Source organism: Paenibacillus sabinae T27 (assembly GCF_000612505.1).
Lineage (GTDB): Bacteria > Bacillota > Bacilli > Paenibacillales > Paenibacillaceae > Paenibacillus_AQ > Paenibacillus_AQ sabinae.
This window is the reverse complement of sequence record NZ_CP004078.1, coordinates 2,474,788-2,530,352: the sequence shown is the minus strand read 5'-3', so window position 1 is coordinate 2,530,352 and position 55,565 is coordinate 2,474,788. Positions and strand designations below refer to the sequence as shown.

The 55,565-nt window shown below is 52.2% G+C and carries 62 protein-coding genes and 1 riboswitch (2 of these 63 only partly in view); of the genes, 28 read left to right on the top strand and 34 right to left on the bottom strand.

Annotation, left to right across the window (positions count from 1 at the left end; all coding sequences use genetic code 11):
• The 5 genes from PSAB_RS11630 to PSAB_RS11610 form a co-directional block, all read right to left on the bottom strand.
• Positions 1-372 carry the beginning of a phosphotransferase family protein gene (locus PSAB_RS11630; protein ID WP_025334755.1) on the bottom strand. Its footprint begins 597 nt before the window's first position, so the window shows 372 of its 969 coding nt (coding positions 1-372); the start codon lies at positions 370-372; its stop codon lies beyond the left edge, outside the window.
• Positions 373-478: 106 nt separating this feature from the next.
• Entirely contained in the window at positions 479-2,101 is a 1,623-nt protein-coding gene (locus PSAB_RS11625; RefSeq protein ID WP_025334754.1) for a glycoside hydrolase family 13 protein, read from the bottom strand.
• Positions 2,102-2,220: 119 nt separating this feature from the next.
• The gene (locus tag PSAB_RS11620; RefSeq protein WP_025334753.1) at positions 2,221-3,189 is read right to left on the bottom strand and encodes a sugar phosphate isomerase/epimerase family protein; all 969 of its coding nucleotides are present in this window, start codon (positions 3,187-3,189) and stop codon (positions 2,221-2,223) included.
• A gap of 49 nt (positions 3,190-3,238) precedes the next feature.
• The gene (locus tag PSAB_RS11615; RefSeq protein ID WP_025334752.1) at positions 3,239-4,372 is read right to left on the bottom strand and encodes a Gfo/Idh/MocA family protein; all 1,134 of its coding nucleotides are present in this window, start codon (positions 4,370-4,372) and stop codon (positions 3,239-3,241) included.
• Entirely contained in the window at positions 4,365-5,135 is a 771-nt protein-coding gene (locus tag PSAB_RS11610) for a sugar phosphate isomerase/epimerase family protein (RefSeq protein WP_025334751.1), read from the bottom strand. The genes PSAB_RS11615 and PSAB_RS11610 overlap by 8 nt, the downstream gene beginning before the upstream one ends.
• Before the next feature lie 355 nt (positions 5,136-5,490).
• On the opposite strand from PSAB_RS11610, the gene PSAB_RS11605 reads away from it, so the two are divergent.
• Positions 5,491-6,330: an AraC family transcriptional regulator gene (locus tag PSAB_RS11605; protein ID WP_025334750.1), complete on the top strand. Its 840-nt coding sequence runs from the start codon at positions 5,491-5,493 to the stop codon at positions 6,328-6,330.
• 81 nt (positions 6,331-6,411) lie between these two features.
• Here the strand turns inward: PSAB_RS11605 and PSAB_RS11600 are convergent, their stop codons facing one another.
• Together PSAB_RS11600 and fur are read right to left on the bottom strand one after the other, a co-directional pair.
• Positions 6,412-6,795 carry a hypothetical protein gene (locus PSAB_RS11600; RefSeq protein WP_144240510.1) on the bottom strand — a complete coding sequence of 128 codons (384 nt, stop codon included), beginning with the start codon at positions 6,793-6,795 and terminating at the stop codon, positions 6,412-6,414.
• A gap of 330 nt (positions 6,796-7,125) precedes the next feature.
• A complete protein-coding gene (gene fur / locus PSAB_RS11595) occupies positions 7,126-7,599 on the bottom strand; it encodes a ferric iron uptake transcriptional regulator (RefSeq protein WP_084266652.1) in 474 nt (157 codons plus the stop codon).
• Between the two features lie 489 nt (positions 7,600-8,088).
• Here fur and PSAB_RS11590 point away from each other — a divergent pair, with 489 nt between their 5' ends.
• From PSAB_RS11590 to PSAB_RS11535, 12 genes are all read left to right on the top strand, one after another.
• A complete protein-coding gene (locus tag PSAB_RS11590; protein WP_025334747.1) occupies positions 8,089-8,958 on the top strand; it encodes an AraC family transcriptional regulator in 870 nt (289 codons plus the stop codon).
• 78 nt (positions 8,959-9,036) lie between these two features.
• A complete protein-coding gene (locus PSAB_RS11585) occupies positions 9,037-9,606 on the top strand; it encodes a hypothetical protein (RefSeq protein WP_038595795.1) in 570 nt (189 codons plus the stop codon).
• A 96-nt stretch (positions 9,607-9,702) separates the two neighbouring features.
• On the top strand, positions 9,703-10,365 hold the full coding sequence (locus tag PSAB_RS11580; RefSeq protein ID WP_025334745.1) for an S-layer homology domain-containing protein: 663 nt from the start codon (positions 9,703-9,705) through the stop codon (positions 10,363-10,365).
• A 151-nt stretch (positions 10,366-10,516) separates the two neighbouring features.
• Entirely contained in the window at positions 10,517-11,344 is an 828-nt protein-coding gene (locus tag PSAB_RS11575) for a pentapeptide repeat-containing protein (protein ID WP_038595793.1), read from the top strand.
• 122 nt (positions 11,345-11,466) lie between these two features.
• Positions 11,467-11,570: riboswitch (TPP riboswitch) on the top strand.
• A 190-nt stretch (positions 11,571-11,760) separates the two neighbouring features.
• The gene (locus tag PSAB_RS11570) at positions 11,761-12,453 is read left to right on the top strand and encodes an ABC transporter ATP-binding protein (RefSeq protein WP_338045082.1); all 693 of its coding nucleotides are present in this window, start codon (positions 11,761-11,763) and stop codon (positions 12,451-12,453) included.
• Positions 12,434-13,207, top strand: coding sequence for an ABC transporter permease (locus tag PSAB_RS11565; RefSeq protein WP_025334743.1), 774 nt, complete (start codon positions 12,434-12,436; stop codon positions 13,205-13,207). Before PSAB_RS11570 ends, PSAB_RS11565 begins: the two co-directional genes overlap by 20 nt.
• Entirely contained in the window at positions 13,207-14,259 is a 1,053-nt protein-coding gene (locus PSAB_RS11560; protein ID WP_025334742.1) for an ABC transporter substrate-binding protein, read from the top strand. Before PSAB_RS11565 ends, PSAB_RS11560 begins: the two co-directional genes overlap by 1 nt.
• A 30-nt stretch (positions 14,260-14,289) precedes the next feature.
• The gene (gene thiM / locus PSAB_RS11555) at positions 14,290-15,081 is read left to right on the top strand and encodes a hydroxyethylthiazole kinase (protein ID WP_025334741.1); all 792 of its coding nucleotides are present in this window, start codon (positions 14,290-14,292) and stop codon (positions 15,079-15,081) included.
• 30 nt (positions 15,082-15,111) lie between these two features.
• Positions 15,112-15,936 carry a bifunctional hydroxymethylpyrimidine kinase/phosphomethylpyrimidine kinase gene (gene thiD / locus PSAB_RS11550; protein ID WP_025334740.1) on the top strand — a complete coding sequence of 275 codons (825 nt, stop codon included), beginning with the start codon at positions 15,112-15,114 and terminating at the stop codon, positions 15,934-15,936.
• The gene (thiE, locus tag PSAB_RS11545) at positions 15,933-16,637 is read left to right on the top strand and encodes a thiamine phosphate synthase (RefSeq protein WP_051529758.1); all 705 of its coding nucleotides are present in this window, start codon (positions 15,933-15,935) and stop codon (positions 16,635-16,637) included. Before thiD ends, thiE begins: the two co-directional genes overlap by 4 nt.
• A gap of 121 nt (positions 16,638-16,758) precedes the next feature.
• Complete coding sequence (locus PSAB_RS11540) at positions 16,759-17,643, top strand: copper amine oxidase N-terminal domain-containing protein (protein ID WP_025334738.1); 885 nt, start codon at positions 16,759-16,761, stop codon at positions 17,641-17,643.
• A gap of 169 nt (positions 17,644-17,812) precedes the next feature.
• Positions 17,813-19,147 carry a DUF2252 domain-containing protein gene (locus tag PSAB_RS11535; RefSeq protein ID WP_025334737.1) on the top strand — a complete coding sequence of 445 codons (1,335 nt, stop codon included), beginning with the start codon at positions 17,813-17,815 and terminating at the stop codon, positions 19,145-19,147.
• An 88-nt stretch (positions 19,148-19,235) separates the two neighbouring features.
• Here the strand turns inward: PSAB_RS11535 and psiE are convergent, their stop codons facing one another.
• Positions 19,236-19,643 carry a phosphate-starvation-inducible protein PsiE gene (psiE, locus tag PSAB_RS11530; RefSeq protein WP_025334736.1) on the bottom strand — a complete coding sequence of 136 codons (408 nt, stop codon included), beginning with the start codon at positions 19,641-19,643 and terminating at the stop codon, positions 19,236-19,238.
• 149 nt (positions 19,644-19,792) lie between these two features.
• Here psiE and PSAB_RS11525 point away from each other — a divergent pair, with 149 nt between their 5' ends.
• Positions 19,793-20,002 carry a hypothetical protein gene (locus PSAB_RS11525; RefSeq protein ID WP_025334735.1) on the top strand — a complete coding sequence of 70 codons (210 nt, stop codon included), beginning with the start codon at positions 19,793-19,795 and terminating at the stop codon, positions 20,000-20,002.
• An 84-nt stretch (positions 20,003-20,086) separates the two neighbouring features.
• On the opposite strand, the gene PSAB_RS25940 is transcribed toward PSAB_RS11525, so the two are convergent.
• Positions 20,087-20,248 carry a hypothetical protein gene (locus tag PSAB_RS25940; RefSeq protein ID WP_165098502.1) on the bottom strand — a complete coding sequence of 54 codons (162 nt, stop codon included), beginning with the start codon at positions 20,246-20,248 and terminating at the stop codon, positions 20,087-20,089.
• Between the two features lie 234 nt (positions 20,249-20,482).
• Positions 20,483-21,259 carry a glutamate racemase gene (gene murI, locus PSAB_RS11520; protein WP_025334734.1) on the bottom strand — a complete coding sequence of 259 codons (777 nt, stop codon included), beginning with the start codon at positions 21,257-21,259 and terminating at the stop codon, positions 20,483-20,485.
• A 223-nt stretch (positions 21,260-21,482) separates the two neighbouring features.
• On the opposite strand from murI, the gene PSAB_RS11515 reads away from it, so the two are divergent.
• Positions 21,483-22,154 carry a tetratricopeptide repeat protein gene (locus tag PSAB_RS11515; RefSeq protein WP_038595790.1) on the top strand — a complete coding sequence of 224 codons (672 nt, stop codon included), beginning with the start codon at positions 21,483-21,485 and terminating at the stop codon, positions 22,152-22,154.
• A gap of 88 nt (positions 22,155-22,242) precedes the next feature.
• On the opposite strand, the gene PSAB_RS24585 is transcribed toward PSAB_RS11515, so the two are convergent.
• The 3 genes from PSAB_RS24585 to PSAB_RS11500 all read right to left on the bottom strand — a co-directional run bounded on the left by PSAB_RS24585 (position 22,243) and on the right by PSAB_RS11500 (position 24,731).
• Complete coding sequence (locus PSAB_RS24585; RefSeq protein ID WP_025334732.1) at positions 22,243-22,980, bottom strand: hypothetical protein; 738 nt, start codon at positions 22,978-22,980, stop codon at positions 22,243-22,245.
• On the bottom strand, positions 22,977-23,321 hold the full coding sequence (locus PSAB_RS11505; RefSeq protein ID WP_025334731.1) for a PadR family transcriptional regulator: 345 nt from the start codon (positions 23,319-23,321) through the stop codon (positions 22,977-22,979). The genes PSAB_RS24585 and PSAB_RS11505 overlap by 4 nt, the downstream gene beginning before the upstream one ends.
• A 147-nt stretch (positions 23,322-23,468) precedes the next feature.
• A complete protein-coding gene (locus PSAB_RS11500; RefSeq protein WP_025334730.1) occupies positions 23,469-24,731 on the bottom strand; it encodes an acyltransferase family protein in 1,263 nt (420 codons plus the stop codon).
• Between the two features lie 508 nt (positions 24,732-25,239).
• Between PSAB_RS11500 and PSAB_RS11495 the strand changes: the two genes are divergently transcribed.
• On the top strand, positions 25,240-25,659 hold the full coding sequence (locus PSAB_RS11495) for a hypothetical protein (RefSeq protein WP_025334729.1): 420 nt from the start codon (positions 25,240-25,242) through the stop codon (positions 25,657-25,659).
• Between the two features lie 11 nt (positions 25,660-25,670).
• Positions 25,671-26,096, top strand: coding sequence for a GNAT family N-acetyltransferase (locus PSAB_RS11490; RefSeq protein ID WP_025334728.1), 426 nt, complete (start codon positions 25,671-25,673; stop codon positions 26,094-26,096).
• A 358-nt stretch (positions 26,097-26,454) separates the two neighbouring features.
• Here PSAB_RS11490 and PSAB_RS11485 read toward each other — a convergent pair whose 3' ends face one another.
• The 4 genes from PSAB_RS11485 to rpiA all read right to left on the bottom strand — a co-directional run bounded on the left by PSAB_RS11485 (position 26,455) and on the right by rpiA (position 31,429).
• Entirely contained in the window at positions 26,455-29,616 is a 3,162-nt protein-coding gene (locus PSAB_RS11485) for an MMPL family transporter (protein WP_025334727.1), read from the bottom strand.
• A complete protein-coding gene (locus PSAB_RS11480; protein WP_025334726.1) occupies positions 29,613-30,065 on the bottom strand; it encodes a MarR family winged helix-turn-helix transcriptional regulator in 453 nt (150 codons plus the stop codon). Before PSAB_RS11480 ends, PSAB_RS11485 begins: the two co-directional genes overlap by 4 nt.
• 166 nt (positions 30,066-30,231) lie before the next feature.
• On the bottom strand, positions 30,232-30,675 hold the full coding sequence (locus tag PSAB_RS11475; RefSeq protein WP_226991791.1) for a GNAT family N-acetyltransferase: 444 nt from the start codon (positions 30,673-30,675) through the stop codon (positions 30,232-30,234).
• 73 nt (positions 30,676-30,748) lie between these two features.
• Positions 30,749-31,429, bottom strand: a complete 681-nt coding sequence (gene rpiA / locus PSAB_RS11470) for a ribose-5-phosphate isomerase RpiA (RefSeq protein WP_025334724.1) — start codon at positions 31,427-31,429, stop codon at positions 30,749-30,751.
• An 81-nt stretch (positions 31,430-31,510) separates the two neighbouring features.
• Here rpiA and PSAB_RS11465 point away from each other — a divergent pair, with 81 nt between their 5' ends.
• A complete protein-coding gene (locus PSAB_RS11465) occupies positions 31,511-31,708 on the top strand; it encodes a hypothetical protein (protein ID WP_025334723.1) in 198 nt (65 codons plus the stop codon).
• Between the two features lie 5 nt (positions 31,709-31,713).
• Here the strand turns inward: PSAB_RS11465 and PSAB_RS11460 are convergent, their stop codons facing one another.
• Both PSAB_RS11460 and PSAB_RS11455 read right to left on the bottom strand, forming a co-directional pair.
• Positions 31,714-32,235, bottom strand: coding sequence for a GNAT family N-acetyltransferase (locus PSAB_RS11460; RefSeq protein ID WP_025334722.1), 522 nt, complete (start codon positions 32,233-32,235; stop codon positions 31,714-31,716).
• Positions 32,232-32,801, bottom strand: a complete 570-nt coding sequence (locus PSAB_RS11455) for a macro domain-containing protein (protein WP_025334721.1) — start codon at positions 32,799-32,801, stop codon at positions 32,232-32,234. The genes PSAB_RS11460 and PSAB_RS11455 overlap by 4 nt, the downstream gene beginning before the upstream one ends.
• Positions 32,802-32,873: 72 nt before the next feature.
• Here PSAB_RS11455 and PSAB_RS11450 point away from each other — a divergent pair, with 72 nt between their 5' ends.
• The 3 genes from PSAB_RS11450 (at position 32,874) to PSAB_RS11440 (ending at position 34,529) form a co-directional block, all read left to right on the top strand.
• Complete coding sequence (locus PSAB_RS11450; protein ID WP_025334720.1) at positions 32,874-33,134, top strand: hypothetical protein; 261 nt, start codon at positions 32,874-32,876, stop codon at positions 33,132-33,134.
• 147 nt (positions 33,135-33,281) lie between these two features.
• Positions 33,282-33,944, top strand: a complete 663-nt coding sequence (gene fsa / locus PSAB_RS11445) for a fructose-6-phosphate aldolase (RefSeq protein ID WP_025334719.1) — start codon at positions 33,282-33,284, stop codon at positions 33,942-33,944.
• A 141-nt stretch (positions 33,945-34,085) separates the two neighbouring features.
• Complete coding sequence (locus PSAB_RS11440; protein WP_025334718.1) at positions 34,086-34,529, top strand: MarR family winged helix-turn-helix transcriptional regulator; 444 nt, start codon at positions 34,086-34,088, stop codon at positions 34,527-34,529.
• Here the strand turns inward: PSAB_RS11440 and PSAB_RS11435 are convergent.
• From PSAB_RS11435 to PSAB_RS11425, 3 genes are all read right to left on the bottom strand, one after another.
• Positions 34,526-35,821: a bacillibactin exporter BcbE gene (locus PSAB_RS11435; protein WP_025334717.1), complete on the bottom strand. Its 1,296-nt coding sequence runs from the start codon at positions 35,819-35,821 to the stop codon at positions 34,526-34,528. The genes PSAB_RS11440 and PSAB_RS11435 overlap by 4 nt on opposite strands.
• A 126-nt stretch (positions 35,822-35,947) precedes the next feature.
• Entirely contained in the window at positions 35,948-38,296 is a 2,349-nt protein-coding gene (helD, locus tag PSAB_RS11430) for an RNA polymerase recycling motor HelD (RefSeq protein WP_025334716.1), read from the bottom strand.
• A 25-nt stretch (positions 38,297-38,321) separates the two neighbouring features.
• On the bottom strand, positions 38,322-39,341 hold the full coding sequence (locus tag PSAB_RS11425) for an FUSC family protein (RefSeq protein WP_025334715.1): 1,020 nt from the start codon (positions 39,339-39,341) through the stop codon (positions 38,322-38,324).
• Between the two features lie 174 nt (positions 39,342-39,515).
• On the opposite strand from PSAB_RS11425, the gene PSAB_RS11420 reads away from it, so the two are divergent.
• Positions 39,516-40,019 carry a hypothetical protein gene (locus PSAB_RS11420; protein ID WP_025334714.1) on the top strand — a complete coding sequence of 168 codons (504 nt, stop codon included), beginning with the start codon at positions 39,516-39,518 and terminating at the stop codon, positions 40,017-40,019.
• A gap of 69 nt (positions 40,020-40,088) precedes the next feature.
• Here the strand turns inward: PSAB_RS11420 and PSAB_RS11415 are convergent, their stop codons facing one another.
• Complete coding sequence (locus tag PSAB_RS11415; RefSeq protein ID WP_038595787.1) at positions 40,089-40,739, bottom strand: phosphatase PAP2 family protein; 651 nt, start codon at positions 40,737-40,739, stop codon at positions 40,089-40,091.
• A 111-nt stretch (positions 40,740-40,850) separates the two neighbouring features.
• Between PSAB_RS11415 and hfq the strand changes: the two genes are divergently transcribed.
• A complete protein-coding gene (gene hfq / locus PSAB_RS11410) occupies positions 40,851-41,072 on the top strand; it encodes an RNA chaperone Hfq (RefSeq protein ID WP_025334712.1) in 222 nt (73 codons plus the stop codon).
• Positions 41,073-41,162: 90 nt separating this feature from the next.
• Here hfq and PSAB_RS11405 read toward each other — a convergent pair whose 3' ends face one another.
• Positions 41,163-42,263 carry a lactonase family protein gene (locus PSAB_RS11405; protein ID WP_025334711.1) on the bottom strand — a complete coding sequence of 367 codons (1,101 nt, stop codon included), beginning with the start codon at positions 42,261-42,263 and terminating at the stop codon, positions 41,163-41,165.
• A 178-nt stretch (positions 42,264-42,441) separates the two neighbouring features.
• On the opposite strand from PSAB_RS11405, the gene PSAB_RS11400 reads away from it, so the two are divergent.
• Together PSAB_RS11400 and PSAB_RS11395 are read left to right on the top strand one after the other, a co-directional pair.
• A complete protein-coding gene (locus tag PSAB_RS11400; RefSeq protein WP_025334710.1) occupies positions 42,442-42,780 on the top strand; it encodes a hypothetical protein in 339 nt (112 codons plus the stop codon).
• Positions 42,781-42,973: 193 nt separating this feature from the next.
• On the top strand, positions 42,974-44,074 hold the full coding sequence (locus PSAB_RS11395; protein WP_025334709.1) for a peptidylprolyl isomerase: 1,101 nt from the start codon (positions 42,974-42,976) through the stop codon (positions 44,072-44,074).
• 91 nt (positions 44,075-44,165) lie between these two features.
• On the opposite strand, the gene PSAB_RS11390 is transcribed toward PSAB_RS11395, so the two are convergent.
• The 9 genes from PSAB_RS11390 to PSAB_RS11350 all read right to left on the bottom strand — a co-directional run bounded on the left by PSAB_RS11390 (position 44,166) and on the right by PSAB_RS11350 (position 52,801).
• Positions 44,166-44,360, bottom strand: a complete 195-nt coding sequence (locus PSAB_RS11390) for a DUF2188 domain-containing protein (protein WP_025334708.1) — start codon at positions 44,358-44,360, stop codon at positions 44,166-44,168.
• A 64-nt stretch (positions 44,361-44,424) separates the two neighbouring features.
• Entirely contained in the window at positions 44,425-45,024 is a 600-nt protein-coding gene (locus tag PSAB_RS11385; protein WP_025334707.1) for a nitroreductase family protein, read from the bottom strand.
• A 495-nt stretch (positions 45,025-45,519) separates the two neighbouring features.
• On the bottom strand, positions 45,520-47,028 hold the full coding sequence (locus PSAB_RS11380) for a copper amine oxidase N-terminal domain-containing protein (protein WP_025334706.1): 1,509 nt from the start codon (positions 47,026-47,028) through the stop codon (positions 45,520-45,522).
• Between the two features lie 89 nt (positions 47,029-47,117).
• On the bottom strand, positions 47,118-47,786 hold the full coding sequence (locus tag PSAB_RS11375) for a TraX family protein (protein WP_025334705.1): 669 nt from the start codon (positions 47,784-47,786) through the stop codon (positions 47,118-47,120).
• A gap of 71 nt (positions 47,787-47,857) precedes the next feature.
• A complete protein-coding gene (locus PSAB_RS11370; protein ID WP_025334704.1) occupies positions 47,858-48,853 on the bottom strand; it encodes an aldose 1-epimerase in 996 nt (331 codons plus the stop codon).
• 71 nt (positions 48,854-48,924) lie between these two features.
• The gene (locus PSAB_RS11365) at positions 48,925-49,641 is read right to left on the bottom strand and encodes an MgtC/SapB family protein (RefSeq protein ID WP_025334703.1); all 717 of its coding nucleotides are present in this window, start codon (positions 49,639-49,641) and stop codon (positions 48,925-48,927) included.
• 330 nt (positions 49,642-49,971) lie between these two features.
• Positions 49,972-50,766, bottom strand: a complete 795-nt coding sequence (locus PSAB_RS11360; RefSeq protein WP_025334702.1) for an ABC transporter ATP-binding protein — start codon at positions 50,764-50,766, stop codon at positions 49,972-49,974.
• Positions 50,750-51,679 carry an ABC transporter permease gene (locus PSAB_RS11355; RefSeq protein ID WP_025334701.1) on the bottom strand — a complete coding sequence of 310 codons (930 nt, stop codon included), beginning with the start codon at positions 51,677-51,679 and terminating at the stop codon, positions 50,750-50,752. The genes PSAB_RS11360 and PSAB_RS11355 overlap by 17 nt, the downstream gene beginning before the upstream one ends.
• 63 nt (positions 51,680-51,742) lie before the next feature.
• Complete coding sequence (locus tag PSAB_RS11350) at positions 51,743-52,801, bottom strand: ABC transporter substrate-binding protein (RefSeq protein WP_025334700.1); 1,059 nt, start codon at positions 52,799-52,801, stop codon at positions 51,743-51,745.
• A 326-nt stretch (positions 52,802-53,127) separates the two neighbouring features.
• On the opposite strand from PSAB_RS11350, the gene PSAB_RS11345 reads away from it, so the two are divergent.
• On the top strand, positions 53,128-54,048 hold the full coding sequence (locus tag PSAB_RS11345) for a C40 family peptidase (RefSeq protein ID WP_025334699.1): 921 nt from the start codon (positions 53,128-53,130) through the stop codon (positions 54,046-54,048).
• A gap of 44 nt (positions 54,049-54,092) precedes the next feature.
• Here the strand turns inward: PSAB_RS11345 and PSAB_RS11340 are convergent, their stop codons facing one another.
• Complete coding sequence (locus PSAB_RS11340; protein ID WP_084266503.1) at positions 54,093-54,533, bottom strand: DUF2500 domain-containing protein; 441 nt, start codon at positions 54,531-54,533, stop codon at positions 54,093-54,095.
• Between the two features lie 112 nt (positions 54,534-54,645).
• Between PSAB_RS11340 and PSAB_RS25775 the strand changes: the two genes are divergently transcribed.
• Complete coding sequence (locus PSAB_RS25775) at positions 54,646-55,023, top strand: hypothetical protein (protein ID WP_025334697.1); 378 nt, start codon at positions 54,646-54,648, stop codon at positions 55,021-55,023.
• 60 nt (positions 55,024-55,083) lie between these two features.
• Positions 55,084-55,565, top strand: the 5' portion of a protein-coding gene (locus PSAB_RS11330; protein WP_025334696.1) for a cation:proton antiporter regulatory subunit. It continues 13 nt past the right edge of the window; 482 of the gene's 495 nt are visible here — the first part of the coding sequence; the start codon lies at positions 55,084-55,086; its stop codon lies off the right edge, out of view.

The window sequence follows — 55,565 nt, the reverse complement described above, 5'->3', positions numbered from 1 at the left end:
TTCCCGGACTTCGTTGTATGGCCTGCCTTTGACTTTCTCCATGAAGAAATATTCATGCGGAAGGACGGACCGGCTGTCATCATAAGCGTACACTTCGGGAACCGGCGCGATACCGGACGCCTTTACTAATCGAAGCGCTTCCACTTCGGCGCGCATAATGTTCCGCTCATAGCTGAGCATTTCAACCATGTCCGATGGAGCGATCTTCAGGATCGCCTCTCTCCCGTCAGCAAGAGCAAGCTCATATGCAGTATTGAAAAATCCGCCAGTCAGCTCCCTCGTACTCAAGATTACTGTGCCAACGCCAAAGGCTGCTTGGGCAAGCCTTCCTTGCTCTTCTTCCGTCAATTTCGATTTCGTGCCGACTTCCATACTCCACCGCCATTCCCTTTTAATTTACAATTTATAGAATTCGCCGCATCCAAAAAAATACCTCCACTGAACCAAATACGATTCAGGGAGGCATTTCCGCTTAAGCCTATTTCAGCAGATACATTCTTGCTTCAAAGGGACGCAGCGATCCATTAACAGGTTCATCGCTATAGTTGGAGATCAGCAGCTCTTTGTCTCCCTTAAGTTCTTCGGGCAAGTCGTAGAAAACGGTGTTTCCGTAGAAGTTGCACAGCACGAGAACCGTGGTATCGTCCAGCGTGCGGGTATAAGCGAACAGATCTTTGTCATCGGAAAATAGCAGCTTGAAATCTCCGTAAACGATTACGTTATATTCCTTGCGAAGCCCGATCAGCTTCCGGTAATAGTGAAATATAGAGTCCGGATTCTCCAATTGATCCGCCGCATTGATCCCGGTATAATTCGGATTCACCCGAATCCAGGGCTCGCCTGTTGTAAATCCGGCATTTTCGCCCGCATCCCATTGCATCGGCGTCCGCGCGTTGTCACGGCCTTTGGCATAGATGGATGCCATAATATCTTCATGGACATACCCGCCCTCAAGCCGCTCTTTGTACAGGTTCAGCAGCTCAATGTCCCGGTAGTCTTCGATCGGATACTGCACGTTTGTCATGCCCAGCTCTTCGCCCTGATAAATGTAAGGAGTGCCCTGCATCCCATGAAGAAGAGTGGCGAGCATTTTGGCCGACTCCACACGGTACTCCCCGTCATTTCCCCAGCGGGAGACAATGCGCGGCAGATCATGGTTGTTCCAGAACAGACTGTTCCAGGCTTCGCCTTTCAGCTCGGTCTGCCATTTGGTCAGCACCTGCTTCAATTTCAGGAAATCGAGCGGGGAGAGATCCCACTTCCCTTTGCCTTCCTGCTCGTCCAGACCGATATGCTCGAACTGGAACACCATTGAGAACTCGCTGCCGTCCGGATTGCTGTACAGCTTGGCGATCTCCGGAGTGGCGCCCCAGGTTTCTCCTACCGTCAGTAAATCACCTTTTTGAAAGGTTTCTCTGCTGAGCTCTTGAATGTATTTGTGGAGGTTTGGACCGTTGCCGGTGATTTTCCGGTCGGGCTCTTTGGCAATCAGATCGATAACATCCAGACGGAAGCCGCCTACTCCCTTATCCATCCACCAGTTAATCATGTCATAAATCTCCTGCCGGACCTTCGGATTATCCCAGTTGAGATCCGGCTGCTTCACGGCAAACTGATGGAAATAATACTGCCCAAGTTCCGGCACCCACTCCCATGCGGACCCGCCGAAGCAGCCTCGCAGATCATTGGGCGGTGTTCCTTCAACGCCGTCTCTCCAGACGTAATAGTCATGATACGGATTGTCCTTGCTTTTCTTCGCTTCCAGAAACCAAGGATGCTCATCGGACGAATGGTTCAGCACCAAATCCATGACGATGCGGATGTTGCGCTTCTTCGCCTCGTTAATCAGCGTCTCCATATCGTCAAGCGAACCGAACATCGGATCGATGTCCTGGTAGTCGGAAATGTCATATCCATTGTCATCCTGCGGCGATTTGCATACCGGGGACAGCCAGATCGCTCCGATCCCAAGCTCCGCCAAATAATCCAATCTGGAGATTATTCCTTTCAGGTCCCCGATCCCGTCTCCGTTCGTATCCTGAAAGCTGCGGGGATAAATTTGATACACTACCGTCTCTTTCCACCATTTCTCATTTTGCACAGGTATCCGCCTTCCTTGTCATAAATCTCGTGATATAAAAACACACCGGCGCCGATTCCATCCGGCACCGGTGTGATCAAACGCTTCGCTTACGAAGTGGCGCGTTCAGGACAACGTCCTTACAGCCACCACATTTCGCCAAGCTGCTCCTGAATCAGCACCTGATTCAGATTATCGACCGCTTTGGAGAAGCCTTCATTGATCGACATCAGACCATCCTCGTGCTCGATGCTGACCACGTAGTCATAGCCGACCAGACGAAGCGCGCTGATGATGTCGGCCCAGGTCTTCAGATCATGGCCGAAGCCGACGGTGCGGAACTGCCATGCGCGGTCCAGCATGTTGTCATAGGTCTGCATATCGGTCAGCCCGTACTTGTTCACATTGATCGGATCGATGACCGTATCCTTGGCGTGAAAGTGGTGGATCGCTCCCTCCCGGCCCAGAATATGGATGGCCTGCACAGGGTCAATGCCCTGCCACCACATATGGCTCGGGTCCAGATTGGCACCGATCACTTCGCCGGCAGCCGCTCTTAGGCGGAGCAGCGTAGCCGGGGTATGCACCGAGAACCCGCCGTGCAGCTCAAGACCGATTTTAACGCCGTGTTCAGCCGCAAAGGCACCGGTCTCCGTCCAGTAAGGGATGATTTTATTCTCCCATTGCCATTTCAGTACATCCTGAAAATCATTCGGCCACGGCGCGACCGGCCAGTTCGGATACTTCGCACCCTCATGGTCGCCCGGGCAGCCGGAGAATGTATTGACAACCGGAACACCCAGCTTCTCCGCGAGTTTAACGGAATTCAGGAAATCCTCGTGATCCTTTTGCGCCAGCTCTTGTTGCGGATGCAGCGGGTTGCCGTGACAGCTGAGCGCACTGATGACCAGTCCTCTCGATTCCACCGCATGCTTGAACTCTTTAAGTGCACGTTCATCCTCGAGCAGCAGCTGCGGATCGCAGTGTCTTTTTCCCGGATTACCTCCTGTGCCGATCTCGACCGCTTTAACCCCTTTCTCCGCCACATAATCGAGCGCTTCTTCCAGCTTCCGGCCGCCGAACAGCACCAAAAATACGCCAAGTTTCATGGAATGTGTTGCTCCTCTCTGTATATCTTCCGTATTAAAGTTAATTGATTTATTTATTCAGTACCGCTTGAGCCGAATCCTGGGCTGCGCTATCCTCGGTTCCGTCAAAATAAACCGTCTTCCCGGTGCGGGCAGATTCGTAAATCGCCTCCAGAATTTGTGTGACCACCAGCGCCTGCTCCGGCTTCACAAGCGGCTCTTTGTCCAGGGTTACGGCTTCGAGCCACAGGCGCGCTTCGCGGTCCGCCTCGCTCTCCTCATCGCCCGAATAGAATGCGACTCCGCCCGGAGTAAGCTCAATATTCGTCTCGTACAGGCGGCCGGACTTCTCACCGTTGATACGGAGTCCGCTCGTCATGTCGGCGCCGGCTTCCGTTCCGCACAGCAGCGTCTTCGCTTCGCCATACTCGGCGACGTTCAGCGCCCAGCTCGATTCGAGCGCAATCGTCGCGCCGTTCTCCATCGTAATGAAGCCAAACGCGGAATCCTCAACCTTGAACTGCTCGGGGTCCCACGGGCCGAACGCATTGGCGGCGTTCTTGCGTTGTCCGAGCTTGTGGAAGACCGAGCCGGTTACGCTGTGCGGCTTGTAATTGTCCATCATCCACAGCGTCAGATCAAGCGCGTGGGTGCCGATATCGATCAGCGGTCCGCCGCCCTGCTTCTCTTCATCCAGGAAGACGCCCCACGTCGGCACCGCGCGCCGGCGCAGCGCAATCGCTTTGGCATAATAAATGTCGCCAAGTTCGCCGTTCTCGCACATTTCCTTCAAATATTGGCTGTCATTGCGGAAACGGTTCTGGTAGGCGATGGACAGCTTCTTGCCGGTACGGCGTGCTGCTTCCAGCATGGCCTGCGCCTGCGCTGTCGTCTTGGCCATCGGCTTTTCGCACATAACGTGGCAGTCAGCTTCCAGAGCGGCAACCGTAATTTCCGAGTGGCTGTCGTTCGGCGTACATACATGCACAACATCGATGCCGCCGTCTTCCAGCAGCTTGCGGAAATCTGTATAGACCTTGGCATCTTGCGTGCCGTACTTCTCCGCCGCTTCCTTCGCGCGTTCTTCAATAATATCGCAGAAGGCTACCAGTTCAGCGTTTTTTTGGCGGGACAGGCTTGGCAAATGCTTGCCGTTTGCGATACCTCCGCAGCCAATAATTGCGATTTTAAGTGTCTTAGACATAAATGTTGCCTCCTTGTTTATAATTTGGTTTCAGCCATTCCAAGCTTGCCGCCACGCTTTCCAGCGCCGGCCGGCTGCAGTAATCCTGTTCAACAATCGCCCATTCGGTTCCGGCCTGTTCCGCCGCCTTCAGAATGGAGGTAAGATCAACTTCGCCCTCGCCGAGCACGACCGTTTCCGCCGAACCGTCTTCCCGCCGCTTCATATCTTTAAGATGGATGAGGGGGAGCCGTCCGGCATACTTGCCGATATATTCCACGGGGTCGTAACCGCCGTATTGAACCCAACAGGTATCCATTTCAACCTGAAGCAGCTCCGGCAGAACTTCACTGTAGAGATAATCGAAGGCGGTCTGGCCTCCGCTGCTCTCCCGCAGCTCGAAATCATGGTTGTGGTACAACAGGACCACTCCTTGCTGCTTGGCCTTCTCTCCAAGAATCCGCAAATTGGCGGCAATCCTGCTCCAATCGGAACGCTGCTCCTCACTGAGATAAGGCACGATCAAATAGTTGCTGCCGATCTTGCGTATGTAGTCCATTTCGGCATCGGCATTCTCCAGCAGGACATCATATGGGCGATGCGCTCCTATGGCTATGAGTCCCGTCTCCTCAAGCAGCGCCTTGACCTCGCCTTCACTTCTGCCAAAATAATGGAAGAATTCGACACCGCTGTAACCGAGCGCCGCCACTTTTCGCAGCGTGCCTTCGAAATCCTGTTCCAGTTCTTCTCTGAGCGTGTAGAGCTGCAGCCCGATCTTCAACATGCAATCACTCCCTGGACATGGTTTTGTAGCCGTATGGTTCAGTACCCAAGTGCAAACGATCCCACTAACTGACTCGGCAAATCCCTAGCCGAAGCCCTTACGGGAAAATCTGAAAGCCTTTTACCTGAACAAAAGGGCTCTTTCTTACCGCTGATTCACCTTCATCTGCTTCTGATGCTTGTTGCCTGGGCGAACCGCAATCCATGTTTTCTTGATGGATTTCTCATTCTGGGTATTATTTTTCGATGCCCTGGAACTAGTATCATCGTAATCTGAAAGCGTATATAATAAAATGAATAATATGATTAAAACATGAACAATCTGATTATCATTTAAAAAAGAGGCAGGAGGACATATGACAAGTGACGCACCTTGCACGATATTAACCGCCGGATTCTCCTTCCACCGCAAACCGTTCCAGATGTCGGAAGCGGAAGGCTTTCCCCATTATCTGATTCGTCTCCAGACCGAAGGGTGCTGCAGCGCTTTAATCGACGGCGCGATTACGCGTGTCGAAAGCGGCGGACTGATGCTTATTGCTCCGGGCGTCCCCTACAACCTGATTATCGACAAGGAACATTATCCGCTCGGCGAACCGCGTGTCGAAAGCGGAGATTATCATATTTTTTGCCGGGGAGAGTGGCTCGACCGGTGGTGGAATAGCCGTCATCGGGCGTCGCTCATGCATATTCCGCTAAACGACGCCTTTGTCGGCCTTTTTCGCCAGCTTGTGCTGGAGCAGCGCCGCCTGTCCGATTTTTCCCCGGAAATCTCAAGCTGTTACCTGCAGATTCTCTGCATGGAAATCGACCGGATTACACTCGACCGCCCTTCCGTATCCCCAAGGGGTTATCTGGCATACCGGATGAAGCAGTTCGTGGAAGAAAACGCGGCCCTTCTCTTCCGTCTTGAAGACGTGGCCGCTCATGTCGACATTTCCGTCTCGCGGGCCGTCCATCTATTTAAGGAGGAGTTCGGGACGACGATTGTGAAATATGTAAATGAAGTCCGTCTGGAAATGGCGCGCGAACGGATCGTCTACAGTCCGATGCCGCTGGAGCACATCGCGGAAACCTGCGGCTTCATGAATTACACCTACTTTCACCGGCAGTTCCGCAAACGCTACGGCATGTCACCGAAGCAGTTCCGTACCCTCAGCAGGGAAAAGGATGCGCCGGCGCTTATTAGACCTTGAGTCCTGAACTTTCCTGCTGCTGGAGCACAAAAAAGATGCCCTCCTCTTAAGGACGACATCTTGCATTGCAAGGCAAATCGATCATTCTTCCGCTTCTTTAATGGACAGCAGTCTGCGGAATCTGACGATGCTATCCCCTTTGACTTGCTGCTCGGTATAGACAAAGGCGACCTTCGTCCCCTCTTCCAGCTTCTCCACATGGGCTCCCAGCGCTTCGCTGAACTGAAGATCGACCGGTTCGCCATACACTGTTATTTCAACGGTATGAGGATCGGCCTGTCCTTCGTAAATGCCGACTGCTTCTTTTTGCACAGCCTCAGTCAAACCTTTTGCAGCCGATTTATGATATCCCGGTACTGTGAACGCCAGAGAATGTGCCGATACGGCTTGTCCACCAATGACAAACAGCAGAACTGCAGCCATCAGCAGCGCGCAGGCCCGGAATCCGGTTAACATCATGCTCATTGCACCTCGCTTCTTAAGAATGTCATAGCACTTTAGCAGAAAGTGAAAGCAGGCGAGTGTATCCTTTTTATAACCGGAAAGGCTTTCTTTCAAACGTAGCAATCCGCCTTAAGGCTGTAATTTCGCTTCGACACATTTCCCGTATTTCAGACTGCCACGCATGCGGATAATCTACTCTATTCGGCTTCATCGGGAGATAGAACGATAGATTGAGCCGACGGTTAATGCTAAGCTCAAACCCAAAAAGGGAGCGCCCCGCCGCTTTCGGCAGGACACTCCCTTTTTTTCCAATTATCAATTTGTAAGATAACTTCTTTCGCTATGGCCCGCTTACGATATCGGCTGGCCGTCCTTCTCTCGCTTGCAGCCGCTGCCCTTGCAGATCCGGTAATTCCCTTTGAAATCGAGACGATGGTCGGTTACGGCAAATCCGTATTCCTTCTCGAGTCTCTTCTCCAGCTCTTCCAGCCAATCATCCTTGATTTCGGCCACTTTGCCGCAGGATTGGCAGATCAGATGATGGTGCATATGATCATGTCCTTCGCTGCGCAGATCGTAACGGGATACGCCGTCGCCGAAGTTCATTTTCTCAACGATATGAAGCTCGCACAGCAGCTCCAGCGTTCGGTACACTGTGGCCAGGCCGAGCTGAGGAAAGCTTCCCTTGACGAGCATATACACCTCTTCTACGCTCAAATGGTCCTTCTCGTTATCAAGCAGAACCTTAACAATGGCTTCGCGCTGCGAGGTCAACTTGTAGTTGTGGGCGGTAAATTGCTGGGCAATTGTATCCATAGGATTCATGATCATTCCTCCCTCCCCGGTCTTTATCATTTATGCTGCCGGAAGTTTAATCGTAAGATTGTCTAGATTAGAATTATTATAATAAGAGCATACCAAATGCATCGCAAAAAGGAAAGAGGCAAGCCGCCGTTACTCTCCCCCATCAGCTGCGCATTTTAAATCAATCATCCCGTAAGCCCTCCGGTTATAATTGATCCTGAAATTACACTATATATAAAATGAACTTAAAAAAATGACATCAGGGTGAGAGTAACGAAGGGGAAGTTTGGAACTGTAGGAGCGATAGCGATCGCCCGAAAGCTTTCCGGAGGAAAGCTCGCTTCGAAAGCATAGGCTGTCTCCGGATTTCATCCGTGAAGAACGGTACAATCAAGAAATCTGGAGACAACAGCGGCCGTAAGTCCAAACATTCCTCGTAGTTATAGACCATACCCAAATGGGAAAATCTCAAGTTCATTTTATATAGCCCCCGGAAAGGAAATTCAGCCCATGCAGTATTATTTGCAAATTCAAAAGGCCGTGGATTATATCGAGCATCATCTGCAGGAGGACCTCGCCATTCAGGAAATCGCTTCTTCCGCCTCCTTCTCTCCATTTCATTTTCAGCGTCTGTTTCTCGCCATTTCAGGTTTTACCGTTCAGGAGTACATCCGCAAACGCAGGCTTACCGAAGCTTCAAAGCATCTGTTGGATTCGGATGAAAGCATTCTCTCCATTGCCGTAGCCTATCAGTATCATTCGCAGGAAGCTTTTACGCGCGCCTTTGAGAGCTATACCGGGATAACGCCCGGGAAATTTCGCAAAGAGAATCGGGGATATATCGGACAGTCACCGATCAGCTTTCTTCATCATCCGGAAAAAGAAACCGGAGAATTCGAGATGGACAAACCGGCAATTGTTCAATTGGACCGTATACGGATAATCGGCTGCGAGTATAGGACACATTTGGATGGCGGCCGCCATTACCGGGAGATCCCCGGCTTTTACGACGATTTCGGCAGAAACGGACATTTTATGCATATCCCGCACAGAACTGCGCCAGGAATGGCTTACGGGGTTTCCTGCCGCTTTCAGGACGACGGGGGATTCTCTTTTATTGTGGGGGAAGAATCCGGAGAAACCGGGGAATCGCCAAATCAACCCTATGTCAGCATCGATCTGCCGGAAGGGAAATACGCCAAGTTCAATGCCTCCGGTCCCGCGGAGCACATTCAGAACAAACGGGATTTCATTTACGGCGTATGGCTGCCAGAGTCCAAGTATGTTCGCAGGGATGGACCCGATTTTGAAGTAACCGATGTGGTTAACTCCAGATTTCCGGGCAGTATGAGAATGCAAATATTTATTCCGCTCGTTTAAGCAAAAAGCCCATACGGATGAATGCCCTGAGTCCATACCTTATAGCAGACAGCGTTCTGTTAAGGAGATGACCGGGTGATGAAGTCAACGAAAAAAAATGACGCAGCCGTTACGGCAGATGTTCTGCGCAAAGTGGCGAGGGGCATGCTGCCGTTCTACCGAACCATAGCCATGAGCCGGAGCTATGCGAAGGCCTGGACCCACGCAGTTGTCACAGCCGACCTTGGGCTGATGGGCAAACTGTTAAAGCAGGCTGCGCCGCTGGCCGCACGGCAGGGATACGGAACGAACGCCATTGGGTATTTTGTGGACTTTACTTTTCCGCCTCCCATAGCTGTGTACACGAACGGCACTACCATCCCGCCGGGACTTGTACAGTTTACGTTCAGCACAAAGGTGCACCGCCGGATCGCCCTCGCCGTGCTGCCGCTGTACCGCGAGCTGGCCTTTAACCGGAACTTCGCCGACGCTCTGGCACGGGGTATTCGCAGGAATGACCGCCAATCGGTCTCGGCCATGGTACGCGGGCTTGTTCGCAGTCCTGCCCTTAAATCGGTACGCATTGAAGAGTCCGGAATTGCTCTGCTGTTCAAAACCAGCGACTCCCCTTATCCTTACCGCAATCTTTTGTTCAAGGGAGTGGAATGACAGACTGCATCCGGTTGTCTCCCGCAACCTTTCCGGCCTGTCCTCCGTTTAGAATGTGACGGTTTCGTAAACCGTACTAGTTGGAGGTGCAGCTATATGACATTTACCAAAAAAGCGCTGGCAGCCGTTTCGATCAGCGCATTAATGATGCTGTCAGCAGGAAGCGCAGTCTTTGCCGCCGGAAGCGGATTCACTGATCTTGGTTCCGTTCAGGGTAAGGAGAAAATCGAGAGCCTGAAAGACCGCGGGCTTATAAAAGGAATAGACGGCTCGAAGTTCTTGCCGGGTTCCTCCTTGAGCGCAGCTCAAGGTATTCAGTTTATTGCGGGAGGCCTGCAGCTCAGTCTCGCTGCTATAGACTTCATTAAGGCTCCCGTTGCCAGCGATATTTTCACCAAAGTCAAGAACGATGCCTGGTATGCCGAAGCTTTTATCAACGCGCATTATAACGGTATCGAAGTCCCGACGGATATCGATCCCAAGGAGCCGATGACCAAACAGCAGTTCACCGCCCTGCTCGTACAAGGCCTTGAAAAAGCCGGCAATCTGCCGATGATCAAGCTGGCTCCGGCGAAAATCGCGGACGAAGACCAGATTGACCCTTCTTACCAGGGCGGCATTCAACGCTCCCTCGCGTACAAGATCACCGCGCTCGACAAAGACGGGAAGTTTCATCCGGAGAGCAAGCTGACCCGGGCTGAAGCGGCTGTCATGCTGTATAACGCCTTGGAGTATCTGAAAGTTCACGGCAATCGCTAAACTGTTTAGAGAAACGCACTTGCCTCCTGTACGGACGGCATCCGTGCGTTTCTTTTTTGCCTGCGCAGACGAAATCATGAAAAGCGGTTTACTCCTGAAGCATTCCTTATTAAACTATTGAAGTAGTTTTCATATAAAGGAAGTGTAGGCAATGTCCAATCAATTAAAAGCCGATTGCGCACAATGCTTCGGTTTATGCTGCGCAGCTTTGCCTTACGCCAAATCTGCCGATTTTGCAGCCGATAAAGCCGGAGGCATCCCCTGCCCCAACTTGCAGGCCGACTACCGCTGCGGTATCCATAAAGATCTCAGAGCAAAAGGCTATAAGGGCTGTACCGTCTATGAATGCTTTGGCGCGGGGCAGAAAGTATCCCAAATTACTTATAAAGGTAACGATTGGCGAAAAAATCCGGGGTCGGCCCAGGAAATGTTCGAGGTCTTTCCGATTATGCAGCAGCTGCATGAGATGCTGTGCTATTTGAATGAAGCATTGGAGAGGCAAGAGACCGGACCGATACATACCGATTTGCGGGCTGCTCTGGAATCAACCGAAAATCTCACAAAGCTTGACCCGGAATCGATTTTAAAGCTAAACGTCCCCGTCCATCGGGCGGTCGTTAATGATCTCCTGCTTCAGACAAGTGAACGGGTGCGGGCCAAAGTTCCGCCGCGGCATCATAATCACCAAAAGGCAAAACCCAAAATGAGCAAGAGAAGCGACTACATCGGGGCCAATTTGCGGGGAGCCGATCTTAGTGGCGCCAATTTGAGAGGCGCTCTGCTGATCGCAGCCGACCTCCGAAATGCAGACATGCGACAGGCCGACCTGATTGGCGCCGATTTCAGGGATGCTGACTTAAGCGGCGCAGATCTCACGGGAAGTATTTTTCTTACGCAAGCACAAATCAACTCGGCTAAGGGCGATATTCATACGAAGCTGCCGCCCTCGTTAACGGTTCCCAGCCATTGGATGACCTAATGCCTGGAACGGCCCTTGTATTGTACCCTTGTATTGTAAGCTTGCTTGGACCCAAACGATTCATTGAGGGACCTCAAGGGATATGGTATAGTTAGAACCAATAATAACCGAATACAAGACCGCAATTTCACTAGGGGAGTCACCTGACTGAGACGGAGCCGCGAGCTTCGGACCCTTGGAACCTGATCTGGATCATACCAGCGGAGGGAAGTGGAACCTGAGCTTTTACTTGACTGAAGCCGGACAGCTAGTGCTGATGTTCGGCGGATTTCTAAAGGCCCGTTCATTTCTCTAAAGGAAATGGACGGGTCTTTGTTCATTTAAAGGAGGGTTGACCCGCTATCGAAGAACTTTTAACTCTTAAGCGCCTTTCTTTTTCGTTTCCGCAGCAGAAGCCCGTATTTTCGGATCTGTCATTGACAGTTCGCAAAGGCGAATTCGTCAGCATCGTCGGCGCCAGCGGCTGCGGCAAGAGCACGCTGCTGAAAGTGATAGCCGGACTGCTGGAGCAGTCGGCGGGAGACATCCGGCTTCGCGGCACCGACTCCGGCTCAGGCGCCAACCGGCTTGGCCATATCGCCTACATGCCTCAGCAGGATCTTCTGCTGCCCTGGCGGACCGTGCTGGACAACTGCGTGCTGCCGCTTGAGATTAAAGGCCGAGCCTCCAGCGGCACCAAGGCCGAGGCGCGTGACATGCTGAAGCGTGTCGGTCTCGCCGGTTATGAGCTTGCTTATCCGCATGAGCTGTCCGGCGGGATGCGGCAGCGGGCCGCCTTTGTCCGCACGCTGATGAACGGTGGCGAATTGATGCTGCTTGATGAACCGTTCGGCGCGCTCGACGCGATGACCAAGCGGGACATGCACCGTTGGCTGCTGGAGCTGTGGGGGAACCTTAAGCGGACGGTGATGTTCATCACGCATGACCTGGAGGAAGCGGTTCTGCTCAGCGACCGCATCTTTCTGATGCCTGCCGGAAGCGGCGGCGCCCTTCAGGAGATGAACGTCGGGCTGCCAAGGCCCCGGAGCATGCAGATGAACTTTGAACCCGGCTTTGTATCCTTACGGGCCGAGCTGGAGCGGAGGCTATATGAAACGCGCGCCGTTTAATGAATTGATTCACCGCTCAGGCGCTTTCCTTCTCCTATTGCTGCCCGTTCTCGCCATATGGGAAGCCGCCGTTCGCTTGGAACTTGTTCCGTCCTTTATCCTGCCCGCTCCTTCTTCGATCTGGACGGCGCTCGTCCGAAACGCAGGGCTGCTGCTCGGCACCCATCTGCCCGCTACTCTTGAGGAAGTTGCTATCGGCTGTATGATGTCGGTGGCAGGCGGCATTTTGCTCGGAATCGGCATGCATCTGTCCCGGACGCTGGAGAAGGCGCTCTATCCATTGATTATCATCAGCCAGACGATTCCATTGATCGCGCTCTCCCCCATTTTTATTATGTGGTTCGGGTATTCCCTGTGGAGCAAGGTTGCCGTCGTCTTCCTGACGGCGTTCTTTCCGGTGGTCGTCGGTGTCTACGACGGTCTGGGCAAAAGCCGCGGCGCCTATCAAGAGCTGCTGCTGACGATGGGCGCAAGCCGCAGGCAGCTGCTGCTTAAAATCGGCGTTCCGCTGGCGCTCCCCTCCTTTTTCTCGGGGCTGAAGCTGACGGTAGTGTACTGCGTGATCGGCGCAACCATCGGAGAATGGCTCGGAGGGACGCGCGGTCTCGGTTATTACAGCCGCCGGATGGCCGGAAGCCTGCACAGCGCCGAAATGTTCGCCGCGATTGCCCTGCTCTCGGCGCTCGGCATCGCCCTTTTTCTCACAGTCCGGCTGCTGGAACATCAGATTCTTAAGAAAAGAGGTACATATTGATGAAATTTTTTACCCGAAGTAAAGCTATGCTGCTGTCTGCCCTAACGATGCTGTTTGTGACAACCGCTTGTGGAGGCTCTTCGCCGTCCGGCGATGCGGCGGCTTCCTCCGCGCCCTCACAAGCCCCCATTGCATCGGCCAGCCCGGCCGAACCTGCTCACAAGCTGACGCTTATGCTCGACTGGTATCCGAACGCCGTGCATTCTTTTTTGTACGCCGCCCAGGAACAAGGGTATTTCGCCAAGCAGGGACTTGATGTAGAGATTCAAATGCCGGCCGACACGAATGACGCCCTGAAGCTCGTCGCCGCCGGCAAGGTTGATCTGGCGCTGAGCTACCAGCCGCAGGTACTGATGGCCCGGGGGGAGAAGATTCCCGTCAAAGCGCTGGCCGCCATTGTCCGTCATCCGCTAACCCACCTGATGGTGCCTGCAGACAGCTCCATACATAGTCCTAAAGATTTGGCAGGCAAAAATATCGGCTATTCCTCCATCCCGCTGTATGAGGCGATGGTCAAGACGATGGTCAAAGCCGATGGCGGAGATCCGGACAAAGTGAATTTCGTGGATGTGGGCTACGATTTGATCCCGGCCATTTCCACCGGACAGACCGACGCCATTATGGGCGCGTTCATCAACCACGAGCAGCTTATTTTGCAAAAAGAAGGCCATCCTGTCAACTCCATCGACCCGGCGAAATATGGCGTACCCGACTACTCCGAGCTGGTGCTGGTCGCAAGCGACGAAGGAATCGGCACCCGTAAGGACGATTTCGGCAAATTTTTGGCAGCGATGCAGGAAGGCCAGGCGTATGTTCAAGAGCATCCTGACGATGCGCTGGCGATCCTGCTGAAGCATGAAGACGCGACCGCCCCGCTCGACAAGGACATTGAAGCGCAGAGTCTGAAAGTGCTGCTCCCGCTGATGGACGCTGGCGATAAGCCTTTCGGCTATCAGGACCCCGCCTCATGGGATAAGGTGCAACAGTGGCTTTCCGATAACGGACTGCTGCCTGCTGGGATCGAAGCCGGGGACGCTTTTGTCAATTTATAAGTAAATCTATTTCATTTAGGAGGAATTGAAATGTCATTTATTACGAAGCTTCGGGATAACAATCCGCTCATCCACAACATTACCAACATCGTCGTCACCAACTTTACTGCGAACGGTCTGCTCGCGCTGGGGGCTTCGCCGTTTATGGCGGATTCGCATGAAGAGGTGGCGGATGTCGCCGCGATGTCCGGCGCCGTTCTGATCAACATCGGCACGCTTAACGATCACTCCATCAAGGCCATGCTGATTGCCGGACAGTCGGCCAACAAGCATGGTGTGCCGGTCGTTCTTGATCCGGTGGGAGCTGGCGCAACAGCCTTTCGGACCGAAGTCACCCATCGCCTTGTCTCGGAGATGAAGATTACCGCGCTGCGGGGAAATGTGGCCGAAGTTGCCAACGTGATCGGGGAGAAATGGTCCATCAAGGGCGTAGACGCCGGAGCAGGCGACGGCGATCATGCCGTAGTGGCCGTGAAAGCGGCGAAGAAGCTCGGATGCATCGTCATTGTAACCGGAAAAGAGGACATTATCACCGATGGCGAGAAGACGTATATCGCGGCCAACGGCGACCCCATCCTGACCAAAGTGACCGGTACCGGATGTCTGCTCAGCTCCGTCGTTGCCGCTTTCCTGGCGGTCGCTGGGGACGCTCCGCTGGAAGCGGCGGCCGAAGCCCTCTCCTTCTACGGCGTCGCCGCCGAAATCGCGGCGGAGAAGACGGCTTCCCAGGGTCCGGGCAGCTTCCAGATCGAATTCCTGAACCAGCTGGCTCTGCTTACGCCGGAAGAATACGGCAAGCGGTCGAAACTCCGCGAGGCGTAAACAGAACTACTCAGCAAAGGAGACTAAATGATGAACATATACAAAGCGTTGACGATCGCCGGCTCGGACAGCGGCGGTGGCGCGGGAATCCAGGCCGACCTCAAGACGTTCCAGGAGCTGGGCGTCTACGGCATGTCTGCGCTGACCGCAGTGACGGCGCAGAATACGCTCGGCGTTCAGGGCGTATACCCGCTTGAACCTGCGGCCGTGGCTCAGCAGCTGGATTCGGTCGGCGAGGATTTGACCCCGGATGCGGTCAAGACCGGCATGCTGTTCAGCAGCGACATTATCCGGACCGTTGCGGATAAAATCCGGCAGTACGGTTGGAACAATCTCGTAATTGATCCGGTTATGGTCGCCAAAGGCGGGTCGTCGCTGCTGCTGCGGGAGGCGGTTCAGTCCCTTATTGACCACCTGCTCCCTCTCGCCCTGGTAACCACGCCGAACATTCCGGAAGCGGAAATTCTTGCCGACATGAGCATAGCTAATCTACAGGACTGCGAGGAAGCGGCCAAAAGAATCCGGCAAATGGGATCTCAGAGCGTGGTCATCAAGGGCGGCCATGGCAGCGAAAACGGCATCGTCACGGATGTGCTGTACGACGGCCGGGAATTTGTGTACATGGAAAGCCCGAGAATCGACACCCGGCATACGCACGGAACGGGCTGCACCTATTCGGCCGCTTTGACAGCGGAACTCGCGAAGGGACATTCGGCGGCGGAAGCCGTCCGTACCGCCAAGGCGTTCATCCGGGCGGCGATCGAAGACGGACTTGGCATCGGGTCCGGGCACGGACCGACCAACCATTTCGCGTACGGCCGCAGGCTGCGCGCTGAAGGAAGTGAGCGGCAATGAGCGAACGGAACCCACTCTCCGGCTCCCCATTGAGCGGCGATGAAAGACTGGACAGCGAATACGTACGCAGCCTCCTCAAGGTCTATTTCATTATGGGCAGCGTCAACTGCCGCCGTCCGGCCGCCGAAGTGCTTGAGGAGGCGATTGCTGGAGGAGTCACGATCTTTCAATTCCGTGAAAAAGGCACCGGCGCGCTGACTGGCGCAGCCAAGCTGGACCTCGCCCGGGAGCTTCAGGGGATCTGCCGGGCCCACGGCGTCCCTTTTATCGTCAACGACGATATCGACCTGGCGATCGCGCTTGACGCGGACGGCGTGCACGTCGGCCAGGATGACGAACCTGCCCGGATTCTGCGTGAGCAGCTTGGCAGCGATAAAATCATCGGCGTGTCCGCCCATACGCCGGAGGAAGTCCGGCAAGCTATCGCCGACGGCGCCGACTATCTCGGGATCGGCCCTGTCTACCCGACATCGTCCAAAGACGATGCCCGGCCGGTCCAGGGCACGGTTCTCATTGAGAACCTGCGCAGAGAAGGCATCTCCATTCCTATTGTCGGCATCGGCGGCATTACCGTTAGCAACGCTAGCCCTGTTCTGGCCGCTGGCGCAGACGGCATTTCGGTCATTTCCACCATTGCCTCCGCCTCAAGCCCCCGGTTAGCGGCGGCGGAACTAGCCAGCCGCTCCGTCGAAGAAGGCTAACTTCTATTAATAAAAAGGACTGCCTTATAGGATGTTTGAACCAATTATTCCGTGCTTTCTTAAATGTGTCTCTCCTAAACCGATAAAATAAATACATTCGATCAAGGAGGGCAAATAACAAATGAAAAAAAGCTGGATAATCCTCTTAACCTGTATGCTGGCGACAAGCCTAATGGCCGGTTCGGCGCTGGCCAAATCCGATCACTCTAGCGGCAACGGGCAAAGCCAGAAAAATGACGCCTCGAACAAAGGCCAATATGACAAGGCCGAGGAGAGATCCGAGAGCAAAGAGAGCAAGAAGAAGTCAGTTACGGACGCTACGTATCAGGAAACCGCAACAACAAGTACATATAAAGGCCACAACGGTTACAAAGGTCTGCTAAAAGCCATAGAAAATGTGGAAGACAAGCCGGCCGGAGCCGTTCTTGCCGAACTGCTGCTCACGAATTACTCCACCGAGCTGACTCCTGAAATGAAAGCCAGGCTGGAAGCCATCAAGGACAAGGATGCGGCGCTGACAGCCGTCGCCGAAATGCTGGAACAAAGCGGCAGCGTAACCGACGCGGTATATGTCCACCAGGAAGCCATCAAGGCGAATGTCAAGAACCTCGACTCCTACAAAAAGCTGGGTAAACTCTATGATAAATTAGGAAAAAAAGGCATCCGGCTGTATGTTAACGGGGAACAGCCTGACGCCGGATCGGCTCCTGTTCTTCAGGGCGGAACAACGCTTGTTCCTTTCAGGGCCATCGCCGAAGAGCTGGGCGCCAAGGTCACCTGGAACAAACAAAAGCAATCCGTGACCATCACCCGCGGCGGAATCGCCGTCAAGCTCGTCATTGGCAGTAAGACCGCTTACGTAAACGGCAAAAAAGTTGCTCTGCAGACTGCTCCTGCCGTTGTGAACGGCACCACGGTTGTGCCTGTCCGCTTCGTAAGCGAATCGCTTAAGGCAACGGTCAAGTGGGAAGCGGAAAGCCGTTCCGTCGTCATTTACGAGGAATAGCTGCTGACAGAATCACGTTTCATCAAGAAAAAATCGAAGAACTTATTACACTGGAAGGGCTCCGCTAGGGAGTCCTTCTTCTATGCTTAGTTTCAAGGACCATTGCAAAAATAATATATACAGATTACGGTTAATAGAAGTACGCACAAATAAACAGAGGAGGCCCGGGATGATCGACCATAACATTACCGAAGGTGTGATCCGCACACGGACGAAGCTGCGCAAGCAGGCGCTGATCTCCATTTTTAACGAGTTTGACGGCGAAATTATGAAGCTTGACGACGGCAAAAGAACCGAGAAATACGCCAAAATGCGGCTGAGCCCATTCTCTTTTTTCCGGGGCAGCGCCTATTTGTTCTATTTTGATGCTACACGCCAGTATTTCCCCTACCATTCCTCACCCGAGCGCCCCACCTGGATTCAGGGGGATTTGCATTTCGAGAATTTCGGCGCTTTTCGTAATGAAGACGGAAATCTGGTCTATGATGTCAATGATTTTGACGAAGGCTATGTGGGGTCCTATCTTTACGATCTCCTGAGGATGTCTGTCAGCATTATCCTGGTCTGCCGGGAGCTCGGCTACACCCGCGAGGATCAATTGGACGGTGTGGAAACTTATGTAAAGGCGTATTACCGGCAGATTCAGGCTTTTTGTGATGGCAAAGATGATCCGGGCAAATTCATGATCGATGAGGATTCGGCGAAGGGGCCCGTCAAAAAACTGCTGCGTAAACTGGAAAAGCGCAAAGCGGCGCATTTTCTGGAGAAGGTGACCGCCTTCATGCAGAATGACCGGATATTTCTTGAAACCTCGGAGCTGCAGGTGCCCGGGAGAGCCGAACAGGAAAGATTAGAACAGGCGTGGCCGTTCTATCTCGAGACGCTAAATTCCCGGAGATCGGAGCCGGAGCATTACGACATCAAAGACATCGCGGTAAAAGAAGGTTCGGGAACGGCATCGATCGGGCTGGCACGCTATTATATCCTGATCGAAGGCGGAGAAAAAAAGGATACAGACAGCACGGTGCTGGAAGCCAAAGAGGTTCGTGTGCCAATCCCCGCATACTTCATGCCTTACTCGGAATCGTTCTGGCATTATTTCGGCCATCAGGGCAAACGGGTGACGGCGACTCAGCAGGCCATGCATCATAAAGCGGACCCCTTTCTTGGTTTCTTCACGATGGATGAAAGGCATTTCTACGTACGGGAGCGTTCTCCCTACAAGAAAAGACTGAAGCTGGACAATTTCGATTCCATCCCGGATATGGAGCGCACGCTCACTATCATGGCCAAGCTCACCGCTAAAATGCACGCGAGAGCAGACGCCGATGTAAACCAAGGGGTTCTCCCGTATCACAGCGAGAATGAAATCGCCCGGGCGATGGGACCGGACCCGGACCTCCCCGCCAGGCATATTTCCCATTGGGCCTTAGCTTACGCCGATCAGGTGGAGGCCGATTTCGGGCTGTTCACGGAATGGACGGAACCTGGCGAACCTTCATGAAAGCCGCTGGAAGCGAAAAAAAAACAGATCCGCTGACCGCACCCGGTCGGCGTTCTGTTTTCATGACTGATGCTTTACTGTTACTTCTCTAATTCTCTCTTTTGAGCATCTTGCTGTTTGCAATAAAGAGCGTGACCACGAGCAGCAGGATGGCTCCCGAATAGATCAACGTATCCGACGGATTTTCATGATCGATAATAATCAGCCGGATCATCGCCGTAATGCCGATGTAGATAAAATACCTGAGCGGGAAATGATAATGCGCTTCGAAATACTTGATAATCAGGGCAATGAACTCGAAATACAAAAAATAAATCAGCAAAGCTTCCAGCAGGTCCAGTTTGGTCAGATGGCCGCCATCGTTGATAAAGCCGAAAATATAAATGGTCTCCTTGCCGAGAAGAATGACAAGAATAACCGCCAGCACGATAAGCGCGGCATTGAGTGTCCATTGCAGAATGAACGGAATAGACGCGATATTATTTTTTGTCTTCAAAAGATCACCTCCCGCTTGAGTAATCCCAAGTATAATCGTGATTTCGTTTTCAAGGCAAGTTTGGACTTAAACTGGCGCTTGGGACATTTCGCGGGTATACTGATTTTACTTCTGGATGTGCTTAATTTTCGAAAAAGGAGAGCTTTAACATGCCCATCAACCGACCTTTGATCACCGACGGCGACTTTCAGGAGGCCATGCAGCGGCAGCTGCCCGTGCGCGTATTCCAGGATGATCACTTGATCAACTCCGGAGCGACAATCGTAAGGTTCACCGATACGGACGTCATTATCCAGTCCAGGGTCAGCGATCTGACCTATTATTCACGGCGGGACTGCGAGTTCTTCGAAGTCAGGTAGATAGCGAAAATGCAGACATGGCAAATAACCGGCAACTCGCCATTACGGCGAATCCCCGGCCAGTCCTCATCATAGAGAAGATGATTATTTTTTGAGAGCGGTGCCGCCGGAGCTCATCTTTTCGTTCAGAATCTCCTGAAAGCTCAGGCTTTTCTCCTGAACGGCTTCCCGTTTAAAAGCAACGGGCGGCTGAGCTCTGAAATATTGCTGATTGAATGCCATAAGATTATGTACGGGTAAGGTCATGGAAGTCGGCCTCCTTTTCAATATCGATTTCCAGTGTTCCCTTCATATCCTCTACATTTTCACGAAATATTTGCATGATGACGAATTTGTTACTTTTTAATTACCCTATTCTTTCCAGTCCAAAACAGTATTTCTGAATTTATGGAAAAAAATTTGCGGGCCGGCCGCAAAAACAAAAACAGCGGCAGTCATGGACGAGAAAATCATCCATGACTGCCGCTGTTGTGCTCGTAATTACATTTCATCCAGCATTCTGAACAACCTATGATATTGGGTGAGAGTCGCCTGATCCTCGACTTTACGGCCGGAATGGTAGAAAGAAATCTCTCCTGTCCCATCCGATAATTGATTCCTGGATTCGAGAATATGCTTCAGGTTCTTCGCCGTCCCGAAGCTGCCTGAAATAATCTCCGCGTCATCGTTAAAAAGCTTCTTAAAAACAGGAATAAAATACGGAAAATGAGTGCAGCCCAATACAACGGTTCCGTACTGCCGTAAATCCAGATGGGAGAACTGGTCTCTTAAATAGGGAAGCACGCTTTCTTCGCTGAAATCGAATTGTTCGGCAAACCGGACAAGGCCGTTCAGCGGCAGGCTTTCAACGATATCGTGACGATCCACACTTCTCACCAGATTATGGTATTTTTCTTCTTTCAGCGTTAGACTCGTCGCAAGCACCAGAACTTTTTTCCGGGTTCCTTCACATTGTTGAACAGCCGGTTTAACGGCCGGCTCAATACCTAAAATAGGGAAATCATATTTTTGGCGAAGGTCTTGCACCGCAATGCTGGTTGCCGTATTACAGGCAATGACTAATGCTTTGACGCCCTGGCTTGCAATAAAGTCAGCGGCCTCGAATATATATTGCCTTACCTCTTCTTTCGGCTTATCCCCATATGGAACATGCAAGCTGTCCGCGTAGAAGATGTAATCTTCATTCGGCAGGAGCCTCAGCGCTTGATGCAATACAGTTATGCCACCTATCCCCGAGTCAAAAAATCCGATCCTCACTACCGCACCATTCTTCCTTCGATTGATTTTTTTATTTTATCACTCCTGTCTCCCCATTACCAATAGGCGGCTCCCTAACCATTGCTAAAGCAATAAAGACGCAAATATGTCAAGTCCGCGAGCGGCCTCTTCCATTTTCTGCCGGACCAAAGAATGATATAATGCACCTGTGGATTGCTGCGGCCCGCGGATATTTCGGCAACACTTTTTTTGGAGGGAAATCATGGTTAAATTTATCGTTTTTATGCTGCTGTGGAGGCTGGTCGGGAATCCGTTTCTTGCAGTGATTATCCTGCTTGCGGTACTCTATTTCCTTGACCGCCGCTATGTCGGCGTGTTCCCGAGCATCACCAGACCTTTTCGCAGAGCAAGACAAGGCTCCAGACTTCGCACTCAAATCTCGCTGAACCCGAATGATGTCTCTTCCAAGTTCGAGCTGGCCCGCCTCTTAAGCGAGCGCAAGAAATACAGGGAAGCGCAGGAGCTTCTGCTGCAAATCGGGGACCGCTATGAGCAGTCTGCCGAGTACTGGGTCGAACTGGGCTATGCGAATATTAAGCTGGGACAGCTGGAGGAAGGCGAAAGCCAAATGCAGCGCGGACTCGAGATTAACCGGAGAGTTCAGTACGGCAAGCCCTATCTTCGGCTTGCGGAGGCGTTCCGCCACACCGACCGCGACAAGGCGCTGCATTATTTACACGAGTTCCAGGACATTCAGTCATCCTCCAGCGAGGCGTATTATTTGCTCGGCTCTATGTACAAGGCGCTCGGTCAAGAGACCGAAGCAAAACGTTCTTTCAATGAATCCATCGACGTCTACCGCTCGCTGCCAAGGTACAAGAAGCGGCAGGAACGCGGGTGGGCGCTGCGCAGCTTTTTTGCAAAAATGCGCTAGATCTAGGCCTAGTAGCTTACACAAGAACCTCCGCTACTCCTTCCCGGGAGTTGACGGAGGTTCTTCTGTTTCGGCCGAAACATCTGGCTCACGGTCTCAAGCGGCTCATCCAGCCGGCCACACGCGGGAAAGCTTCCTCCAGCATTCTGCGCAGCAGCTCCAGCGAGAAGGTGCCGGAATCCGCGGCACTGATCGTATAGCTTCCGAAGGCGCTGCCGCCAATGGCGATTTTGCCAATGGCCAGACCTCCAAGCGCCACCGCTCCGACCGCCGCCCCTCCAAAGGCAAGGACTCCCGCCGCGGCTCCGCCCGCCGCAACGGCTCCTAGCGCTGCTCCCCCCAGTGCGAGAATCCCGGCGGACACGCCGCCGAGGGCGATAAAGCCGGCTGAGACTCCTCCGACAGCAAAGCCTCCGAGCGCCACATCACCGATGGCGATAATTCCTTTGGCAACCGCAGGCGCACCGCCAAAGAACCACCCCCGTCTGCGCAATTTAATATGCACCAGCGGCAGGTCCAGAACGGTAAGCGATGATTTGTATTCGTAATAATCGCCATAACCTGGGGTCTCGTAACCATAACCCTGATAAGAGTCTTGATTGTTGCCGTAACCCGATCCCACTTCGGCTCCGTACAGTCCGTTCATATACTCCCGGGCCATCTCCCGGGGCGCTCCGGATTCAGCCAGCACCCGTTCGACACTGCTCCGTTCGGCTCTTTCCGTCAGGGAAGTCAACAAATCCTCTGCGATTCTGCGTTTCGTGCCGGGGTCCGCTTCAATTCCCGCCATCACTTCGTTGACATAGAGCTTCAATCGTTGGCTCATAAACGTTCATCTCCCATAATCTTATAAATGGAGTGAAATAACAGCGCAAGCTCTCCGGTCATTTCCTTAAGCCAGTCTTCACCCGCAGCGGTGATCCGGTAATATTTGCGCCGGACCCCGCGCTTGCCTTGAGTCTGCTCCCAGTAGCTCTCGACGAGACGGGAATCCTCCAGCCTATACAGCACGGGGTACAGGGTCCCTTCTTTAAGCTTGAAATATCCGCCGCTTCTCTCATCCAATTCGTTGATCAACTGGTAGCCGTACAAATTTCCGCGTCTCAGCAAATGCAGCACCAAAATTTCCAAAACGCCCTTTTTAAGCTGGCTTGCCGGATCGCTCATCCCATCACCTTGCTAACCTTATTATTTAGTATTACTAAGTATAGTCTGCTCCTAAATATATCCATTGTCAATAGGCGGCTGAGAGCGAGCAAACGAGTATTTGATCTGAAGAAAATATTTAAAAAACAGCGGCGATATAACTCTCTTCTATAACTCTCTTCTACGTTCTTCTCGCAGCTGGGCATAAATTTGAGTAGTCGACGCTTTTTCATGTTCTAACATGCTTTCAACTTTTCGAGCTAGTTTTAATGCCCCTTGATCGATATATTTCATATAATAATGCGACAAAATAAATAAGGGCACCATGGAAACCATAAACGTAATTGCATAGGCAAGATTATAACTAAAGTGATGAATCACTTTACTAAACAGGAACGCGGAGAACGTATTTAGGAAAGTAAAATGAATGAGGTAAAGAGAAAATGAAATCTCTCCTAAATAAGCAAACAGTTTCCATCCAAACACCTGCTGCAACACTTTTAAACGAAGCAGAGCAAACAAAATCATAGTAGAACCAAGGGTTCGTGCAAGAAGTCGTGGATCCATGTTAAATTGAATCCATTCATTGATAATTTTTGTCCACACTTCTATAGGTTCGTACATAGTTCCCAGTAATGGAGTATAAGGTGCTGAACCTAAGTAAATCCCCATTAAAAGCACAAGTACTGCCGTTATTTTGCTTTGTAACCATTTGTGCTTGAGCAAATCCGCAAGCAGCATTCCCCATAAAAAAGCAACAAAATAGGTTTGAATAAACGTAATGGATAAGACCACATACACAATCCATCTTTTTTTCACTCGTCCAAATAAAGCAAGAAAACCGAAAATTAAAAAAGAACCTAATAGTTCATAGCCCATTGTCCAAAGGACTGGATTGTAAGGATGTGCTTTTAAACGGAAAAACGGATCAAAAATAGCAGCCTTAATAACGGTATATATATTTGTATCTAAAGCGTAGTAGTTCTTTTTCATATCTGTCCATGTTGTTTCCCATATTTCTTGGAGATGAAAGGCATTCGTAATAATTGCTAGATACACAAGTAATACGGATACCGCTGCCGGCATGGCAAGGCGAATGTACCTTCGTATAGCGCTGGAATGTAACAATTTTTGAAAGGTTTCACTATCGAGCTCTTTTTCAAACATTTTGACACTGAGCACATAACCACTTAACACAAAAAACAAACAAACGGCAAATTGTCCATTATAAAATAAATTAATCGGAGAATGGCCGTACCAAATATCCCATTTAAAATGAGCTTGTTGCGGTCTTCCATTTAATGCAGCTGGATAAAATACTTGTATGTAGTGGGAAATAACCACGGTACATGCCGCGAGTCCCCTAATGCCATCCAAATAGAATAGCTTTTTTTCGGATGTCTCTTTATTCATCTGTTCCTCTTCTTTCATGAATGAATTAACTGCCCCTTACTTCAATCACAACAGCAACCGATCCTTTATTCTGCTGCTGTTGCGATATTCTGAGCTGTCCCTCCTTGTTAGATGACGTCTTGTTAAAGCTTAATAATTTTTTTATTTTCCTCTACATTACAATCAGAATTCTCAATGGAACCAGGTGAATGACGACGAACGTACCTTCCTACTGCGCACCCAGACCGGCTGCGGGAACCCAGAGTCGGGCATAACCAGCGGCCTCGTCGCATACCTTGACCACCAGCCCGTCGGGTGGTGTGCGATCGAGCCTCGGACTGCCTACAAAAGCTGACAAACAGCCGGGTCACATGGGCGGGACGGAGCAACAAGCAGGAAATAGAATTCACGGCCTCCGATTTTGAAACAGCCAATTTGACACAGGAAGAACTAGATATTCTTTTCGGTTAGTAATATATTTACATTAATGGTATTCGAGTAAAGTTGTTAAAACTATAATCTATTTACTTGAAAAAAGGTTAATACATTGGATCATTACAGCATTCGTAACTTTATCCCGGAAGACGTCTCCAGTATCTATAATATTCAAGTAGCCTATAATAAAGCGTATCCTGAAGCATCGGTTATTCCGGGTGAGGCGTATCTCTCTCCAGAATTCAATAACGGAAATATGTTCTGCGTATTGAACGATAAAGGGGAGATTGTGGGCTATTCTTCCATTTATCCTATACTGACAGAAGACAGCAGCGACCGGGCAGAGAATGTACTATGGGTAGAAATTAAGAATGATCCCTTAACTGCTGACCAGGCCATATTAAGAGAAATGCTGTTTCAACAGTTAATGATCAGAGCAAGTGAAATCCAAAAAGGTGCTGTCAATAATAGAACAAAAATCTGCTTCACCTACTTTCCGTCCGAGCGGGAAAATGCAGCTTATGTGAAATAAGAGAATGGAAGATGGCGGAAGATAAAGAGATAGAAGAGTATGTGCAAGCATACAATATCGCTTTTCCCGAAAAGCCATGGAGTGTAGAAGGAGTAAAGTATTTCATGTTATCTAAATTGTGGGCGGTGGGTACTACCTTGTCTGCATTTGATAAAGGGAAAATAGCTGGAAGCATTATGCTGTATTGGAATGAGGATAAGAATGCGAACGGTGAAATCAACCGAGCTTACACCGAACAGATCTTCGTCATGCCTAAATGGCGTGGAAAAGGATTGGCGACCGCTCTAATTAGCCGGGGGATGAGTTATCTGGCAGGCAAGGGGATGGATGAATCCCAGCTTGAGCTCAGGGCGACTAATGAAAACGCACTCAACCTATATAAGAAGTTAGGGTATAAGGTTACCAAAAGCGAAAGCATCATTGAACGGATCATTTGAAACCCAACACCAATAATAATTACGAATGTCGGGTAGTGATGCGCCTTGATCTCCAGACTGCCGGGCTAGAATGCAGAGCTTTGGTGACGTCTAGTTTTTCGGGTATGCAGATCCAGCAGCTGGTCTTACCTGCGCTATCGGAGAACGATAGTAGAAATAAAGCAGCAGTCTCAGGCTTTTTTTCTCGTCCATGACTGCTGCTGTTTCAATTGTTGGGGGTCAGTTTAATACTTTATTTTCCTTAACATGAGCACATGGCTGCAGCGAAAAAGCCAGCCCGAAGGCTGGCCGATTTTTCACCGCTCACCGCGGCGCATGAAATTGCCATATTGATCTTTAAACTTGCACCTATCCCCGTTTACAAATGGATATTGCGGTCCGACGCAGCCTCCGGCTCCTTCATTTTAAAGGGCCACCAGTTCGCTTTGCCGAACGCTTTTACCATAACTGGAATGAAGAACGGCAGGAACAGCAAGGCGTACAGAATAAGTCCCGAGAGCACCACGGTCGCAATCTGCATCATGGACAGTACGCCCGACGGATACATCGCTGCGAACGTCCCTCCGAGGATAATGACCGCCGATAGAATGACGGTACCCATATTGCGCATCGCATGCAGGATGGCATCCTTGACATCCCAGCCTGTATTCTCGTTAAAGCGGGCCATCAGGAAGATGCTGTAGTCGACGCCCAACGCAATCAGCATGACGAAACTGAAAAACGGAGTCGTCCAGGTGATGCCGGAATATCCCAGTAGGTTAACAAAGACTGCTTCCGTTATTCCCATCGCTGTGAAATAGGTCAGGACAAGCGACAGAATAAGGTAAACCGGCATAATGACGGACCGAAGCAGAAAGACTAGAATAACGAAAATCCCGCCAAGCATGAGCATGACCGTCCGCGAATAATCCGCATTTGAGATGGACTGCAGGTCGCTGTAGGTGCTTGTTACCCCGTTCATCGCCACTTCCGCATTTTCCAGCTTCGTGCCCTTAACCGCCCGTTCTACCGCCGCCTGGATATCGCCCACCTTGTCGATCGCCCCTGTGCTGTACGGGTTATCGGCAAAGACGACATCGATCGTCATCACTTTACGGTCATCCGACAAGTAATTGTCGAAGACGGTCTGGATGTCGTCCGATTCCAGCGCTTCCGCGGGAATGAAGAAACCGCTCAGCTCGCTGTCTCCGGCGGCCTGAACCTGGCTCAGATAATCCTGCGCCGAGCCGAGACCGCCGGTAATCTGCTTCAGCCCTTCCGCGCTGTCGCTGAGCCCCTTTGTCAGCTGGCCAATTTGCCCGTTCAGCTCGCTGAAGCCGTCGGCAAGCTGCTGCTGTCCACCCTGCAGACGGTCTAATCCGTCAGTAATGGATGGAATCTTGCCGACGATTTGCCCTTGTCCTCCGGCGGCCTGATTGAGTCCGGACTGGAGCTGAGCGATCCCGGCTGCCAGCTTTTGCAGCCCCTGCGCCAACGCATCCTGTCCGGCAGCCGCCCTGACATAGCCTGCGTTGGCTTCGTCCAGTCCCGCGGCTGCACCTTTTAGCTGCCCGGAGATTTGGCCGAGTCCGGCGGCAAGCTTGGCGGTTCCTTCGCCGGTCTGGGTGACCGTTCCCTTAATGGTCTGGTAGTCGGCATCCTGCAGAAGCTCGGGATGGCTCCCCTCCAGACCGGTAAAGCGCGGTCCCAGACCGCTCAGCGCCTCTGCCGCGCCGGACAGCTGCTGCTGAATCTGGCCGATTCCGCCATCGAGCGCGGTGAGCCCGCCGCCCAGCTGCCGATAGCCGGCCAGCAGCTTCTTATGAGCGTCCGCCAGCTGCTGCGCGCTCGCCGCAGCCTGCTGAAGGCCGCTCTTAAGCTCGCCGGCCCCCGCCGAACCGCTCTCGATTCCTTTCTGGATGCGGGTCAGTCCGTCGCCGAGTGCGGTAACACCCGATTTCAGGGCAGCCGTGCCGTCTACGAGCTGTGCCGCCCCTGAAGCGGCTTCCGTCAGCTTCGGCTCATTCTGCTTGAGCCGGTTGCTTGCATCCGACAAGCCGCTCCGGATTTGCTTCAGTCCCTCGTTGCTCTTATCTAGGCCTTCCGACAGCGACGCAACCTGCGTCGGAATCAGAAAGTCGTCAATCTGCTCGCCGGCCGGACGGGTCATGCTGCGAACCGTCTTCACGCCGTCGACCTGTTCAACCTCGCGGCTGATTTTTTCGGCAAGTCCCATATACTCCGCGTTGTCCATCCGGTCATCGTTCTTGATCACCAGCTTGCCTGGCATCGATTCTCCAGGACCGAAGCTGTCCGCAATAATGTTGAAGCCTTTTACCGACGGATAGCGGCCGCCGATCTCTTCCAGGCTGTTAAACGAAAGCTTGCCGCTGTAAGTAAGGAGGAACGGGAGCACGACGGCTGCCACAATCAGCAGCGCCGCCCAAGGTCTTTTTAAAGAAAAGGAACCCGCCGCTCCCCAAATCCGGCTCTCGCTGTGCTCCAGACTGCCCCGGGACGGCCAGAACAGCTTTTTGCCCAGCACCGCCATAAAGAAAGGGACGACTGTGACCAGCGCAAGCAGCATCACCGCGATTCCTACGGCGACCGCCACGGCCGAACGGTACAGAATGAACTTGGACAGCCCGATGACGACGAAGCCGACAAATACGGCCAGACCGGAGAAGAACACCGTTCCGCCCGCCTTGCGGTACGTCTCAATAATGGCCGTGCGGGTATCCTCCGCAGCGCCCAGCTCTTCTTTAAACCGGCTGATCAGCAGAATGCAGTAATCCGTCCCGATCCCGAACATGACGGCCACCATGAAGATCTGCGTGAAGGTGGAGAGCGGAAAATCGAACCGGTCCACAAGAAACGCCACAATCGACTGCGACACAATATAGCTGAGCCCCACGGTGAGCAGCGGCACGAACGGTGCGACGACCGAACGGAACACAACGAGCAGAATCACCAGAATAAACACGACCGTGATATATTCCGATTTTTTCAGACCCGTCTCTGAGCTTAGGATCGTATCCTCGTTAATCAGCCCTTCGCTCGTCAGATAATGATCGGCGTCCACATCCTTCAGCAGGGGTGCCACCTTATCCGGCAGCGCTTTGACTTCTTCATCCCCGCCTTTAACTGACAAAGCGACCAGGATGGTCTTGCCATCCTTGGCAATCAGGGTATCCTTCAACGCCTCCTGCGAAAAAGGGTCCGTGATGCTGCTCAACCCTAGCTGCTCCTTATTGCTTGCGAGCTTTTCCACTCCCTGACGGATGCTCTCCGTCTCTTTCTCGCCAAGACCTTCCGGCCTGTTGAACACCAGCGCGACCTGATGGAGCGTTTCTCCGCCCTTGGCGTCGGATGCTTCTCTCAAAATCTCCGATGCTCTGGAAGAAGTATATCCCTCCGGAACAGAGATTTGACCCTTCTCCCGGACCAGATCGGAGAATGACGGAGCGGTCATAACCAGAACCACTGCCGCAGCCAGCCATACCGCGATAATCGCCCATCTTGCTTTTAAAATGCCTCTCATTCGCTTCTTCCTCCCGGTTCCTGCATTAATTCCGCCAATCTCTCGAACATGGTGATAAACTGCTCAACCTTGTCCTTATCGAAGTTTGTCAAATAGGGCGAGATGACCTCCAGTACTTTTTCTTCCGCTGTTTGGTATATGCCCCGTCCGTTCTCGGTAATCGTCAGATAAACGAGCCGCCGGTCGTTCTCGTCCCGGGTCCGCTCGATGATGCCCGCCTCCGCGAGCCGGTTGATCATTGCGGTAATGGAACTTTTGCCCACGCATAAAGCTTCCGACAGATAAGTCGAGGTGCAGCAGGGCTGCCCGTCGATCAGCCTGAGAATCTGGAACTGCTCACCTGTTAGCCCCTCGTCGATGCTCTCTCTTATCCGGGCGTTGACCCGCCGGGTAACCGTATGATAGGCGTCAATGTAGCGGTAGATCCACTGTTTGATCTCATCATTCAAAATAATCGCCTCCTCCCGTAAATAGTTCGTCAGTAGAACTATTTTATTGTAAAACTATATTTTGATCGGTTTGAAAAGTCAAGTTTAAGCCCAGGTAGCGCATGAAAAAAGAGACCCCCGGCAAGCCATCCTTGATGACATGCGGGAAGTCCCTATGAAACTTGAATTAGTCCTCTGATTCTTCCACTTCGTATACGCAGCGAAGCTGTTCGATGCCGGAAGGATTCTCTCCCAGCGAGTACACCATAAAGCCCAGACTCCGGTAAAAATTCGCTGCCGACTCGTCCTCGGTCTCTGCAACGACATAACGGGGCTGGCGTTCGGCCAGCAGCTCCAGGATCATCCCGCGGGCATAGCCTTTTCCGCGGTTCTCAGGGAGCACGGCAATGTGCCGGATATCGATCGAGCCGTCCTCGGTCATTTCAAAGCCAATCAGGCCGACCAGCAGCTCCTCATCCTCCCATCCGTAAAGCAGAAGGGCCGCTTCCTCCTTGTATTCCGCGCGGACGCGCTCAAGCTCGCCGGGATCGGAAATAACCGCATAGGACAGCAATTCCTCGACATCGGGAGAATCGATTCTGGTTTTAAGATCGGTAAGCATTGTATTCATAGTCTCCTTCTTCTCAATATGGCGGCCTGCCGTCAGCAGTATACTTACTGGAGTTTTCGCTTAATGTGCCGTTTCAAGGTTTGGTTTTGCTGCTGATCACTTCAAGGCTTCCGTCGTTTTTCCCCACGATCGCCATATCCGCTATCCCGAGGAACAGGCCGTGCTCTACAACGCCCGGAATGGAATGAAGCGCCAGCGCAAGTTCGGGAGCTGATGTGATGATTTCAAACCGGCAATCCGCTATGTAATTTCCGTTGTCGCTCTTATATAAGTTTGCCCCGTCTCGGCGCAGCTCGGGAACGCAGCCGAGCTTGGCCAAATCGGCGACTGTCCATTCCCAGGCAAACGGTACGATTTCCACCGGCAGCGGAAACTTGCCCAGCGTCCTGACTACTTTGGTCTCATCGGCGATTACGATCATCCGGTCGCTGCCTTTGGCGACAATCTTCTCACGGAGCAGGGCTCCGCCGCCGCCTTTGATAAGCTGAAGATCGCCGTCCAGCTCGTCCGCTCCGTCGATCGTCACGTCCAAACGATCAATCTCCCCGAACGATACGAGCGGAATCCCCAGTTCCCTCGCCTGCTGCTCTGAAGCTCTTGAAGTCGCGACCGCCGTAATGTTCAGGCCTTCGGCAACCCTTTCCCCGAGCTTGCGGATCGCCCAATAGGCCGTGGAGCCCGTCCCGAGACCAACCTTCATCCCTTCTTGTACATATTCAACCGCCGCTTCCGCCGCCAACTGCTTCGCGTTCATTTGGTTACACCCCTATTTGCCGTTATAATAGTCTGGTATTCAGTATTGCCTAACTTCATTTCTTTCAGGAGGATCTTATGCATGAGAACCGAAAATCAGATCAAATCCAAAATCAATGAGATGACCCTCCAGCGCAGGTCTCTGGAATCGCGTCTCGCCCCTTTAGCCCAAGATGACCCGGGACGCCAAGCTCTTGCCGCGCAGCTGACCCGGCTGGATGATATGATCCTCATCCTAGAATGGGTGCTGAACGAGCCGGTCGGCAAATATCATGCCTGACGCCCTCAGTCCAGACTTTTGCCGAAGCAGAGACATTCCGGATTATCCGCATAAACGCCGAACCTGTCAATCGGGCGGTAGCCGTGCTTCATATAGAACGCTATCGCTTCCGGCTGCTTCTCTCCCGTCTCCAGCCTCATCTCCTTGAAGCAGCGACCGCGCGCTTGGTCCTCCAGAACCTTCAGCATACCTGCAGCAATGCCCATCTTGCGGGTGCCCCGATCCACGAAGAACCGCTTCAATTCGGCCGCAGGCTGCTCGTTACTGTCCAGCGTTAACGGACGGATTCCTCCGCAGCCGAGCGCTTCCCCATTGTGGCGGGCGATTACAAAGATGATTTTGCGCGTGTCGGGATGATCGAAGTCGACACCGTAAATCCGTTCCTGCGGATAGCGTTCCAGAAGCTCCTCATCCAGCATGGCGATCAGACGCCGCAGATCGGGATTGCCGGAATCCACAATCACATATTCCACATCGGTATGGCTCACTTTCCTCTTCCACTCCTCCAAGGGGGGCTTCTTCGTCATTCGGCAGCAGATTTCCCTATATTCTTCAGCGCTTCCTGATACAGCCCTGCGTTATCGTCCTCATAACAGATAAAGTCGATTCTTTCCGGAGCGCCATCCTCACCCTCCAGAGCATGAATACATTCCGCAACCGCATTTAACGCGACGCTGCATGCGAGCGGCTTCGGAAATCCGTAAATGCCCGTCGAAATGTTCGGGAAAGCAACGCTTCGGGCGCCTATCGACGCTGCCAGCGCCAAGCTGCTCTTATAGCATTTGGCGAGCGTGTCGGCTTCGCCGGCTGACCCGCCTTTCCAAATCGGCCCCACCGTATGAATGACGGCCTGGAACGGCAGATTTCCGGCTCCTGTAACTACCGCTTCGCCCGGAAGGCAGCCGCCCTGCCTGCTGCGGATGAGCGCGCACTCTTCGGCAATTTGGGGTCCTCCTGCTCGGTGGATCGCTCCGTCAACGCCTCCGCCGCCAAACAGTCCGGAATTAGCGGCGTTCACGATGCAGTCGCCGCTCCATGATGTAATGTCACCCTGCTCCGCAGAGATCACGGTCCGATTCAGTATGACCTTCATGCCATCGCTCCTCTCTAACGCTAACCGTTCCAGCTCCAGGATCGCCATCCTTTCACCTTTATGAGCTGAATTATGGGCGTAAGCCTGGTACAGCAATCTTCCACCGGCGGCAAGATCCTGAACTGGACACAATCTATCGCATGCTCCCGCCTTGTTACAGAAATCGACATGCCGCATTTTATCTTATCACGGGCAGGCCCGGGCGAAAATGCCCTTTATGGTAATCGTCTGATTATTTTCTTATTGATCGCGATTCTCTCCGATTGGAGTCACCTGTCCGTCGTTATATTTATTTATTCATACCCGAACATCGATGCGGCCAATCCGCTTTAAAGGAGAATCAAAATGAAAGCGATACCCTTAATATAATAGTTATTTTGAGTTAATCAAAATAACAGTTGAATCTTTTATCACAATGACCCATAATGTAGGTATCCCTAAGCTTTAAAATTATCTGGAAACCAGAGGAGGATAAGGAAAATGAAATTTTTCTTGGACACCGGTAATATTGAAGAAATAAAACGGATTACGCGCCTTGGTTTGGTGGATGGCGTAACAACGAACCCGTCGCTGATCGCCAAGGAAGGCAGACTTTTTAAAGATGTGATCAAGGAAATCGTCGAAATCGTTCCCGGGCCTGTCAGCGCCGAAGTCATCGGTCTGAAAGCCGCGGAAATGTTGGAAGAAGCTTACGAAATCGCGGAATGGGGCTCTAATGTGGTCATCAAGCTGCCCATGACCGAAGACGGTCTGGAAGCCTGCTATGAGCTGACGAAGAAAGGCATCAAGACGAACGTCACCCTGATTTTCTCCGCTGCCCAGGGCCTCATGGCCGCCAAAGCCGGCGCCACCTTCATTAGCCCGTTCGTCGGACGTCTGGACGACATCGGCGTGGATGGCATGAAGCTGATTAAAGACTTGAAGACGATCCTTACCAACTACGGCCTTCAATCGGAAATCATCGCTGCCAGCATTCGGAATATCGCCCATGTGGAGCAGGCTGCCATCGCCGGAGCGCATATCGCAACGATTCCGGGCTCCCTGCTGCCGTCGTTGTGGAAACACCCGCTGACCGACAACGGAATTGAGCGTTTCCTCAAGGACTGGGAGAAGGTTCCTCAGGCTGTCAAGCAGCCTCAATAAACCTGGTGCTCTCAATGAAACAAGCTCTTGCCCGGCCGCCGGGCAAGAGCTTGTTTGTTTTACCTTTTGCGCTTACTTGTAATCGGGAAATAATTATCCTACCATGTAAAATGTACATACAATACACAAAGGAGACTCATAATGACCCTGCCCAATCTGCAGCACTCTCCAGGCTTTTTGCTCGGTTCCGCATACCGGCGGATTTCGATCCTTTTTTCCCGCGCCCTGAAGCCTTTCGATATTACTCCGGAACAGTGGACGGTTCTTTATACGATTGCATGCCGTGACAACATCAACCAGAAGGCGGTTGCCGCTTCCGTGGACAAGGATCAGCCAACCACTGCCCGGATCGTCGAGCTGCTTGGCAAGAAGGGCTTGATCACGAAGACGGTCTCGGAAAACGACCGGAGAGCCTATCTGCTGAACGCCACCCCCGAGGGGAAAGCGCTGATCGACGCCACCCGCTCCCTTGAGCAGCAGAATCTCGATTCTGCACTTGCAGGCCTGACCCCTTCCCAGGTTGAAGAGCTTCGCTTGGTCCTGCGGGCCATCTGCCGCAATACCGGCAATATTTATGAAGACTAGATCGGCGACCTGCCTCTGCTACCGAATGCATCGTCCCGTCCGGATGGTTCCGGTTTGTAACGGGACAAGGCTTCCCCTTTCTTTTTGCCCCGCTGCCCTTCGCTTGGCTTGATGCCAAACAGGGTTAAGAGTCCTCCCAGAGCGCCTGCCGCCGCCATTGTAACGAACAGCGTCCAGTGACCTGCATTCATGAGCAAGGATACGGCCGGCGGACCGAGCGCCACTCCGATAAACCGCATACTGCTGTACAAGGAAGTGATCGTCCCGCGGTTCTCTTTTTCAATCCCTTCGGTAATAAGTGCATCCAGACAGGGCAGGGCGGCGCCAATGCCAATCCCCCCAAGGCTCAGAAATCCGACCATAAAATAGATTCCACTATAGAATCCGGTAATGATCATGGATGTCGTGAGCAGCGCCATTCCCGCGAAACCTATCCATTTCATGCGCTTTTTATTTTCCCCGATCATTTTTCCGGCTCCGAACGAAGACAGGCAGAGCAGCGCGAGCGGTATGGCAAGCACCAGGCCTTTCAGCCAGCCATGCAGATGATACTTCGATTCCAGTGTTTCCGACAGGTAGAACAGAACCCCGAACGTAACGAACATACAGATGCAGCCAATGGCGAATATCGCATACAGCCAGCGTCCCTTGTCATGCAGTACTTCCCGTATTCCCTTAAGAAACTGCTGTACCGTCGATGTCTTTTGCTCTTTCCTCTTCGGACTCTTGACCAGGAATACAACCAGTAAAAATGAAATCAGACACAAGGCCGGAATGGCGATAAACGGAAGAAACCACAGAAGCGTCCCCAGATAAGCACCGAGAATAGGGCTGATTACTTTGCCAAAAGTGTTTGAGGTCTCGATCAGGCCCAGACTTCTGCTGACTTCCTCTTCATCCCTGAACATATCTCCGACCAAAGGCAGAACGATGGGAAAAGCGCCTGCCGCCCCGATTCCCTGCAAAAAACGCCCGGCAAGAATCACCCAATAAGCGGTAACGCCACCCATTAACCACGCCGCGGCAGCCGATACTCCCCCGCCTAGAGCAGCGAGGATCAGACTGGGAAGAATTACGGCTTTGCGTCCGAATCGGTCGGAAAGATATCCTGCAACGGGAATCATTACAATGGCTACGACACCGTATACCGTTATGATCATGCTCACTTGAAAGGAGCTGACGGCCAGCTTTCGGGAAATTTGAGGAAGCACGGGGAGAAGCATGGAATTTCCAAGCGTCATGATAAAAGGAATGGATGCCAGGGCCAGCAGATCCCATTTTTTATCTTTCATGTGCGGACCACCTTTGTTTTTCGTTCACAACATCCTTTAGTGTGGTTGGTTCCGCACCGATTATTCATATACAACAAAAAGCCGCCCCCGAAATGCCGGAACGGCTGTAATTCACTTTATTCGCTTTTATTGGACGCGGCTGCCGGTGTCCACGGATTTCACGGGAATGAACCGGGTCGGCTCGCCGAGGCAATAAATATGCAGCACATGCATCGCTCTCGTGCAAGCGGTATAGAACAGCTTCCGTTCGCTTTCCCTTCCATAATTTTTCGATGACCCGTCATAGATGATAACCGCGTCGAATTCAACGCCTTTGGCCAGATAAGCAGGCAGAACGAGCGTCCCCTTCTGGAAATTCGGCGTCTCCTTGGTCACTAGCTGCACATCAAGCTTATCCTTGAGACCATCGAATACCCTTGAGCTTTCCCCGGCCGTCTTGCATATAACCGCAACATAGTGATAGCCGCGCGAATGCAGGTTCAAAATATCTTCTTCCACTCTGGACAAAAGCTCCTCGCTTCCGGACACCTCGCGGACCAGCGGCTCTTCCCCTCTACGGTTAAACGGAACAATCCGCTCGCCGCCGGGAACCATGGACCGCGTAAACTCGACAATCTCGTACGTCGAGCGGTAGCTTCGGGTCAGCGATACGACTTCCGTATTCTCTTTCCCGTAAATGCTCACAAGTCCCGCCAATTCGCCGAGTGCCTCACCCTGAGCGTAAATGGCCTGGTTGAGATCGCCGAGCACGGTCATTTTGGCCCGCGGGAACAGCCGGCGGAGAAACTCGAGCTGGAACGGCGAATAATCCTGCACTTCATCCACGAATACATAACGAATCGAAGTGTTCGTATGAAAGCCCTGGCTGAGCTCCTTCAAATACAGGAACGGCGTGGCATCTTCATAGGCAAGCTCTCCGCCGGCAAGGGAATTCAGCGTCTGAGCGCTGACGCCGTCCCAGCCCTCGGGCAGCTCCGCCCCCTCGTTAAGGCTTTCCAGCAGCTCTCTGTCCCGGAACAGGCGGGAATAGAGTCCGTTGGCGTCGACAAAGCGGCCGCGTTTGACCCAGCCCCGCAACGGCTTGAGCCGCTGGCTGACTATGTAGCGGGCGAGCATTTCCTTCTCGGTGTCAAAATCGTCGAATGTCTCCTCCTTGCCCCGCTGCTTGCGCCGCATCGCCTGATATGCGCGGTGATACTCGCTGGAGTCCAGCAGGTCGATCTGGTCCTCCACCCAGTCCGCATTCCGTTCCTCCTGGCTGAATACGGCAATTTTCTTCAATAGCCAGCTTGTCATGAGATCAATCCGGTTCGCCAGCCTTATAGACGGATCGTATTCGTAAAATTTCCGTTCCATTTCTTCCTTGCCCACGATAGCGCGCCCCTGGAACATCAAAGGCTTGAAGAGCATTCCTTCGGTTTCCAGCCTGGTTGCATACCGGCGGATGACATCGAGAAATGCGACCGACGATTTGTAGGCAATGCCTTCCTTTCTGGCATCCGCCTCAGGGCCATCAGGACTGCCCAGCAGCGATTCCGTCTGGCTGAATACATCCTCAAGCTGGAATTCCTGGCCTAGGCGGTGCTCGAGATACATCTGGAAGGTTGTCTGCTGCATGTTGTCTTCTCCGAGCTCGGGAAGCACGGTAGACACGTAGCTGTTGAACAGCGGATTGGGTGAGAACAGAAGCACCTGATCAGCCTGCAGATTGTCCCGGTACTTGTACAACAGGTAGGCGACGCGCTGAAGCGCTGCGGACGTCTTCCCGCTTCCGGCCGCCCCTTGAACGACGAGCATCCGGCTGCGGTCGTTGCGGATAATCGCGTTCTGCTCCTTCTGAATGGTAGCTACAATGCTCTTCATCCGGTCGTCCGCGCTGTGGCTGAGCACCTGCTGAAGCAATTCGTCGCCGATCGTGACGCCCGTGTCGAACATCACCTCGATGGTTCCATTGTCGATGACAAACTGCCGCTTCAGACTCATGTCCCCGCTCACGATGCCTGCCGGCGTTTCAAAGGCTGCGGGACCGGGCGCCCCGTCATAATACAGGCTGGAAATCGGAGCCCGCCAGTCATAAATAAGAAAAGTGCCATTGTCCTCCATCAGCGAGCCGATGCCCAGATAGATGCGTTCGGTTTCTCCGTCCGGAGCTTCCGTAAAATCAATGCGTCCGAAATACGGGGACACCACAAGCTTTTTATATTTTTTCAGCGCTTTGCTGGATTGCAGATGATGGCGTTCCCGCTCGGACAATACCTGTGCCTGCTGCCGCAAACTGGTGGAGGTTTCGCCGAGATCGTCGGGACTGCTGAAGTTCACGGTTACCTCTTCCCAAAAATCCTTGCGGAGCTCCACAACATCGCTGCGATGAAGCCCAAGCTCTTCAGAAAGCGCCCGGATATGGCCTTTGAGGAGCCCGGTCATGCGGTCGACACGAAGCTGCTCTTCTTTCCATTCCTGTTCATTGATCGACATTGAGATTCATCCCCTTTAATTGCACTCAATCTTCCGATGCGCGGTTAATCTGGTCAGCGACCCTGTCAAGGCGTTCTAGCTGATAACCGTAATCATATATCGCTCCGGCAACGACGGCAAGCCTTAGGCGGTTGTCTTTGCCTTGCCTGTCAAGAACCACAGAATCCAGGAAGCGGTCATTGTCATCGCCAAGCGGCTTCGTCTCCGACATCCCCGGTTTAATCTTATCCTGAAACTTCAGTAAAATATGCTCATGATATTTGATCAGCTTTTCCAAATGGCGGTCGAACATGACGTCGGTCTCCTCGCTCGGCTCGGCTTGAAAATAGTGCCGGTCCACCGCGTCCAGCACTTCAAAGCCTTTTTGCAGGGAGGAGAGCAAATTCTTATACACCACCATCTGCCGGGTCTGACTGTACTTGGGCTTGCGAAGCTGCTTCTGCTCTTCTTCGAACAGGGCATATTTATCCGCTATCGAACGAATCGAGCCTTCAAGCGCATTCTTCTCATCCCGGAACACACTCTCTTTCATTTCATGGGAAACGGCGGTGCGCATCAGCAGGGAGAGGCTGTTAAAGACACGCTCGATCTGGTTGATGTACTGCTTCCGCGGCTTCGGGGGGATAACCAGAATGTTAATGACGAAAGCCGACACAATCCCCGTCATCAGCACCAGAAACCGGGTAAGCGCAAACTGCCACTCTCCCGAGCCCTCCATCACGGAAATAACGGTAACGAGCGACAATCCGATCGTATCTGAGCGGTTCATTTTCATACTGAGCATAATGACCAAAATGCAGACGATGCCGACGGCAATGGGCTGGTTGGACAGCAGCATCCCGCCAAGCAGCGCAATGACCGCTCCGGCCGTACTGGTCTGAACCTGGTCCAAAAAATGCCGCCACGACCTGTAGATGGACGGCTGCATGGCAAATATGGCCGCAATTCCCGCCCCTGTGGGCGAGGGGAACTTCAGCAGCGTGGCCAGATATAGGGCAAGTGTTACCGCCAGCCCCGTCTTAAGTACGCGGGCGCCAAAATTCACGGCCCATCCCTCCTCTTGTTACTTGTAACGGCTTGTTCATGCCTGATTTTATATTATTACCCAAGAGGCTGAGCGGCGAAATTTAACGGGAATTAAGCCTTTTTTCAGCGTTCTTTCAGGTTTCTGGAAATACTGGATACTGCAGTTCATTATTAAGGAAAAGAGGTGAACCTATTGAACGCATGGAACAAAAAAATGCTGGCGCTGTCCGTGGCCCTTTTGTCCGTCCTGACATTTGGCGCTTCCGCAATCGGCGCTGAGGGAGCCGAAGGCGCCCCGGACACCGGCCGGTCCGCCGATTCCCCCTCCCATCCCGTCTCCGATAATGGAGACCATAAAGCCAAACGGCACGGCAAAGGGCATTTCATCTTCACCGAAAGCGCGAAGCTGTTCGGCATGGAATGCTCGGCTCTAGCCGAAAGCCTGAAATCCGGCAAAAGCCTGGCCGATATCGCCAAGGAGAAAAAAGGCTGGACGGAAGATCAGTATGTCCAGAAGCTTGCGGAGGCCGCAGGCAGCCGTATAGACAAGGGCGTCGCCGAAGGGCGCTTCACACAGGAGCAGGCCAGACAGCTCAAGTCCGGTCTGCCGGCCATGCTGAAAGCAAAAGTCACCGAGAAGGGGCCGTTCACCGGACATCATCACCCGCATCGGAAACCCGCCGATCAGAACGGATAACCGTTCCTTCTAGTAATGCCGCAGCCGGTCACCTCATAGGTGTCCGGCTTTTTTCACGGGAAGCGAGGGCTAGCCCTTGCGCTTCTTCTTCAGGAAGGAACGGAGCGCCTCGAACAGGACGATGGACAGCATCAGCCACGCGCAGCTGGCGGCGTATCCGCCGATCACATCGCTCGGATAATGCACGCCAAGATAGATCCGGCTCCAGCCGATGGCGGCGGTGAGGATAAAACAAACGGTGACCAGCAGGGCCCGGGCCTCTCCGGTGCGCATATGGCGCCACAGCAAAAAGGTAAGCGCACCATACACCGTAAAGGCGGCCATCGAATGGCCGCTTGGGAAGCTGAAGCCGGCTTCTTCAATAATCCGGTGAATGTTCGGCCGCTCTCTGTGAAACCAGTTCTTGAGTATGGAGTTCAGGATATGAGATGTCACACCCGCCCATAGAAAAAACAGCAGCTCCAGCCGGTGTTTTAGAAACAGAAACAGGGCAGCCATGATGACAAGGGACAGCGTAACCACGATTTTTGACGATCCCACCAGTGATAATGCTTTGGCCAAAGAGGTAAGCGCCGGGGACTCGGAATGTTGAACGAAATGTATGATCCTGTTGTCAAACCACGCCGTTCGGTTATACGCGACCAGAACGGCAATCAGCCCGAAAATCACCGTAAACAGAAGAAAAAGCTTGAAACCTCTGGACCAGTGCCTGGCAATCATTCTCTGTTCCTCCTAATGAGCATCCGACGGACAAGGTCTGTTTCCAGAGGGAACCTTTTCCATGCTATACTTGGTTAGTAATCAATTATAAAAAAATGGAGTGCTGCCAAAGTGGAAATCCAAAAGCTTCAGGAACGTATGCTGAGTCAATTTGTTCAGACCAAGGTTCCGCTGACGATCTTTACGACCAATGGAGTGAAAATCCAGGGCATTATGACCTCGTATGACGCCTACACGATCACTTTGCAGGGTCAGAGCGACGGCAAACAAAGCGTATTGTTCAAGTCTGCCGTATCCACAATCGTACCGCTGCGGCCGGTCTCTCTCCGTTAAGCATCAGCAGCACATGCAGGAAACGCCGGACCGCACAGACCGGCGTTTTTGGCGTTTCGTTATTGTTGCCCCCGCTTCCTCACTTTAAGCCTATAAGTACACCGGCTTGACGCATACAGGCTTTGGTACCTGCGCTTCGTGTCCGGTAAAGTTCAGCTTTCCGCTGGCGCTGTCCCTTGCAAAGACCACCAGATTATTGGAGTCCCGGTTGGCGGCAATCAAATAATCTCCGCCCGGCGTAAGCGCGAAATGCCGCGGATGTCCGCCGTGAGTGGACGTGTGCTCTACCAAGGTTAGTCTGGCTGTCGCCGGATCGACCTCGTAGACTACTATGCTGTCATGTCCGCGGTTTGATCCATACAGGAAACGTCCGTCTGGAGACAGCGAAATTTCCGCACAGGTATTCTCTTCGGTATAGTCTTCCGGGAGCGTAGGAACGGTGACAACGGGGCTCAGAGTACCCGCTGTGGCATCATATGTAAACGAAGTAATGGTGGAGTCCACTTCATTAATAACATACGCGGAACGTCCGTCCGGGTGGAATGCGAAATGACGCGGGCCTGCCCCCGGGTGAAGCGGCGTGTCTCCATGCAGCTCCAGCGTTTCTTTTTCCGCATTAATACGGTATGCCCGGATGACATCAATCCCCAGATCGCAGACAAACACAAACCGTTCATCGGGACTAAACGTCGCCGAATGCGGGTGAGGACGGTCCTGACGTTCAGGGTGGGCGCCCCGCCCCGAATGAACCGCGAAATCGGTCAGACGCACGGTCTTTCCTTCCGCATCAAGGGAGACGAGTCCGATTTGTCCGCCGTGATAGCTGGCGACCACCAGGAAATTGCTGCCCGAGTCTCTCGCAATATGACAGGTAGTCGTGGCAATTGCACCTTCGGCAAGCATCGTCTCCGTCCGGCTGATCTCCGATAATGCGCCGGATTCTCTTTCCACGGAGTAGGCTATTACTTCGCCTTCCTTGACGCCATGCCCATTGACCTTCTCGCCGATGGAATACAGACGGAGCCTCTGCTCGTCCACATTAATAAATGTCGGATTGGCAACTCCCTTCACTCCGCTGAGCAAGGTTAGAGCGCCCCCTTGTTCCGGATCAAACTGCAATACATGAATACCATTTACATCGGCTCCCGAATACGAACCTACATATAGAAAAAGCTTGGACGGTTGATTCATACTAATAATTCCTCCTTTGGTCTATCTTCGCTTTTTATAATTTACATTTTTTCATCGGCTATGACAAATCCCCAAACACCAAGAACTGCATTATTTTAAAAATAAGCTTTTCAAGCATGACTAGGCATGTTATAATGTAAGCGCTAACACAGAAGAATATGAATAAGGGGGAACAGGAATGAACAGCATTCTACTGGAAGCCAGAAATGTATATGAGGACTTCGAGGTGGAAACGGACGTTCTGTTCTTTAAGGTTGGAGACCACGACCTGGTCATCTTTCACGGCAGAAACTACAATATTAAAAAGAGAATGACTGCCGATCAATTGAATCGTCTGCTTAAATCCTCAAGCTATTATCATGTGCAGGGCGGCGTTTACGTCAATCTGAACAAAATCAGCTCCATCGAGGATGATTGCATCTATTTCGGTGAAAAAGGCTGGTACGCCAAGCGGGTACGCATTCCGAGAAGAAAGCAGGAGCATATCCGCCAGCTGATCCGCAGCCGAATCTCTTAAGCAGGATTCAAGCATTGGCGTAAAAGCCGGAGAACGACGGGCGACCGTGTTTTCCGGCTTTTTCCATTTATTAAGGCATTCTTAAAAAGAATAACTGTTTTTTTATGCTTTCTTAAGGTTTGATCTCTGGAATTCTGGTAAAGTTGGTAGAGAGAAAAGGCAACGCCTATAAATGAAGGGAGTCATTGCTACAATGGATGAAAAGAATTTGGACCAGAGCAAGCACCAGGAAAACCCGGCGGCGGTAGAGCAAGCTGCTGTGGACAACACGAATCCGGAAATCCCGGTAATGGACAAGATCGGCGAACCGCCCGCAGGGGCCCCCTCTTCCTCCAAGGGAAGCAAAGGCTGGATGATCGCTTCGATCATACTGGCGGCAGCGCTTATTATTGTGTTGATTAAACCGCCTTTCCAGAAGGCTGATGGCAATGCCGCCGTAGCGACGGTTAATGGCCAAGATATTACGAAGAACGAGCTGTATGACAAGCTTGTGCAGGCCGGCGGGGAATCGACGCTGCAATCCATGATCACCCAGGAGCTTGTCGACCAGGAAGCCAAGAAAGCGAACATTACGGTCACCGATGCCGACATCAACGCAGAGATTGAAGATCTCAAGAAGCAGTTCGGCGGCGAAGACGGACTGAACTCCGCTCTTTCCCAAAGCGGAATGACCCTGGACGATCTGAAGAAGCAATTGCCGCTGCAGGTGGAAATCCGCAAACTGATCGAGCCTAAAGTCAAGGTTACCGACGACGAAATCAAAAAATATTTTGATGAAAATAAAGCCACTCTAGGCTCGCAAGAAGAAGTCCGCGCTTCCCATATCCTCGTGAAGACGAAAGAGGAAGCCGATGCGATCGTCAAGCAGCTGAAATCCGGCGCAGACTTCGCGGCTTTGGCCAAAGAGAAGTCCGGTGACACCGGCTCCAAGGACAAGGGCGGCGATCTTGGATTCTTCAAGCGCGGCGACATGGTAGCCGCCTTCTCCGACGCGGCTTTCAAGCTGAAGGTAGGAGAAACAAGCGAACCGGTCAAGAGCGAATATGGTTACCATATCATCAAAGTAACGGATCATAAAGATGCTGTAACCCCAACGTTTGAGAACTCGAAGGAAGAAATCCGCAAGACGCTGGTTTCCCAGAAGGTTTCCGAAATGTCCTCCACATGGATGCAGACTCTGACTTCCGGAGCAAAGATCACGAACACGCTGACCGACGCCAAGAAGGCGGAAGCTTCTGCAGCGCCAGGAGCCTCCGCAGCGCCTGAAGCAAGCCCAAGCGCCGCTGCAAAATAATCAATTACACAAAAGGACAACGACAACCGTCGTTTGTCCTTTTTTGCGTTAATGGTACTAATATAATCATCATGTCGCGGAAGCTGCTTAATCAATGCTTCTCTTTCCTGATCTTTTTGTCGTGATTCTCTCCCCACTCTTTGGCCTGAGCGGTGGCAATCGAAATCGCCCGCCCTTCTTCATAGCCGTCCTCCAGAAGCGCATTGGCTATTTCAATCGCTTTATTGCGGACCGAAGCGGTGAAATTCTTCAGCGAATCGGGGTAATCTTCCTTATTCCAAGGCATCCTTTCTCTCCTCCTTCACTTGGCTTTACTTTTACTTAGCCAATCCGGAAGAGATTAATCAGCCTTATTTAAATACTTTAACGCGGTTCTCGACTGGTTCGAATTCCTTCTCGCCCGGAGCGTTGACAATCCCGCCGAAAGGCATCTGCGCGATCAGCTTCCACTCGGCCGGCAGTCCCCAGGTCGACTTCACTTCATCGTCGATCAGCGGGTTGTAGTGCTGAAGGGAAGCGCCGACGCCGGCTTCCGCCAGTGCGGTCCATACGACATGCTGGAACATGCCGGAAGACTGGTTGGACCAGATCGGGAAATTGTCGGCATATGTTGCGAAATTCTCCTGGAGGTGCTTGATAACGGCTTGATCTTCAAAGAAGAGAACCGTGCCTGCTCCCGCTTTGAAAGCGGCCATTTTCTGAGCTGTGCCTTCGAATTGTTCGGAGGGCACGATTTTCCGAAGCGTCCCGGAAGTAATGTCCCACAGCTTATCATGCTGTTCACCGAAGAGCACGACAGCTCTGGAGCTTTGCGAGTTAAAAGAAGTCGGGCTGTGCAGGATCGCCTGCTCTACAATTTCCTGTACCTGCTCCAAGGATACCGGCAGTTCCTTGCTGATTGCATAGACGGAGCGTCTTTTTTTCACCGCATCGAAATATTTATTTGACATTTAAAATCAACCTCCATTTTGTTAGGTCCTTACTTTTTTATATTTTAATACATTTTCTCAGAATTTTCAACTGTTCCGTTTAAAATAAACCATTTTATATAAGCTGAACTTGAATTTTTTACATCAGATATCTGTCGTAACTACGAGGAATGTTTGGACTTCCGGCCGCTGTTGTCCCCAGATTTCTTAATTAAAACCGCTATTAGCGGATGAAATCCGGTGTCAGCTTATGCTTTCGAAGCGAGCTTTCCTTCGGAAAGCTTTCGGCCGATCGCTATCGCTCCTACAGTTCCAAACTTCCCCTTCGTTACTCCTTACTCTGATGCCATTTTGCAAGTTCATCCTATATAAGTAATTATTTTACCCACTCCAGCCCTATTTACTGTTGTTTACCCAAAGCGGCATATGGGAAAGCATGCGTAAGCACGTAAAAGCCCGGCCGCTTTAACGCTGTTGGCGTCAATTAGCGGCCGGGCTTCATTCCGGCGAAAATGATTAATCGCGTGTAATATAAATCAAGCCTTCATCGTCCACCTTCACTTTGGCGTGAAGCGCTTCGGCTACGAACCGCAGCGGCACATAGCCTCTGCCGTACTTGTCAAAGAAGACCGGCTCGGGCAGCTTGACGCTTGCCCCGTCGATAACAGCGTTAGCTGAACCCGCCTTCAGGACAATTGTAGTTCCATAAACATCGTCGGTGACCGTAAGCTTCTTGGTGGCAGCATCCCATTTCACTTGGGCATCGAGCTGTGCAGCCAGGTAGCGAAGGGGAATCATCGTTGTCTTCCCTTTAACTACGGTGTCGTACAATTCGGGCTCGATCACTGCCGATTTTTTGGTGATGCCGAGATCGTTCTTAAGCACCCCATAAACCGTGGAGTTGGCGTCAAATTGGCTCAATACGGAGCCAGGTGTAAGATTAGTTTCGGTAACGTTGAGAGCACCGTCCACATTGATCGGATCGGCCTTCACCGCACCGTTGATGTTCCAAATCTGCGTTTCCGATTTGAAAGAAATACTCCGGATCGGTATGCTTCCGTCATTTGGCAGCGCCACGTTCAGACTCAGGTTCTGCTTACGCACATGAAACGAGCTATCCACGAACAAGTCCAGTTGAAGCTTGGTATCCTTGCTCAGCACAGTTTTGATTTCCGGCGTCGATTGGTACAGCTTATCGAGTTCTTTGTCATATACGAGCAGCGCCGCATCGACGGCGAGCTTGGCCGCGTCATGCAGAACCGGAACGACATCGGCCTTGTTATCCAGCGGAATGTCGGAAAGGCCGTACTGCTCCAGCAAAGCCTGCGCCGGTTCCTGCTTCAGCAGCGGCAGCAAGTAATCGTACAAGCCGTCGATCAGCTTGGTGAAGCCCTCGGTGTCCTTGGAGATCGATTTCAAAAAGACTTTGAGCAGTGCCGGGAGCTCATCCCCTGTCACTTCGGCATGAAGCTTCATCAGATTAAGCGTCTCGCCATACACAGCTTCATTAACCGGGGTCACGCTGATGGCCGAAGGGTTCGGAAGGTTATTGACCACGAACTGGCTCACAAGCTTGCCTACGCTTTCGGCCTTGTCCTTATCGAGCCCAACCTGCGACAGCTCTTCATCGTAACCTTGAAGCGGGAAGTAGAACGGCTTCTTGGCCCCTTCCACATTCAAGGCAAGCACCGTTTTGTTCATGTAGAAAGTAAACGGTATCGCCGCCTGCTTAAAGCCCAGCGTCCCTGCCGCGGAAATGTCCCCGTTATCCTGAACCTTCAGATGGCTTACATTCAAGGATAAAGAATTGATAAGATCGATGGTCTTCTGATCCTCCGCGCTGATCCCCGCAGCCGGAACGGCATTCAGAGAGAACGATACGCTTTCCTCAGCCGATTTTACATCAAGATTGCCGAGCAGCGCCTTGTTTACATCATAACCGGTAACGGCCTGACAACCTGCAAGCACCAGCAGCAGCGCCAAGATAGGAAACAGCCATTTTGCTCTTTTTTTAACTCGGTTCATTGAATCCCTCTTCTCTCCTGTATTGGCGAAACAAAACCTATTATCTCAGGAAAGGGATATTCTGTAAACGAAGATTCTTCGGATACGCTTCACAGAGAGACTAGACTTAACCATTCAATCTCGGGTAAATGTCCGAAATGTAACATTCGAATAATGGTAAGAACCGCTAGATGCCCGGGGTAAAAAGACCACCAGATCCATCTCGGAACCTGACGCTTCCTCAATCGCTCCCACAACTCAGGTCCATAAGCGATCACTAATGTGGGCAGCAGACTCAGCATTTGGACGGTCCAGCCGTAATAAAACAAATAGACCGTATTCAGCGCCAAATGAGCAATCACAAGCCCGTAGGACCGGAGATAGCGGAAAATAAGCACCAGCAGCAGCCCGTACGCATTGTAGTCAAGCGGTAGAACGTCCATGATCCACAAAGCCGGAAGGACAACCACGATGCTTAGCCATGGCTTGGGAAGCTTGTCCAGCGCAATCAGCACGAGCTCGGATAGCAGCAGCGTGAAGACGACATTAAGCCCTCCCGGGTCGAGAGCCAGATTGTAGGGAATTTGCGCAATCAGGGCAATGGCAAGCAGACGCAGCAAATAACGGGCCTTGGAAGAAGTATGGAAATGCCCCTGAACAAGCGCGTAGCAATAAATAGGGAATGCAATCCTCCCGATATACCTCCATTCCATATCCCGGGGAAAAAAGATATACCCGATGTGATCGATCAGCATCGTGAGCATGGCAATGAGCTGCATGTCGGTCCTCCTGTTTCATCTTCCGAATATCCGTACAAGCAGACACTCGAACCGCTTTCTAACGTTGTTTTCTATAATCCTTTTACGTAAAATCTTGCTGTTTCTTCCCAGAACTCGCCGGGCTTCAGGCTGAACAAGCCGATTTCATCTCCCGGCAGGTCCATATTCGGCGCATTTACGAGGTTGATCTGGGGCTCGGGGCAGAAAAAGCCTTCAGTCGCTCCGTTGTTCCAAACCATCCATTGCTTGTAGGAAGTGCCCGCATCGTAGACCAGCGTCACGCCAAGCTTTGTATCGGTAAGCTCCATCCGGTTTCTTCCGTTTTGCGGCACGGCTGTATAATGATTGTCGAGAGGAGCGAAGAACGGATTTACCCCTTCCTCCCTGAGTTTGACCTCTTCTGGCCCGAGAGGCTGGTAATTTCCTGTCGGCAGCATCCGCTCATTTAGCTCCCAGCGCTTGCCGATCGTTATTTTTACCCGGTAATCGCTTGCTGAGCTCTCAGGCGCAAACGGAGCGTTAACGGCCGTATGGAAGGCCAGCAGACAGGGCATGTCTGCCTTCCCGTCGTTATGGATCAGCACCTGCTGGGACAGTCCCGCTTCCGACAGGCCGTATCGCAGCTTGACAGTATATTCAAAGGGATAATATTTATAGGATGGATGATTCTCGTCCACTTTAATGGTGACGGTCACATAGCTTTCATGCTTGCCACTCCCGAACTCCTCCACCTGCCAGGCCACCGTATGCAAAAAACCGTGCAGATGATTCCCGGTCGCCGCTTCGTTCACCGGCAGCTGATAGACTTGTCCGTTCCACGGAAATTTGCCGTCCTCATACCGGTTCGGAGGGAACAGCACGGGAATGCCGTATACTCCGGGGCTTTGCTTAAACGTCTCGATTCCGTCTTCTCCCGGTTCACGCAGGAAGCGGAAGCCGTTCTTGGTATCGCGAAAAGCTATCAAATTCCCGCCCGTTTCCGGAAGCACCGCCGCCTCGTAACGTCCGGCCTTCAGCCATACTGCCGCCTCACCCTCAAATTGCCCTTCATATGCCAGGATCTCCATGGTTTCGGCCAAGCCTCCTCTGAATGTAACTGTTTTCACCAGGATAGCGTATCATAAATCGAAACCCGGCACTATAACTGCTCCACTTCGACGTTCGTAATATTCTCAATCCCTTTAAGATCGTAATAGATTTCCGTTGCGAAATCGCGGTGGGAAGCGGACAGGACCATATCAATCATTTGTCTTCCGTCCTCAAGGTCCTTGATTTTCATCCGCCGGATAATGCGTTCGTGGAATTTTCGTTTGCGTTCACCTTTGGTCCGGCATGTCCGGTTCTCGATTTTCCGGATAACTTCCGGCATGCCCTCCATATCCGCCATAACAATCCTGACGGATACGTCTTGATTGTTCAGCTTCTGGGGACCGATCGCCCGAATGAGCCATGGAACCACGTTGACCGCAAAAATAAGCAGCACGACGGCGATTGCGGCTTCAATATAGAATCCTGCTCCCACCGCGATGCCGATGCCCGATGCCGTCCAGATCAGCGCCGCCGAAGTCAGGCCCGAGATAGCATCACCGCCTCTTCGCAGGATAACACCCGCGCCCAGGAAACCGATGCCGCTTACGATTTGTGCCGCAAGACGCATCGGGTCCATATTGGGATGTTCGGGACCAGAGAATTTGTCAAAGGCCCGGATCGATACGATCGTCACAAGGCAGCTGGCGATACTGATAACCATACTGGTCCGGATTCCCAGCGGTTTCTGCTTCAACTGGCGGTCTATGCCGATGAACAGCCCGAACAGCATGGCTATAAGCAGCTTGATCATAGCTTCGAAATGCATGTGCATTGTTTTCACTCCCTTCAAAACATAAGATGTATGATGACAGACTGCTAATTTGTAATCATATTGTAAAACAAAAAGCCCCACTCGCGTGGAGCTTTACATAGCACTTTCCGGCGCAGCATCCCGCTTTATATTATATGCACTACCTTTTCCACTGAGACTTCCCATTTTCGCCAGGCAATAATTCCTTAACTAATACCCACACAGCAAAAAATGAATCGGGGCACAGTTCAACCCTTCCGCAAAAAAGGCCGGCAAGTCCGTCCGGTTTCGGACATCCTGCCGAGCCTCAAATCGTATTCGCTGTGACGATAACGAGGATTGCGATTAGCCGAGCACGATCCGGTCATCGGCCAGCTTGTGGCCGCTGATTCGCTCGAACTCTCCAAGTAGGCGCTCCACCGTTAGATCCTTCTTGCGGCTCTCGTCGATATCCAGAATAATCTGGCCCTTGTCCATCATAATAAGCCGATTGCCCAGCCGGATGGCCTGCTCCATGTTATGGGTTACCATCAAGGTAGTCAGCTTCATTTCACGAACGATGGATTCAGTCAACCGGGTAATCAGCTCCGCTCTTGCCGGATCGAGCGCAGCCGTATGCTCATCCAGAAGCAGGATTTCCGGCTTCGTGAACGTAGCCATGAGCAGACTGAGCGCCTGTCTTTCTCCGCCGGACAATAGCCCTACCTTGGCACGCAGACGGTTCTCCAGGCCGATACCAAGCCGCTCCAGCTCCCCGCGGAACATGGTACGCTTTGCGGCCGAAACTCCGATGGACAGACCTCTGCGCTTGCCGCGCTTGTATGCCATCGCCAAATTCTCTTCAATCGTCATACGCGGCGATGTGCCGGCCATCGGGTCCTGAAAGACCCGGCCGATCCAATGGCTGCGCCGGTGCTCGGGAAGTTGACTAATCGGGCTTCCTTCGATGAGGACCTCACCGAGATCGGGCTTCATTACGCCGGAAATGATATTCATCAGCGTTGATTTACCTGCCCCGTTGCTGCCGATTATGGTGACGAAATCCCCGGGCTGAAGCTCCAGATCAATGCCGAGCAGCGCAATCTTCTCATCCGGCGTTCCCGGGTTGAACAGCTTGGATACGTTATCGAGCTTTAACATTCGCCGCGCCTCCTTTCTTGTCTATCAGCGCCTGCTCGACCAGTTCGGCCGTACGTTTGCGGGCGCTGTTTTTGTGCTTGAGGAAGCGCTGAAGAGACGGAAACACAAGCGCGATGATGACGATAATCGCCGTAATCAATTTCAGATCGGAGGCGTCAAGCCATTCGACCCTAAGTGCCAAGGCGACAACGATACGGTACACGATCGAGCCGAGCACAACCGCGAGGGTTGCGCGAAACACTTTGCCGGACCCGAAAATCGCTTCCCCGATAATGACGGAAGCCAGACCGATGACGATCATTCCGATGCCCATCGAGGAATCGGCATTGGCCTGATATTGGGTGATGAACGCACCGGATAGCGCCACCAGCCCGTTGGACAGGCTGATGCCGAGTATCGTCGTGGTGTCCGTATTCACCCCAAAGCTGCGGATCATCCGCGAATTGTCCCCTGTCGCCCGCAGCGCGAGGCCCATATCGGTCCGAAAAAACAAATCGATCAGCAGCTTGACCGCGATCACTACGACCGGCATGACATACAGAGGATCAATCGAAGATAATAGCGTCGTCTCCCCCATTATTGAAACATTGGGCTTGCCCAAAATCCGCAGGTTGATCGAATAAAGTGCGATCATCATAAGAATCCCCGACAACAGCCCGTTAATTTTCCCTTTAGTATGGAGCAGCCCGGTGCACAGCCCGGCAATAAGTCCGCCGGCAAGCGCTGCGGCCGTAGCCAGCCACGGCGAATAGCCGTGAGTAATCATAACGGCGGCAATGGCGCCCCCAGTCGTAAAGCTTCCATCCACAGTCAAATCCGGAAAATCCAGAATCCGGAACGTTACATAAACTCCCAAAGCCAAAAAAGCGTAAAGCAAACCGAGCTCTACCGCTCCTAACATGGATTGCCACATGATGTCTTGCCTCCCCTTCAAACGGCAAGGGGCGCCTCTTAAGGACCGCCCCTGGTCAAATCTTTATTGAATAATGTCGTTGGCTTGATCGGCCACTTCTTTCTTCATAGCATCGGTTACTTCAATGCCTTGAGCGGCGGCGGCCTTCATGTTCAGGATAACATCCAGCTTCTGCTGAACGGTTACCGGTAGATCACCGATTTTCTTGCCGTTCTTCAGCACATCCACAGCCATCTGTCCGACTTGATAGCCGTGATCGAAGTATTTGAAGCCCACTGTGGCAAAAGCGCCTTTCTCAACCGTATCGCGGTCGCTTGAGAAGAATGGCAGCTTGTTCTCGTTGGCTACCTGGATAATCGAGTCCACACCGCTGACAACCGAGTTGTCAAGAGTGATGTACAGCGCATCCGCCCGTCCAATCAGGGACTCGGCAGCCTGCTTCACTTCGGATGTGTTCGTTATCGGCGCTTTGACGAGCTCGATTCCATGCTTGTCCAGCGCGGCCTTGGCCTTGGCCGCCATTACGACAGCGTTCGGCTCGCCCTCATTGATAATAAGTCCGAGCTTCTTCACCTTAGGAAATTGAGTGGCAATGAAGTCCATCAGCTTGGTAATCGCCTCCGGATTCGTATCGGATGCCCCCGATACATTTCCGCCCGGATGTTCCAGATTGGATACCACTTTGGCGTCAATCGGGTCCGTTACAGCTGCGAACAGGATCGGCGTATCGTTCTTGATCGCCTGCACCAGCGCCTGAGCGGGCGGCGTTGCGATTCCAATAACCAGATCATTGTCTTCGGACGCGATTTTTTGAGCGATGGACAAATTGTTGGCCTGATCCGCCTGAGCGTTCTCAAAGTCAACGGTTAGATTCTGTCCTTCGACAATACCCGCGTCTTTCAGCGCGGCGATAATGCCGTCGTACGTCGCATCCAGCGACGGATGCTCTACATACTGCGATACCGCGATCTTGTAAGTTTTGGCGTCCGTGCTTCCCGCCCCCGCGGTGCCGCCCGGTGAAGCCGCCCCGCCGTTTCCTGCCGAGTTATTGCTGCTTCCGCATCCTGCAGCCGCAAGCATAAGACTTAAACTGAGCCCTAGCCAGATTTTCTTTTTCTTCATCTAAATCCCCTCTTCTCCTAATTGTTTCAGCGCATGCATCGAACCGCGCGCCGCAGCATCGTCGCTTTCAACAATAAAAGCAATAAAGCGACTACAAGCGACACGAGCCTCGATGCCAGCATTCTATGAACCTATATTATAGGTCATGTTCTATTTCCGTCAATCTGAAAAATAACAAGTACCGCCGGCCAGAATTTACTGGACTTTTTTCAACGGCAGATTTGAATTCCTTTCTTTACAGCCATTTCCTTTTGGTAAGGATACACATAACAAGGAGGATCACTGAGCATACTGAGTCTACAACTTTTGAATATGGAGCGTGTGAAATGGAAACGAATCAAAAAAAGCTGCTGCTCTTAAGCTCTGTGCTGTCAGCCACCGTCCTGGCTTCGGCCTGCGGAGCGGCCAATAATGCCGGCCAGCCTCGCGTCAACACTGTCAAACCGTCCGTTCAGTCCGGAGGATATGTCGAGAAGCTGCATTTTACCGACTCTGCGGGCAAAACGTGGATTCCCCTCGAACCTGCGGTAAAATCATTAGGCTATCGTATGGAAGAGAAACCTGCGGACGGCGGATATGCTAAAATCGGGTACAGCGACGTCATGTATAAAGTCCGTGCGGGCTCTCCAAAAGCTTTCTCCCTCGGCAAAAGCTGCACGCTGCCGGAAGCGCCGATGCGGCGGGACGGAAAAATCTATATTACACCGGCTTCGCTGTCGAAACTGGTCCAATCGAAGGTCAGCTGGAACCCCGGAAACGGCGAAATCTCCATTGACACGCCGAGAGAAGGAAATGAGGACGGTCAGCAGAGTGCAACCGCGCCGGGCAAGCTTATCCGTATTCGAAGCTTATCATCGGATCAAGCCGACGAACTGATTTCCTACGCCAAAAAATATCTGGGTGTTCCCTATGACTTCGGAGCAGCGCCATATGAGGAATCGAAGAAATTCGACTGCTCCTCCTTTACCCGCCATGTCTTTAAGAAGTTTGGGGTCGACCTGCCGAGACTCGCCAAAGATCAGGACAATGTCGGCAGATCTGTCAGCCGGGATGAACTTCAGCCCGGAGATCTTATTTTCTTCACGGTTCCCGGCCGCTTCGAAAACGACGCCATTCCCGGCCATGTGGGCATTTATATCGGGGACGGAGAATTCATCCATACCTGGGGCGCTCCCGGCGTACAAATCAGTAAGCTGGACAGCGGATATTGGAAGAACGTCATTCTGCGTATGCGGCGCGTCCTGTAGGGCGCGCTTTTTCCCACTTTAACCTCTGTCTTAGCCCCCGTGTCCTAACGCTCAGCGTGTCCTGCCGCCCGATCACCAGCCCTTTTAAAGCCTTTGAATCTTGTGCCTTGATAAGTCAGTTCTCCCCGGTCTCCTTCCACCATCAATCCGTAACTTTGGTCAGGCACTTCAAATTCAATCCGGGCGCCATTCTGAAGCTCATAAGTTACGTAGTAATTGGTGCTGGCGCTTGTGTCGCCCGAGCCCCCATAGACCTTGAACCGCTTGGCGACGACGGTGCAGGGAGCAGTTACCAACTCACTGGCATTATTAGCGCTCCACTGCTTAATCCCTTTGAATAGGCTGTACAGAATTGCAGAGAGAATACCGACGGCGACAACTGCGAAAATAATGATAAAAATTCGAAAAAATGACGGCGTGTCCTGCCAAAACAATTCCAATCCGCTTGGCGGCTCTGACGGAAATTGCCCGCTCCAAAGTTTCATTATTGCTCCTCCGTTCCATTGATTCATTCGACCTTTTTGCGCGCTGCCATTTGGCTCCATGGTGAAGGCTATGTTATGATTTTAACACTAGATCGGCGAAGGAGGTGCCCAATTGTCTCTATATATTGATCGAAATGCGCGCAGCGGGCTAATTCGGCTCGTTTTGACGCTCCTCCTTGCGCTGGCTTTTCCGGTATCCGATACCGTTGATCGGCACAATCCGTTGGCTCAGGATAATGCTGCAAAAGGCATCGAAAAGCAGGCTCACCATTTTGCCGCGACTTCCGCACGCCAACATCCGAAGCCGCATATTCCCGGTACATTGCCCCTTTTGCCTGTTGAACAGGACTCTCAAACCGGCTCGAATCCCGGTCTTGTACCTTTGCGTTCCGCGTTATTTTATCCGATCATATATAATCTGTTGAAACGCCTGCTCCTGAATCCGCTTAAATACACCTCGAATTATGTGGTTTATTTTCCCGGAAGATGAAGACAAAGGCATAGAACACGGCAAATATTCGATTTTTACTCATTGGAGGCTGTAATCATTATGAATTTCAGAGAATGCGATCTGCCCGGAATCGGGAAAAAATTTGTATTAAAGACACGCAGCGGCGACAAGCTCGCTATTATTGTACATGATGACGGACGGCGTGAGCTGTATCATTTCGAATACGACGATCCGGACCAAAGCATTTCTATGGTCACGCTTGACGACGACGAAGCCCGTTATATATCGGCGATCATCGGCGGTGTAACCTACAAGCCAAGGTCGCTGGAATCCATTGAGGTGGCGCTGGACGATCTGATTATCGAATGGTACCGGATCGAACCGGGGTATGAATGTATCGGCCGCACGATTGGCGAGCTCGACATCCGCGCCCGTTCCGGAGTAACCATTATTGCGGTCATTGAAAAAAACCACACCAAGCATCTCAGCCCCGGTCCCGAGCTTAAACTGACGTCGGACAGCATTGTCGTTGCCGCAGGAGAGCGGGAGCAGCATAAACAATTCAGGCAGATTTTGCGGAA

Coding starts and splice junctions, on each gene's coding strand:
- PSAB_RS11620 (WP_025334753.1), bottom strand. CDS start 3,189: ATGAAACTTGGCGTATTTTTGGTGCTGTTCGGCGGCCGGAAGCTGGAA.
- PSAB_RS11615 (WP_025334752.1), bottom strand. CDS start 4,372: ATGTCTAAGACACTTAAAATCGCAATTATTGGCTGCGGAGGTATCGCA.
- PSAB_RS11610 (WP_025334751.1), bottom strand. CDS start 5,135: ATGTTGAAGATCGGGCTGCAGCTCTACACGCTCAGAGAAGAACTGGAA.
- PSAB_RS11605 (WP_025334750.1), top strand. CDS start 5,491: ATGACAAGTGACGCACCTTGCACGATATTAACCGCCGGATTCTCCTTC.
- PSAB_RS11600 (WP_144240510.1), bottom strand. CDS start 6,795: ATGAGCATGATGTTAACCGGATTCCGGGCCTGCGCGCTGCTGATGGCT.
- fur (WP_084266652.1), bottom strand. CDS start 7,599: ATGAATCCTATGGATACAATTGCCCAGCAATTTACCGCCCACAACTAC.
- PSAB_RS11590 (WP_025334747.1), top strand. CDS start 8,089: ATGCAGTATTATTTGCAAATTCAAAAGGCCGTGGATTATATCGAGCAT.
- PSAB_RS11585 (WP_038595795.1), top strand. CDS start 9,037: ATGAAGTCAACGAAAAAAAATGACGCAGCCGTTACGGCAGATGTTCTG.
- PSAB_RS11580 (WP_025334745.1), top strand. CDS start 9,703: ATGACATTTACCAAAAAAGCGCTGGCAGCCGTTTCGATCAGCGCATTA.
- PSAB_RS11575 (WP_038595793.1), top strand. CDS start 10,517: ATGTCCAATCAATTAAAAGCCGATTGCGCACAATGCTTCGGTTTATGC.
- PSAB_RS11565 (WP_025334743.1), top strand. CDS start 12,434: ATGAAACGCGCGCCGTTTAATGAATTGATTCACCGCTCAGGCGCTTTC.
- PSAB_RS11560 (WP_025334742.1), top strand. CDS start 13,207: ATGAAATTTTTTACCCGAAGTAAAGCTATGCTGCTGTCTGCCCTAACG.
- thiM (WP_025334741.1), top strand. CDS start 14,290: ATGTCATTTATTACGAAGCTTCGGGATAACAATCCGCTCATCCACAAC.
- thiD (WP_025334740.1), top strand. CDS start 15,112: ATGAACATATACAAAGCGTTGACGATCGCCGGCTCGGACAGCGGCGGT.
- thiE (WP_051529758.1), top strand. CDS start 15,933: ATGAGCGAACGGAACCCACTCTCCGGCTCCCCATTGAGCGGCGATGAA.
- PSAB_RS11540 (WP_025334738.1), top strand. CDS start 16,759: ATGAAAAAAAGCTGGATAATCCTCTTAACCTGTATGCTGGCGACAAGC.
- PSAB_RS11535 (WP_025334737.1), top strand. CDS start 17,813: ATGATCGACCATAACATTACCGAAGGTGTGATCCGCACACGGACGAAG.
- PSAB_RS11525 (WP_025334735.1), top strand. CDS start 19,793: ATGCCCATCAACCGACCTTTGATCACCGACGGCGACTTTCAGGAGGCC.
- PSAB_RS25940 (WP_165098502.1), bottom strand. CDS start 20,248: ATGACCTTACCCGTACATAATCTTATGGCATTCAATCAGCAATATTTC.
- PSAB_RS11515 (WP_038595790.1), top strand. CDS start 21,483: ATGGTTAAATTTATCGTTTTTATGCTGCTGTGGAGGCTGGTCGGGAAT.
- PSAB_RS24585 (WP_025334732.1), bottom strand. CDS start 22,980: ATGAGCCAACGATTGAAGCTCTATGTCAACGAAGTGATGGCGGGAATT.
- PSAB_RS11505 (WP_025334731.1), bottom strand. CDS start 23,321: ATGAGCGATCCGGCAAGCCAGCTTAAAAAGGGCGTTTTGGAAATTTTG.
- PSAB_RS11500 (WP_025334730.1), bottom strand. CDS start 24,731: ATGAAAGAAGAGGAACAGATGAATAAAGAGACATCCGAAAAAAAGCTA.
- PSAB_RS11490 (WP_025334728.1), top strand. CDS start 25,671: ATGGCGGAAGATAAAGAGATAGAAGAGTATGTGCAAGCATACAATATC.
- PSAB_RS11485 (WP_025334727.1), bottom strand. CDS start 29,616: ATGAGAGGCATTTTAAAAGCAAGATGGGCGATTATCGCGGTATGGCTG.
- PSAB_RS11475 (WP_226991791.1), bottom strand. CDS start 30,675: ATGAATACAATGCTTACCGATCTTAAAACCAGAATCGATTCTCCCGAT.
- rpiA (WP_025334724.1), bottom strand. CDS start 31,429: ATGAACGCGAAGCAGTTGGCGGCGGAAGCGGCGGTTGAATATGTACAA.
- PSAB_RS11465 (WP_025334723.1), top strand. CDS start 31,511: ATGAGAACCGAAAATCAGATCAAATCCAAAATCAATGAGATGACCCTC.
- PSAB_RS11460 (WP_025334722.1), bottom strand. CDS start 32,235: ATGACGAAGAAGCCCCCCTTGGAGGAGTGGAAGAGGAAAGTGAGCCAT.
- PSAB_RS11455 (WP_025334721.1), bottom strand. CDS start 32,801: ATGAAGGTCATACTGAATCGGACCGTGATCTCTGCGGAGCAGGGTGAC.
- PSAB_RS11450 (WP_025334720.1), top strand. CDS start 32,874: ATGGGCGTAAGCCTGGTACAGCAATCTTCCACCGGCGGCAAGATCCTG.
- fsa (WP_025334719.1), top strand. CDS start 33,282: ATGAAATTTTTCTTGGACACCGGTAATATTGAAGAAATAAAACGGATT.
- PSAB_RS11440 (WP_025334718.1), top strand. CDS start 34,086: ATGACCCTGCCCAATCTGCAGCACTCTCCAGGCTTTTTGCTCGGTTCC.
- PSAB_RS11435 (WP_025334717.1), bottom strand. CDS start 35,821: ATGAAAGATAAAAAATGGGATCTGCTGGCCCTGGCATCCATTCCTTTT.
- helD (WP_025334716.1), bottom strand. CDS start 38,296: ATGTCGATCAATGAACAGGAATGGAAAGAAGAGCAGCTTCGTGTCGAC.
- PSAB_RS11415 (WP_038595787.1), bottom strand. CDS start 40,739: ATGATTGCCAGGCACTGGTCCAGAGGTTTCAAGCTTTTTCTTCTGTTT.
- PSAB_RS11405 (WP_025334711.1), bottom strand. CDS start 42,263: ATGAATCAACCGTCCAAGCTTTTTCTATATGTAGGTTCGTATTCGGGA.
- PSAB_RS11400 (WP_025334710.1), top strand. CDS start 42,442: ATGAACAGCATTCTACTGGAAGCCAGAAATGTATATGAGGACTTCGAG.
- PSAB_RS11395 (WP_025334709.1), top strand. CDS start 42,974: ATGGATGAAAAGAATTTGGACCAGAGCAAGCACCAGGAAAACCCGGCG.
- PSAB_RS11390 (WP_025334708.1), bottom strand. CDS start 44,360: ATGCCTTGGAATAAGGAAGATTACCCCGATTCGCTGAAGAATTTCACC.
- PSAB_RS11385 (WP_025334707.1), bottom strand. CDS start 45,024: ATGTCAAATAAATATTTCGATGCGGTGAAAAAAAGACGCTCCGTCTAT.
- PSAB_RS11380 (WP_025334706.1), bottom strand. CDS start 47,028: ATGAACCGAGTTAAAAAAAGAGCAAAATGGCTGTTTCCTATCTTGGCG.
- PSAB_RS11375 (WP_025334705.1), bottom strand. CDS start 47,786: ATGCAGCTCATTGCCATGCTCACGATGCTGATCGATCACATCGGGTAT.
- PSAB_RS11370 (WP_025334704.1), bottom strand. CDS start 48,853: ATGGAGATCCTGGCATATGAAGGGCAATTTGAGGGTGAGGCGGCAGTA.
- PSAB_RS11365 (WP_025334703.1), bottom strand. CDS start 49,641: ATGCATTTCGAAGCTATGATCAAGCTGCTTATAGCCATGCTGTTCGGG.
- PSAB_RS11360 (WP_025334702.1), bottom strand. CDS start 50,766: ATGTTAAAGCTCGATAACGTATCCAAGCTGTTCAACCCGGGAACGCCG.
- PSAB_RS11355 (WP_025334701.1), bottom strand. CDS start 51,679: ATGTGGCAATCCATGTTAGGAGCGGTAGAGCTCGGTTTGCTTTACGCT.
- PSAB_RS11350 (WP_025334700.1), bottom strand. CDS start 52,801: ATGAAGAAAAAGAAAATCTGGCTAGGGCTCAGTTTAAGTCTTATGCTT.
- PSAB_RS11345 (WP_025334699.1), top strand. CDS start 53,128: ATGGAAACGAATCAAAAAAAGCTGCTGCTCTTAAGCTCTGTGCTGTCA.
- PSAB_RS11340 (WP_084266503.1), bottom strand. CDS start 54,533: ATGAAACTTTGGAGCGGGCAATTTCCGTCAGAGCCGCCAAGCGGATTG.